Genomic DNA, 57,671 nt, shown 5'->3' on the forward strand with positions numbered 1-57,671 from the left:
ACTTACACCAAAGGTGCGGGTGAATATCTAAACCTACACAGCCAAACCTTACAAGCAGTGACCGAAACCCATGCCAAGGCTCGTAAACAGTTTAAAAAAGCCAAACTCAACTGGCGCACCAATAATCCTAAAGCCAAACGTAGTGCTCTTGGTTGGATTCCGTTTAAAAAGACCGCTATTAAGCATATCAGCACCCGCCAAAGTGGTAAAAAGTGTCTAAAAAGCACCCTGCAATTCAGCTTAGCTAAAGGTAAAAAACTCACTATTGACCTATGGGACAGCTATAACTTAGCGCTCTACACCATCAATACTTGCGAATTGGTACAGGACAATCGCGGTCACTGGTACGTCTGTGTGACGGTTAAAGAATTTCCAAAAACAGCGTGTGGCACTGGTCAAGTCGGTATCGATTTAGGCTGCAAAGATTCAGCAGTCAGTAGTGATGGCGACAAACTGCAAACCAAAGTCACTCATCAATACGCTGAAAAACTGTCCATTGCTCAAAGAGCTAAGAATAAAAAGCGGGTCAAGGCCATTCACGCCAAGATTAAAAATACCCGTCAAGACCTCATTCATAAATTCACATCAAAGCTTGTCAAAGCCAACAGCCTAATTGTTGTTGGTAAAATCAAATCAACATCATTCACTAAGGGCAAACTTGCCAAATCCGTCTATGACGCAGGTTGGTTTGAAATTAAGCGGCAACTGGATTATAAATGCGCGAACGCAGGTTGCCACTATATCGAAGTGAATGAAGCGTACACCACCCAAACCTGCTCGTGTTGCGGCTCTCGCCAAGACAGTCCGAAAGGTAGATCAGCGCTTGGTATAAGAGTATGGTTTTGTCGTTCTTGTAAAACGACCCATAACAGAGACGTTAATGGAGCAAAAAACATTCTCGCGGTCGGGCTTGGCCGTCTTTAGTAGGAATCCCCCTCCTTTGAGGGCGGGGAGGAAGTCAAAGTTTAGACTCAGCTTCAAGTGAGCGCGTTTAACTACTTGGGAATCGAGAGTATGTCAAATCACCAATCAGACAACGCATCAAATAAGTCAGTCAAAAAAGCGGTATTGGTCTTATTTCATAACGATTTGCGCATAGAGGACAATGAAACATTGGTCAAAGCGGCGACATTGGCTAAAAGTAATCAAGGCAACTTGATGCTCATCTATGCTGATTTTTTGGTTGATTGCATTGAACCGAAAGAGAGCCGTCAAGCTTACCACTTCAATGAGATGGGCGCTGCTCGTCAGCAGTTCTTGTCTGAGAGCTTGGCTGATTTGGATCGATCGCTTCAGCGCCTTGGTAATCGATTGCTGTATCTGTCACCAAGCTATTTATCAAAGAGTCAGTTGTCACCAGATAAGGTAGAGTCTGCCTTAAACGCCTTTACTCAGTTATGCCAGCTCATTGAGCAGCAACAAGTCACCGATATCTGTGTCAGCCAAACAGCAGATTATAATCAAAATAAAGGCTATGCTGCCTTGCAGAGCAAATATCCGCAGATAATATGGCACAGGCAATCAACCAATACGCTATTTGTTGATTTACCGACACAAGACCTGCCCAAAAGCTTTACCCAGTTTCGCAAAAAGGTTGAAGCAAGCCATGATTTATTGAATGCTGACGACGAGGTGGCTGTTTCTCCTACGCCAAAGTCGCTACCGCCAATGCCTGATGCGTTGATAGGTCACAGTAAATACCTTTTTAAAACACAACCATCTGATGAGCAAGCGCTTAGTTTTAAAGGTGGTGAAACAAATGCAATGATTCATTTAACTCACTATTTTGATTCTGCTGCGCCGCGCACTTATAAAACCACACGTAATGCACTGGATGACTGGACGCATTCCACTAAATTCTCGCCTTGGCTGGCAAGTGGTTGCTTGTCTGTGAAAATACTGTTGAATCGCTTACGTCATTATGAGCGTGAGATTATCGCCAATGAGTCAACGTATTGGATATGGTTTGAGCTGCTGTGGCGCGAGTATCTTTATTGGTATGCGATTGAACATGGTAGCAATCTATTTTTGTTTAAGGGCATTGGTCATCAATTACCAGCTACTCATTTTGACGATCAGCATTTGCAGCTATGGCAGAATGGCACCACGCCATATCCTATCGTCAATGCCTGCATGAATCAGCTAAAGCAAACAGGATATATGTCCAATCGAGGCAGACAAATCGTTGCTAGCTGCTTTATTCATGAGCTGGGTTTAGACTGGCGTTACGGTGCAACCTATTTTGAGCAGCATCTTATCGATTATGATGTCGCGAGTAATTGGGGGAATTGGCAATATCTAGCGGGCGTAGGCGCTGATCCAAGAGGATGTCGGCAATTTAATCTTTGCAAGCAAACCCAGCAATACGATCCCAGTGGTGAGTTCATTGATAAATGGCAAGGCGGTCATGTAAGTTAAAGCAGTTTATGGATTTTAGAGCACCAATACTAAATAGCACGTTCTAAACCGCTTAATAGTCTTATTAGCGGTTATTTTTTATGCTAATAGCAAACCGTTATAATGAGTTATAAAATTATCACTATTGTATAACTCATAACATTCATCTAAAATGAATCTTTAGGTTAAACTCTATTCACATGCTTCTAAGAAGACTGCCATGCAATCGATCAACTTACCCAGCAAGCCGCCCAGCTCTCCGCATCCTATTCTGAATTTGAGCTTTCGAATATTTTTTAGTGCTGCCGCGCTATTTGCCGTGATAACGATGCTGCTATGGTCTTTTGTATTTACTGGTCATACAGATATTGACGCACAAGCACTGAACCCATTGTATTGGCACGGTCATGAGATGGTCTATGGTTATGCCTTGGCGGTCATTGCAGGATTTCTCCTCACGGCAGTGAAGACGTGGACAGGGGTAATGATGCCGCATGGTTATAAGCTGCTGGCTATATTTGGCTGTTGGCTGCTGGCACGTTTGAGCTGGGCAGGTTTTGGGCTTGGTATGACGGTTGCGGGTAGCAGTATATCGTTGTTATATATCGCCGCAGTATTTGACTTATTGTTTATCGCTTCGATGGCATTTGTGATATGTCGAGCGGTATTACAGGTCAAGCAGTATAAGCAAATGGGCATCTTAGCGAAACTGGCATTATTGACCGTTGGCAATGGAATCTGCTACTGGGGTATTATCAATGCCGATATGAGTATGACTAAAATAGGTATTTATCTAGGGTTTTATTTAATTATCGGCTTGGTGCTGACCATTGGTCGCCGCGTGGTGCCATTCTTTATTGAACGTGGTCTGAGTGTGGGAACGACGGAAGTCATCAAGTTGCGCAATAGTAAAGTACAGGATATTGCGAGTTTATTGTTTTTCTTAGCGTTTTTTATCAGTGACTTGTTTTATCCTAATCAGTATCTGCTGACTATTACGGCGCTTGGCGTAGCAGTGGTTAATATCGTCCGTTTGGTAGGCTGGTATCATCGCGGTATCTGGCAAAAGCCATTGCTTTGGTCATTATATGTTGCATTTTTGGGCATGTGTTTGAGTTTTCTGCTGTATGCGCTGCAACCATGGTTGGGCTATACTCATAGTATTGCGATGCATGGGCTTGCCATTGCAGGCGTTGGTATGATGACCGTAGCGATGATGACGCGGGTATCGCTTGGTCATACGGGACGCAGCATTCATCAGCCGCCCAAGACGGTGAATATTATGTATGGTCTGATGGTATTGGCATTTGTCAGTCGCGTGCTGTTGCCGCTTGCCGATATGAGTCACTATCTATTATGGATCATGATTGCCCAAGGGGCGTGGATTGCTTGCTTCGTGCTATTTTGCATCAGTTATTTGCCGATGCTGGCACGTCCTAGACCTGATGGTTTGTTTGGTTAGAGCCTGTAGAGCCGTTATAATGCTATCGCCAAAATAATAGGGTATTTATCCAAGTCTATCGACTGATTGTTGATATTTTTAAGTAGATTATTTTGCAAATGTTATAAGGTTTTAAGACCTTTGTTTTCCAGACACTGTTTGTTTGAAATACCGTTTGTTTGAGACACTGACTTTTCAAGACCCTCATTTTCAAACTTATAGAGTTACATTGCTAAAATTTAAGCTGATACATATTTGAAAGATTTATATAAAATAGGAGCGCAAATAAATGCGATTGACCAATTATAGCGATTATGCGCTGCGCTCATTGATTTACTTGGCAGTGAGACCAGAGCCGCCATTACTTGCAAATATCAGTGATATTGCCGACAGTTATGGCATTTCTAAAAGTCATTTGACCAAGATTATTCATCAGTTGGGTCAGCTTGGTTATATAGAAAGTGTGCGTGGTAAAAATGGTGGTATACGTTTGGCTCGTGCGCCAAAAGACATCAATTTGGGTGTATTAATTAAAAAAATAGAGCCGGACTTTGATTTGGTCGAGTGTTTTGCGACACCCGCGAATGATAAGAGTAGTGATGGTCGACAGACTGGTTTGCCTATTACGCTTATTGATGAAACGACAAATAACGCTAGAGGCTGTGTCATTAGCCCAGCATGCCAACTAAAAAGTGTATTCTTTGAAGCATTAACGGCATTTATTAACGTCCTTGAGCGCTATACCTTGGCAGATATCATCAATAACGAAGATGAGCTAGCGTCTTTATTGTTTCGTTAATAACTTTTGATGTTGATGGCGTCATTGCAAAAAAGGGAGCGACCATCTTGGTCACTCCCTTTGTTATGCTTCTAATGTGAGATTATACGGTCAATTAAGCTTTTTCTAATTTTGGACGGGCTTTATCAATGGCTTTTAATAGCGCCACTTCAAATTCACCGTCATTGAATGTCACTAAATAGGAATGTGCGGCGCAGAAATTACGCGCATCGCGCCATTCATGTGCCAAATTGCTTGCCCAATCGCAGTATTGCTTGCCTGCATCGGGCTCATTTTTTAGCGCTTTTTTGGTCGTTGGGTGCAGTATCAGTTCAGGTAATATCGCCTCTAATAACTTCATCGGTGGACTCATAAAGGTATCATCGACGTGCAAGCTTTGACTGGCAGGATGATAGGCTAATAGTGAGCCTGCATGAATCATCTCATTGGGTGAGATATAGTGGATGCCTTGTGACATTGAGAACTTAAGCTCAGGGTAACGCTTGGCGACCGCATCGCTTTCAACCAAGTCATCTGCCCATTGTACTTCAGGTACTTTTTTATGGTGGCGGCGACTGCCATAAAAGGTCGCCTGCGGGAAGTCTTTTGCCATTTGTGCACAGTGCACCGTATGGAATGGGTGGACGTTCAGTACTGCTTCGACATCTTGACCATTATTGGTTAATGCCATCACCTCATCGCGTACGTCACCAGTCAATGAATAACTATCCAAAAATATAAACTTTCCTGAGTTTAACTGTATAAGTGAGCACTGAGTGCCAATGTTTAGAACACCGCCAATGCGAAAAGATCCGCGTATATTCCAAAATCCTGCCCCTAAATCATGAATTTTATCGGTCATTGAAATTATTCCTTAGTGTTTTTATTCGAGTTTTTTAATGTCTCAGCAATTTTAATAATGAATATTTCTTATCAGTAGATGACAACTTATTATAATTGATATCTTATTATGGTGAGTCATGTACCTAAAGTCTGTTATAAAAAAGATGTTGATTGTTAGGTTCAGTGTATAACGTTAAAGTCGGATATAAGCCTATATTACTCGAGGGTCATTGTCATTCATAGCTTATAATTTATAGATTATTATTTAATGAATCTGTATAATATCTCTCACTATTTAATTTGTATTTGAAGGTTGAGTCATGAGATTTTTTGGAAAAATGAGCGCATCAGCGGTTATGGCAACGATGTTATTAGCAGGTTGCTCAAGCCTAAACAATGATAACAGCGTCACTAAAATTGACACTATCCAAGCTGCTCAAACCGCACCAGTCCCACAAGTGGGTTTTCGTTTCAGCACTACTGAGAATTTTGATCTTGCCAATCAAAACAAACTTTCTTGGCGTGTGTTTTATGACAAACCCTCCACAGGTGCAGATGCTACTTGGTTTGAGGCCGTAAAACATGGTGATCTAGCCACGGTCAAATACATGGTTAACAATGGTCAAGACTTAGAAGTTAAAGATACAGGTAGCCTTAACCAAACGGCGTTAGGCTGGGCTGCTTTTATCGGCTATGAAGATGTGGTCGATTACTTAGTCAGCAAAGGTGCTGATATCTATGCTAAAGATGACGGTGATGTTTATAACGTCATGAAATCTGCTGTACTGGGGAAAAATACCAATATTGTCAAAAAAGTACATACGTTATTGAATGAAAAAGCGCCTGTGGACTTAAATGATCAGACGGTAGAAAGTGATGGTGAAACCTTGATTATGGTTGCAGCTAGTAATAATCGCCTTGAAACTGTCAAATATTTATTGGCGCAAGGCGCTAATCCAAGTCTAGTAGCAACGACCAAAGACAAAAAAATGGGCTCGTATGATCAAGGTGCTTATTCATATGCGTGTTCGCGAGATTTGGTTGATATGCAAAAGCTATTAGCCGCCAATGGTGCTGTGAATCATCGCACTGGCAAAGCGAGCTGTGAATAATAGCGTTAATGACTTTACAAAAAAGGCTGCCATTTCGGTAGCCTTTTTTTATGCTAAGCGCTCCCAAGTCAGAGAGTGACCAGCGGATCGTTTATAAGTGCTTTTCTCATGAGCACCTCGTTTATGAGCAGTTTTTATAGTCGTAAGCGGATATACGAGGATTGTTGCCATAGTTGTCGTTACTACATAAAAACTGATCGAAGCGGGTATCGCCATTAATATAGCGATGCATCCAAGCAATACCTGGTTTGCTCAGTAATATCTCATTAAAACGATAACTTGGACAAAAATGGCTACCATTCTTTATCTCAATCTTCATTTTTGCACCTGTAGCCTTATCATAAAAATGGCTGCTGTATTTTTTATTTGAGGCAATACGATCATTTTGGCAAGTAATGAATAAAGCAGGCGTGTTCATTTCGCCATAGTCTTTATCATGATAGGGCGTTTGCGGAATAATCGCTCGAACGGTCTGACGTTTTGTCGCTAGCTGGAGTGCGCCGCCGCCGCCCATTGACCAGCCAATAGCGCCCAAGCGCGTACTATCTATCTGAGCGCCTACCGTATTGTCACGAAGCATATGATCAAGCGCGGCACTTAACTGCGCCGCACGGCTCTCTGGGTCATCATAAATGGAGTTGGTATCGATGGTAATAACCACAAATCCCCAAGATGCCAAACGCGGCCCCCACCATTTAATAGAAGATTCGTAGGACACATAACCGGGTATCACTGCGATTCCGCCTAACAGACCACAGCCGCCCGCGTTGGTTGGATAATAAATAGTTCCGCCGCCAAAGCCGTTGGCTAACTGACGAGGAACAGCTTTCTTAGCCACCGAAAAAGGCTCTTTATCACGCGTATCTGACAGATTAGCCGCTGTAATAATACTGTCGGCGATACAGTTTGACGGCACGGCTGGTGTTGATACAGGCGATGTTATTGCAACCGCTGACGCTATCGAGGTTGATACTATTTTGGTCGATTGCTCTTTAATTGTGAGCTTGTTAGTTGCGGCTACTTCGTCTAACGTAACTGCCGACGCATTTATAGAAAAAACCAGTGCACCTATAGCGACAATCCATTGCGAATAAAAAGGGTGTTTGGGCATGATAGAGAATCTGTTATAGGTGAGTTGGATTTTGTCGCAGGTTATATTTTGAGGATATAAGTTTTTGTGAATCGCATTTATATATAATAGATCAAAATAATAGTAGACAGTAATCTGCTTGCTGTCAAAAATATACGTCACCTACGCAGTATATAAATCAGCAGTTTTTAGTGTTCAACAGACCCTAAGCATAAATAAAGCAATACCGATAACACACCGAAACCAGAGTCTGGTATTTGGTGTGCTAAAATCATACATGACGCCTATCCCTAGCATCAGCCATTATTTACATTATTATTTTTGTCATTATTTCAGCTATTATCGTCCTATTTCTATTACTCACGCCAGATCATCCGCGTCCAACATAGCCTGTATCCCTGTGAAAAATACCATCAGTAAACCCCAGAATAATATGCCAGAACCTATATCTACACCAATCAATAATGCGACATCGTGGGTCTTAAAACTCACCATTGGCTTGATTGGGATGTTTGCCTTTTTGCAAGTGTATTCTATTCAGGCCATTTTGCCCGTATTGATGGTGGATCTATCCGCAACTGAGGTGCAAGCTGGCATGATCGTCGGTGCAACGGTGATGGCGATTGCTATTATGTCGCCATTCTTGGGCATGCTGTCTGACGCTGTGGGGCGTAAATCCTTTATCGTTGGCGCATTATTATTTTTAGCAATACCAACTGCTTTAATTGCCCAAAGTCCGAGTATTGGTTGGATGGGCATGTGGCGGTTTATGCAAGGGTTGTCTGTACCGGGCATTACCGTGGTGACGATTGCTTATATCGGTGAAGAGTTTGAGGGACGCGCTGTCACAGAACTTATGTCGTTCTATGTCTCAGGCTCGGTACTTGGCGGCTTTATGGGGCGATTTTTGCTTGGACATTTGCACGAGATTATCGGCTGGCGTGCAGGCTATTATGTGATGGCAGCGATGACCCTTATCGGTGCGCTGTGGGTCGGCAAGATGCTACCATCGTCACAGCAGTTTGTGGCCAATCCGAATTTTCGTTCCGCGATGCAGACGCTCGGTGAGCATTTAACCAATCGTTATGTGGTGACGGCTTGTCTGTTAGGGGCGTGTGTTTTATTCTCACTCGTGGGTTGTTTTACCTTTATCAATCTACATCTTGCTAAGACGCCATATGAGTTGAGTACGGGTGCGCTTGCCAATATTTTTGCCGTTTATTTGATAGGCGTTGTTATTACGCCATTGTCGACGACCTTGCTACGTCGCTTTGGTTCAGCGCGCACAGTACGTGTGGCTGTTTTCGTTTCTATGATTGGGGTGCTGTTAACACTAGTGACGCCGTTATGGGGCATTATTATTGGTCTTGCTATTATGTCCTCAGGTGTCTTTATCACCCAAGCTGCTACCATCAGTTATATCGCCGTCAATGTTAAAAAAGGGCGCTCATTGGCGTCTGGTTTATATTACATGGGGTATTATGCTGGCGGTACGATGGGTGCGTGGTTATGCGGTATGGCTTATGCGCGCGGGCAGTGGTCGCTCACAGTATGGCTGCTCTTATTTGTACAGATTTTGGCATTACTGGTTGCCAGTTTTGGCATGATTAAAACAAAATCACGTGTGGCTTGATGGCTGTTTTTGAGCAATTTTCATCAAGCTATTGCCTCTTAGGATGTTTACGTAAGGTTGCTTTACATAGCATCTATTTTTTCTTACTATCGATATAGCCTGTTCAATACACCCTAATAATTCTATTAATACTGTTAGCCACTATCAATTTTTAAACAGCCAATTTTTAAATAGCCACTGGTTAAACCGCAATTTTTTATAAATAAAAGCTAAAATAACTAGGGCTGCGTGCCATCAATTATTTATGATTCACCCGCATAATAACTTATCCGCATGACCAACAAGGACGTCACATCTATGTCAAATATTTACCACAGCGCCCCTTCTGCTTACGATTATCCCTTATTAGTTAAGCAGCTATTGAACCGTGCCAAAACGGTGTCGCTAGAGCAAGAAATCGTTTATGCTGACAAAAAACGCCTTACCTATAAAGATTTATTCAATCGTATCAATCGCTTGGCCAATGTCTTAGCAGGTTTAAATCTAGATGCAGGTGATATAGTGGCGGTGATGGATTGGGACAGCCATCGTTATCTGGAGTCGTATTTTGCGGTACCGATGTCAGAGTATATTTTGCAAACCGTTAATATCCACCTATCGCCAGAAAAAATTCTTTATACCATCAATCATGCTAAGCCGAAAGTGCTGCTGCTCAACTCTGAGTTTGCGCCATTGGTCAAAAGCTATCAGTTTGAAAACTCTAGTATTGAGCACATTATTTGGCTAGATGATGATGGCGTGACATCTGAAGGAGTCTTTGGTGGTAATCAAAACCGAGTAGTGGGTGAGTATGAAGCGTTATTACAAGCTGCCGATAGTGAGTTTGACTTCCCAGATTTTGATGAAAACACCATTGCCACGACGTTTTATACCTCAGGCACGACGGGCGATCCAAAAGGCGTATTTTTTAGCCACCGCCAGTTAGTATTGCATACCCTCACCGAAGCGGCGACACTAGGTATGCTGCCCGACAAGCAAGGCGTCAGTTACGGTGATGTCTATATGCCGATGACGCCGATGTTCCACGTTCATGCATGGGGCTTTCCATTTACCGCGACCATGGCTGGTCTGAAGCAAGTGTATCCAGGACGCTATGCACCAGATGTGTTAATGGATTTGATTATTAATGAAAAAGTCAGTATTACCCATTGTGTCCCAACGATTTTGCAAATGGTGCTCAAAGAAGCGCAAGATCGCGGTGCTAGCTTTAATGGCTTAAAAATGATCATCGGTGGTTCAAGATTGACTGAAGGTCTGGCAAAAACCGCCATGGCACAAGGCATCGAAGTATATACTGGTTATGGTATGTCAGAGACAGCGCCCCTTATTAGCTTGACAGAATTTAGTCTCGACGAGCCTGAAATGAGTGAAGATGAAGATATCACTCGCCGTTGTATGACTGGTAAGCCAGTATTGATGGTGGATGCTCAAATATGGAGTAGCAATAATGAGTCGGTTGGTACCGGTCAAGACAATACTGGCGAGCTGGTATTACGCGCACCTTGGCTAACGCAAAGCTATCTAAAAAATGACGATGCGGGCAAAGAGCTGTGGGAAAACGGCTATATGCACACCCAAGACATTGCTTATATACGTTCTGATGGTTATATTAGAATTACTGATCGCTTAAAAGATGTCATTAAGTCAGGCGGCGAGTGGATATCGTCATTAGAGATTGAGACGATTTTGTCGTTACATCCAGCGGTCGCTGACGTATCTGTGATTGGGGTACGTGACAAACAGTGGGGCGAGCGTCCATTGGCCTTGATTGTGTTAAAACCTAATGCTCAAGACACGAGCGTTGATGATATCAAAGCCATTGCTGAGAAAGCTGTAGAGCGGGGTATTATCCCGAAATATGGTGTGCCAAGTCAGTTTAAGTTCGTCAATGAGCTACCAAAGACTTCTGTTGGTAAACATGACAAAAAAGTGATGCGTGAGATGTATGCTGATCAAACTGAGGTATAGGCTTAAAGTGGCTTAACTATTGAGCAGATAACTGGCTTAACTATTGAGCAGATAACTGGCTTAATAGTTGACCTTTATTGTTAGCTCTGCTACATTTTAAACCGATACCTACTAAATTGATACGTAGTGTATCGGTTTTTGTTCTATTAGAGATAGCTGGCAGGGATAGCCAATCTTTACTATGACAATATTACATCGTATTACCCATCATTTATGCTAAGGACAGCTATTATGAGCGAGCAAACCGCCACTTCAGTGACCAACCAATCGTCAGAGCAAGCTCAGACTTCTCAAGCGTTATCTAATACCACTCAAACCTTTGCTGAGATTTATCAGTCTTCTATTGAAAATAAAGAGCAGTTTTGGGCAGAGCAAGCAAAGCGTGTCTATTGGCATAAAGAGCCTGAACAAATCCTTGATGACAGCAATCTGCCATTTGCGCAGTGGTATGTCGGTGGCGAGACCAATCTTTGCTATAACTGTGTGGATCGCCATCTTGCAGAGCGCGCAGAGCAGGACGCTTTTATCTGGTTATCCTCTGAGATTAACCAAGAGCTAATCGAAACCTTTCCTGCAGTCGTCGATGCATTTAAAGACTTGGGTAATAACGTTGAGCTTTACACGGACTATACCAAACGTCGTCTGACCTATAATGACCTATATAAAGAAGTCAATTATTTTGCCGATGTGCTACAGCGTCATGGTATTGGCAAGGGCGATCGCGTCGTCATTTACATGCCGATGATTCTAGAAGCCGCTTATGCCATGTTGGCTTGCGCTCGTATCGGTGCGGTACATTCTGTGGTATTTGGTGGATTTGCTGCCTATAACTTAGCCATTCGTATGGATGATGCCGAAGCAAAAATGGTCATCACGGTGGATGCAGGTTTGCGCGGTGGTAAAGTTATTAATTATAAAAATCTTGTCAATCAAGGGGTAGAGCAAGCAACGGTCAAGCCCGAACATGTATTGGTCATCAATCGTGGCATTTTACCATTTGAGCCAAAAAATATTGATGTTGATTATGCAACCCATCGCCGTATCAGCTGTGAAGCCAATGCGATTGTCGAGCCAGTTTGGCTTGAGTCAAATACGCCATCATATTTACTTTATACCTCAGGCACTACGGGTACGCCAAAAGGCGTGCAACGTGATACCGGTGGTCACGCGGTTGCGCTAACGACGTCGATGGACTATATCTACGATGGCAAGGCGGGCGAGACATTTTGGGCGATATCAGATATCGGCTGGGCGGTCGGGCATTCTTACACCATTTATGCACCATTGCTGGCTGGCATGACGAGTGTGATGTATGAAGGCTTACCACATCGACCAAACCCTGGTATCTGGTGGCGAATTGTGGAAGCCAACAAGGTCAATATTTTGTTCACCGCGCCGACCGGCGTACGTATGCTCAAAAAGCAAGATGAGACATGGATGACACGCTACGATGTCTCAAGTGTCAAATCGTTCTTTTTGGCAGGTGAACCACTGGATGAATCGACAGCCAACTGGCTGACTAAGCATTTAGGTGTGCCAATTTTAGACCATTATTGGCAAACAGAGTCTGGCTGGCCCATTCTAAGTAACACGCCCAAATTTAATCATAAGCCACACAAGCAAGGTTCACCCGGTTATCCCATGTATGGTTATGATGCGCATGTCATTAATGAAGAAACTGGCGAACCTTGTAAAGCTGGCGAAAAAGGACTGCTTGCGATTCGTGCACCATTGCCGCCCGGTTGTCTGACCACGGTATGGCGAAATGACGAACGCTTTGTCAGTAGCTATTTTGGTCTGTTTGATGGCAAGCAATACTCAACCTCAGACTATGCCGTGACTGATGAGGAGGGTTATTTTTATATCTTAGGGCGCACTGACGATGTGATTAACGTCGCCGGTCATCGTATTGGCACGCAAGAAATTGAAGAGGCGATTAGCACGCATCCAGAAATGGCAGAATGTGCGGTTGTGGGTATTCATGATGAATTGAAAGGAGAGTTGCCGATAGCCTTTTGTGTGCTGAGAGATCATGAACAAGTGGCGACGACCGAAAACCGTTTCCGTATTGAGCAGCAGGTCATCGGTGCTGTGGTCAAATCCCTTGGTGGTATCGCAAGACCAGCGGCAATTTATTTCCCGCAAGCACTACCAAAAACGCGCTCTGGCAAAATCTTACGTCGAGCCATTCGTGCTCTAGCAGAAGGCAACGAAACAGGAGATATGTCAACGCTTGATAATCCAACAGCGATTGAGGCGATTAAGCAGTCTATGAAAGACTACTAATACGATGGCGTATTAATTGAAAAAAGCCATCTAACGTTAATATTGAAAAAAAGCTCATGCACAATCATGGGCTTTTTTGTTTTCAATTTAAGGCGTCTCTTCATTTTTATCACTACTTAGTCGCTTTCGCTCAAACTGAAAATATACCTTACATAAAGTTTTTTTCGTTAACATAAACTCAGATAAAATTTTGACAAAGCGCTTGACCCTAAAAATGGTTTATTGGTATAGTCAATAACGATACGAAATAAATCATTTTATAAATTACGTTTGATCGATAAAAGCTCATCATTTTTTCTCTCTTTTTGAATATTAAGACACCGCTAAAGGGTAGTCTCGCAAACAAGATAAGGATATCTTATGCACCACGTCAAGCAGCTCATCAATGGTCAATTTGTTGATTCTAATACCAGTGAATGGATTGATATCACCGATCCTGCCACGCAAGAAGTCATCGCTAAAGTTCCGCAAACTACTGACGATGAAATAAATCAAGCGGTCGCTGCTGCTCAAGCAGCGTTTCAAACGTGGCGCAAAACGCCCATTACTACACGTGCCCGTATCTTTTTAAAGTATCAAGCATTGATACGCGACCATATGGACGAGCTGGCAGAAATACTGACGGCAGAGCAGGGCAAAACCATTGCTGATGCGCGTGGCGATGTGTTCCGTGGTTTAGAAGTGGTTGAGCATGCTGCTGGTATTGCCAATTTACAAATAGGCGACTTCGTTGAAAACGTCGCTTCAGGCGTTGATACTTACAGTATTTGGCAGCCATTAGGCGTCTGTGCGGGTATCACGCCATTTAACTTTCCGGCGATGATTCCTTTATGGATGTTCCCAATGGCGATTGCCACGGGCAACACTTTTATCCTAAAACCATCTGAACAAGACCCAATGGTGACCATGCGTTTGGTTGAACTGGCAATAGAAGCGGGCGTACCTGAAGGCGTGCTAAACGTCGTACATGGCGGCAAAGCCACTGTCGATGCCATTTGTGATCATCCCGATATCAAAGCAGTTTCTTTTGTGGGTTCGACCAACGTCGGCAAACACGTTTATGAGCGTGCCAGTCAATCAGGCAAACGCGCACAGTGTATGATGGGTGCAAAAAACCATGGCGTTATCTTGCCAGATGCCAATAAAGAGCAAACGCTTAATCAGCTAGCAGGTGCTGCCTTTGGTGCTGCTGGTCAACGTTGTATGGCATTGTCAGTTGTGGTACTAGTAGGCGCTGCGGGTGCATGGATTGATGATATCAAGGCCAAAGCAGAAGGTTTAATCGTCTCAGCTGGTAAGCATGATAAAGACTTAGGTCCGCTAATTTCTCCCGCGGCAAAAGCGCGTGTTGAGCATTTGATTGGTACTGGAGTAGAAGAAGGGGCAAGCTTGATTCTTGATGGTCGCGGTATTACGGTTGAAGGGTATGAGAAAGGCAACTTTGTAGGACCTACTATCTTTGATAACGTCACTGCGGATATGCAAATTTACAAAGAAGAAATCTTTGGACCTGTACTGTGCATCATGCGTGCTGCCAGCTTAGATGAAGCGATTGAATTACTCAACGCCAATCCACATGGTAATGGTACGGCTATCTTTACTCAGTCAGGTGCAGCTGCGCATAAGTTCCAACAAGATATCCAAGTGGGCCAAATCGGTATTAACTTGCCGATTCCTGTACCATTACCAATGTTCTCATTCTCAGGCTCGCGTGCCAGTAAACTTGGTGATCTCGGTCCTTATGGTAAGCAAGCGGTACAGTTCTATACTCAAACTAAGACCGTCACGGCGCGCTGGTTTGATGATGAGGCGAGCCGCGGGGTTAATACCACTATTTCAATTTAACGCTGAATCACCTATATTTGCATTGACGCTTTAATACACTCTATTCAGCACAAGGATGACCCCATGGATTTTTCATTGACCGATGACCAAATTGCCTTTCGCCAAACTGCTAGACAGTTTGCACAAAAAGAGCTAAAGCCCAATGCCGCTGAATGGGATCGCACCTCGCATTTCCCAATTGATGTGATTAAAAAATCAGGCGAGCTCGGCTTTTTAGGGTTATATACCAACCCTGACTATGATGGCTTGGGTCTGCCGCGTTTAGATTCTGCGATGGTGTTTGAGGAGTTAGCATGGGGTGATACGGCTGTTGCTGCTTATATGAGCATTCATAACATGGCTGGCTGGATGATTGGTGAGTTTGGCAGTGATGCATTGTGCAAAAAATATTTGCCAAATATGGTTAGTGGTGAATGGCTGGGCAGTTATTGTTTGACCGAGCCTAATGCCGGTTCTGATGCGGCATCACTACGTACCAAAGCCGATAAGCAAGGCGAGCATTATATTCTTAACGGCGAAAAAACCTTTATCTCAGGGGCAGGTTCCACTGATGTGTTAGTGGTTATGGCACGTACGGGCGCTGCAGGTCCAAAGGGGATTTCAGCATTCGTAGTTGATGCAGACAGTGCTGGTATCGAATACGGCAAAAACGAGCATAAAATGGGCTGGAAAGCGCAGCCAACGCGGACGATTAGCTTTAAAGATGTCAAAGTGCCAGTAGAAAACCTCATCGGTGAGGAAGGTCAAGGTTTTCGTATTGCTATGAAAGGTTTAGATGGCGGGCGGATTAATATTGGTATCTGTGCAGTAGGAACAGCGCAAGCGGCGCTTGAGACAGCGACCAATTATGTACAAGAGCGCAGTCAGTTTGGCAGCCCGATTGCCAGCTTACAATCGGTACAATTTAAGCTTGCCGATATGCTGACTCAAACCATCACTGCACGGCAAATGCTGTATTTAGCGGCCAGCAAAGTCGACAATAATGATGCACAGGCCTCTACTTATTGCGCCATGGCAAAGCGTTTGTCTACTGACTTGTGTTTCGATGTTGCCAATGAAGCTCTGCAACTACACGGTGGCTACGGTTATCTCAATGAGTATCCGCTTGAGCGTCATGTGCGAGATTTGCGTGTGCATCAGATTTTGGAAGGTACCAATGAGATTATGCGCGTGATTGTCTCGCGTCAGCTCTTACAAGATGATGCGTTGAGCCAGTTACGCTAATCAGTTTATATAAATAGATAATTTGCTTATTCGAATTTATAAATAAAGCGGTTTTATAAAAAATTATAACAAGGATATTTCATGACGGATTATACCAACTTAAAACTATCGATTGATGCTCATATTGCAACGCTAACATTGAACAACCCTCCTGCTCATACGTGGACGATGGACAGTCTAAAGGCGCTTAAGCAACTGGTCACTGATCTCAATACTAATGACGAAGTATATGCGTTAATCATCCATGGCGATGGCGAAAAGTTCTTTTCAGCAGGTGCCGATTTAAATAATTTTGCAGATGGTGATAAAGGTCGTGCGATCAGTATGGCGATAGCCTTTGGTGAAGCGTTCGAGGCACTGTCAGCCTATCGCGGCGTGAGCATCGCGGTCATCAATGGCTATGCGATGGGCGGTGGTCTTGAGTGCGCACTCGCTTGTGATATCCGTATTGCAGAAGATCATGCTCAAATGGCATTACCTGAGACCGGTGTGGGACTGTTACCTTGTGCTGGCGGTACGCAAAATCTAACGGCTTTAGTAGGTGAAGGCTGGGCAAAGCGTATGATATTATGCGGTGAGCGCGTCGATGCAAACACAGCCTTACGTATTGGCTTGGTTGAAGAAGTCACTGCAAAAGGTGGCGGTTTATTAGCGGCACAAGCACTAGCGCAAAAAGTCGCTAAGCAATCACCGGTCGCTGTCAGTTATTCTAAGGCGCTTATTCAAGCAGCAAGACACACACCGCCTGCGCAAAACCTTATCCATGAGCGTGAAGCCTTTGTTAAATTGTTTGATACCAAAGATCAGCGTGAAGGCGTACAGGCATTCTTAGAGAAGCGTAAGCCTATTTGGCAAAATAAATAAATGATACTTAAGTTATTTTAGCCAAAAGTTAGTTTAACCAAAATAATATTTTCTCAATTTTTCATTTTGTAGGTCACTTTTATGACAACAGCTATAGAAGGCACAGTAGAAGAAGGCACAGAAGACGCGCCAGTATTATTCAGCACCGAACCGACAGATTGTGGTCACCTGATTGGAATCATGACGTTAAACACGCCCAAATCTCTTAATGCCCTGAGCGTTGAGATGTGTCAGTTATTAGCCCAGCAGCTAGAGCAGTGGCAAAATGACGATCGGATAGTAGCATTACTATTAAAAGGCGCAGGCGATAAGGCATTTTGTGCTGGCGGTGATATTCGCAAGCTTTATGACAGTATGTCTAGTGATGCACCGCTACCGAATCCTTATGCGACAGAATTTTTTGGTCATGAATATCGTCTTTATCGGCAGATGCACTTTTATTCCAAACCACTAATACTCTGGGGTGACGGCATTATCATGGGTGGTGGCATGGGCTTGATGGCAGGTTGTAGCCACCGCTTGGTCACAGAGCGCACGCGATTTGCCATGCCAGAAGTGACTATTGGGCTGTTCCCTGATGCTTCTGGCAGTTGGTTTTTGCAGCGTATGCCAGCTAAAACGGGCTTGTTCTTAGGGTTGACGGGCGCGATATGTAATGGCAATGATGCGCTATTAGCCAATCTTGCAGAGTATGCCGTCGCCAGTAGTGACTATGATGCCGTCATACAAAGTTTAAAACAGAGTGACTGGCAGGTTGCCGCTAGTCGTACGGATAAATGCGATAACAATAGTGCTCATAGTGTCGTTAGCCGTGTGCTTGCAGCGCAACCAATTGCCAAGTTGCCTGCTAGTAAATTGGCAATCCATTGGCAATCTATTCAGCAGTTGATGAACAGCGGCGGACTGGGTGATATCGATGCTTTATTACAAAGTGATGCGGCACTCGAAAAAATAGATACAGAGTTTGCCAATGACAGCTGGACGCAGCGAGCAGTAGACACTTATCGCCATGGCTGTCCAGTTACCGCTGCTTTAACTTATGCGCTTTATTATAAAGTCACTGACTTATCACTAGAGCAAGTTCTGTATTTAGAAGCCAATGTAGCCGTACATTGTGCCGCCAATCCTGACTTTAAAGAAGGGGTACGTGCGCTGCTCATTGATAAAGATCGTAATCCACAGTGGTCACGCTCACTAGCAGACTGCCTAAGTAGCGAAGGGCAGGCGTACATACAGCAGCACTTTGTGAATCCTTATGCTAAAGGTGAGCATCCGTTAGACGATTGGTTGGGTGATAAGGCTTTAGGCAGTCAGTCTGTGCGTTAAAAATTGAATTTATCAATTCAATATAGACATCAAATTAAAATTACACTCAATTAAATAGTTTACAGCTATATGTGTAGCAACGCCTGCGCGCATGATTAATACTAACCATCAAGGAATGATGAGATGAATATAAAGGATGTAAATGCCACCGATAACGATACTACTAAGCCAAATATTGCTTTTATTGGGCTTGGTAATATGGGCGCACCAATGGCAGAGAACTTGTTAAAAGCAGGTTACCCGCTCTCGGTTTATGATTTATCCGCAGAAGCAACTGAGCGATTGCAGCAAGCAGGTGCCAGTGTAGCAGACAGCCCTAAAGATGCTGCACGTCATGCACAGGTCGTTATCAGTATGTTGCCTGCTGGCAAGCACGTCCATTCTGTCTATTTAGGAGATAATGGCGCTGACGGTCTACTTGCAGAGTTACCACAGGGCACATTGGTGATTGACAGCAGTACCATTGCAGCGGCTGATGCAAGAACAGTGGCGGAGGCGGCAAGCAAACTTGGCATAGACTTCTTAGATGCCCCAGTCTCTGGTGGTACGGGTGGTGCTATCGCTGGTACGTTAACCTTTATCGTCGGTGGCAGCACTGATGCCTTTGCCAAAGCTGAGCCGATACTGGCTGTGATGGGCAAAAATATCTTTCATGCAGGCGAGCATGGCGCAGGACAAGTGGCAAAAATCTGTAATAACATGCTGTTAGGTATTCTGATGGCAGGAACGGCAGAAGCGATTAATCTGGGCGTCAAAAACGGTCTCGATCCAAAAGTGCTATCGGATATCATGCTACAAAGCTCAGGTCGTAACTGGACACTAGAGGTATACAATCCTTATCCGCAAGTGATGGAAAATGTCCCTTCTAGCAATGGCTACCAAGGCGGCTTTATGAGTAAGCTCATGCAAAAGGATCTTAACCTTGCCATGCAGACCGCTGAAGATACTCAGGTAGAGACGCCGATGGGAGCCAAAGCGACAGAGCTATATGAAGCGCATGCAATCGAGAACGGCGATAGAGATTTCTCGAGCATTATGGCGCGTCACGACAGCTCAGTATTGACTTAAGATTTTAAAAAAAGCATAACTAAAAAAGGTCTACATTATCATAATAGTGCAGACCTTTTTTTGGACTTATTTTTGGTTTATATCAAGGCATTTAACTTGGCAGCTCATAGACGAGCGACTGAATATCTTTCGCTGCTTTTTGCAGTTGTGGGACATGGGTTAAGAGATCATCTAAAGACACTCGTATGGTCGGTGCATGAAGATATAGCGAAGCAAGGTAGCGCGACTTTCTATCCCGTATCGGTACGGCGATTGCCACCATCTCAGAGATAAACTCTTCATTATCGATACCAATACCTGTTTCAGCGATACGATCAAGCTCAGCGTTTAGCGCATCGATATCGGTAATCGTATTTTTGGTAAACTTATCCAATGACAGGTTTTGCAGTATTTTGTCGCGGCTTGTGCGCGGCAACTGACTTAAATATAGCTTACCAGTCGCTGTACACCACATTGGCGACTTTGCGCCCACTGGCAAATAAATCTGTATCGGCAAGGTCGTATTTGCACGGTTGGTATAGATCATGTTCATCTGATAAGGCACACCGATCCCGCAAGTCTCTTTTAGCTCATCAACCAGCTTTTGCAAAATCATTTGTCGCTCATTAAAGAACAATCGCTGCTGCCAAAGCTCAACACCCAAGTTGCGTACCCGCTTGCCCGGTATAATGCCGCCGCCAATATCCACAGTCACAAACCCTTCATCGAGCAGATTTTGAATCAATCGATGAATGGTCGGCTTTGGAATATCAAGCTCTTGCGATAGCTCAAGTGGTGAGAGCGGTTTTGAGGCATAAGACACCGCCTCGATAATCTCTAACACACGGGTAATCGACGATACTTTAGGCATATGAGTGGCTCAATAAGAATAAAAAGAATACAGTAGGAAGCACAACAAGGCATTAATAGATAACAGTAAATACGCAGCCTTGCGACAAATTTTCCTATCCTCTAATTTAGCATAATATCAAGCTTAGACAAGATCTAGTTACTTTATATGCCAATACTAAATGCATCCATACTAACGTTACACAGTCATACAATATTGAAAATTTATGCTAATGCTTTATTTTTCTGAAAAGTTTTCTAAAAGCAATAATTACTACACCAACTCACAAAATACAACAAACTGTAGTAATAAGCTATATAACTGTCATTGAGTTAAATAAAGAGGTAGGTCATTATAATGACATATTTTGTAATATCCTTACATGAAGATTAAGCTAACCAATATTCATGTTTGCGCTGCTGAGTTACTTTAAGAGCATTGTGTAACAGAAAGACGAAGTTTTGCGGATTGGTGTAGTAATTATTACAATATCTATGCAATCTTTACATAACGGCAAATAAAAAGCGCTCCTAGAGGGGTGACTTTTCCGGCCAAAATTGTTTTAATCTGCTCAACAAAATGATCGATTTAAAAAAAGCTAAATTGTCATTTTTTATGGGCGACTTATTCCACACTTTAGGAGAGTATTTATGAGACTTATTAAATTAACAGCAATTTCTGCTGCCGTTTTAGCATCAACTGCTGCACTAGCTGCTGAACCTGTTATCGTTGTTGATGGTAACGATGCAGTTGTATATGAAGCTGAGCCTGTTGCTGTTGCTGTTGCATATGAAGCTGAGCCTGTTGCTTATGCATACAATGCTGACGCTGGTATCGTTCGCAATACTACTGGTGCTGTTGTTGGTGGTACTAAGACTTTCTTCCAAACTGCTATCAACCCAGCTTCTGTTAGCGCTGAAGTTGGTACACTAGGTTATGGTGCTAACATCGGTTGGTCACTAAATGAGAAAACTGAATTACAAGCTGGTTGGGCAGGTGGCGATGTTTCTGATTTATTCGGCGACATTGATGTAAACGATATTGAATACGATATTAAAGATGCAGACTTTAGTAACCCGTACCTAGGTGTGCAATTACGCCCTGCTGGTAACTGGTTCACCATGGGTGCTGGTATCATCGTACCTGACAACGATATCGACGTAACTGCTGAAGGTAAAAGCGATATCTTCAAGATTGGTGATGTTAGCTATAATGCTACAGATACTGGTACTTTATCAGGTACTATAGAGCATCGTAACAAGATAGCCCCTTATGGTACTATTGGTTTCCGTCCTAACATCACTAACAACTTCGGTTTGTTTGGCGAAATTGGTGCGGCATACATGGGTAAAACTAACGCGACAGTTCGTGCAACTGGCGATGCTACTGAGACTGTTGGATATGTAAGTGGTGCAGAGACTGTTTCTAAAGGCGAGAGTACTATCACGCGTGGTGACGTTGCCGCTGCAGCACAAAAAGAATTAGAACGTAAAGATTATCTTGAGTGGATGCCAATTGTTAAGCTTGGTGCAACTTACCGCTTCTAATCTAATCACAGTTTAAGTACTGTTATTAGAAGAAGAGTAAGAAAAAACGATCCTTTTTAGGGTCGTTTTTTTTGTTTGTGAAAGGGTAGTTGTTAGAATGAATCATATGTATAAATAATCTAGAAAATAACGATGGTTTGTTGCGCTGACAATACCGCGATACGGTAATCGGACTTAATGTCTGCTATGACCATTAAAGATGACGGTTCTTTAATAGCATGAATCAAATCAGCAATCAGGTAGGAGTAATCTACTCCTAACCCTTGTGCCAGTTTGTATTGATGAATTTTGATAAAACTTTCTTTTATTTGCCACAGTAATTTAGCGATAATCTCACGCTGAAGTGGGGATAATGCTTGTAAAGCAGCCATTTCATGCTCAGAATAAAACCGCTGTGCCACGCGCCATGCTACATGATTGGTTTCAATATCAATACCAATGGGACGGTGACGACTAATGACCACTGTTACTTTACTGTTCAATGATTTATTGATTGTCTGAACAGTATTTTGATTAATATCATGATTCTTGCTGCCTGTATGACTAAAGCATACGTAATATTCACTGCTGCTAAGCCGATACGGGAAATTTGACTCATCCAAAGTATCGCACAACTTTAGCTGATCCAGTAATTGTTGTAGCAATAATCGAACGCCTTTACGTTGTAGTTGACGTTGATGCTGCGCCATTTCACGCATTGATAAACTTACTGGTGACAGGCAGTAATGCCAATTAAGCTCGTAAAGTTTCTGAAAGTCTACCTGTGATATATTGTTCGCGGATGACCACAGTAATTCATCCCACAGTCTTTTAAAGTTGAGGGATGAACACTCGCTTACTTGTGCAGTGGCGCACCACGTTGCAGGATCGAGCTGGGTATATTGTACATGGGTCAGGTTTAAGATAGAGCTTGGCATCATTGATTATATCTATTGGATTCGTTCGCTTAGTAATATGCAAAAAGCCCAGCGATATATTATTGCTGGGCTTTCAATTATAAAATATGTTGAGCTTTATCGACTGTGATTGGTTTTACTGGTGTTAGTAAGACAATTCAGCACGGCGATTTAGTGCGTAAGCTTCTTCAGTATTACCAGCGGCAGCAGGGCGCTCTTCACCATAACTGATGATGCGGATATTGTTTACTGCGACGCCTTGAGTAGCAAGGTAATCACGTGCTGCAGCAGCACGGCGCTCACCTAGTGCCATGTTGTATTCACGGCTACCGCGTTCATCAGTATTACCTGCGATAACAACGCTGGCTGCTGGATTTGAGTTGAGCAAGCTGGCATGTTGATTAAGAATGCTCGCTGCTTGTGAAGTAATTTCGCTGCTATCAAAAGCAAAGTAAACAACTGCCTGTAGGTTTTCTGCGCCCATAATAACCGCGCTTGAGTTATCTACGATGACTGCGCCAGTGTATCCAACTTGACCACCTGGGATACCTAGTGGGGCAACCACGACTTCAGAAGTAGCACGTTTGGTCGCACAACCTGTGGTTAGTGCCACAGCGCTTGATAATACAGCGAGGACTGCGATCTTAGAAAAACTGGTTGACATAATGAGCTCCTAAAATTTTAATTAATTAAAATTGTTTTTTTTGAACTGCTTACGATAAAACTTAGGCAATTGCTATCTATCATATACTAAATGTTACTTTATGTAAGTAGTATTACTGTAAATAATGCTAGAATTTACAGATAGATATGAGATCTACTACCAGCGGTGCTTGCCCCAATTTTCAGGATTGGCCCAATAATCCGCATTTAACCAATTTGGCAGCTGTTTATAGTCATATAAATTGAACTGCCAAAGTCTAGCGGACGCTGATGACTTTACAGATGAAGGCTGCTCTGATTTGTCAGTAGTATTCATCTCTAAAGATGGTTCATTCAAGATATCAAATGGGGTAAAGCCATAAGCTTTTAGATCTAGGGTGTCATCAAGGGCGATGAGCAGGTGTGCCGCATAAAGATCTCGATAGCGCATGAGCAGCGGAATATACTGCTGCAGAAACTCTGGTGAGAGTGTGGGCAACCAAAAACAGGCGAGCTCATAACGTTCAGGTAATTGTCGTTGATTGAGCTCTAATAATGTCGATATTTGTGGTGAGCGGGTATTTTTTAGCAGTGTCTTTAATGCTAACCGCGCATTTTGATCTGGGACGACCCACAGCAACTCAGTGTCATTATTAGTAGATTCAATCGTTGTGGATGCGTTCGCTTGTATGGTTAGTGAGGGCAAAAGAGCCTCAACGTAATCTATCAGTAATGGTAACGTAATGTCTGAGCGACTGTCGGTTTGCTTTATCATATAATAGGCCGTTTATCGAGTGTTGGTCATCAGTGACCCTATTAAATCATTTTAATCGCGATTATCCAATGGGTGATTGATGCTGATTATGCTGCTCTTTTAATGTATCGACTCTCCCAATCTTTTGATATATCGACTCTCTCATTACCATCTCATTTTGATAAGTATCAGGGACGATGGACATAATAAAATTGGGGTATGCTCTTGAAATTTGGCAGTTTAGGTCAATGTAGCAAGATACCATTATCATGTTAATGGTCATAAAATTATGCTAACTGATGACCTGCCTTAACCTAAATTATCCCGCTTTTTACCGTATATTTTTTTTGCCACAAATAATAATAGGAATACCCATGTCTATTGCTGAAACTGATGCTCAAATCATTAATCCTGATATGCCAGATGTGCCACCGCATGCACCAAGTAAAATTAATTTAAAAGATTACCAGAAACCTAGCTTTGATGTGGAAACGGTTGATTTAGATATTAAACTGTTCGAAAATCATGCACAGGTAGACAGCACTCTGAAGATGGTACGTCAAACAGCAGGAGATCTCGTATTGTTCGGTGAGGAGTTGGAACTGATCGCCATTACGATGAATGGTAAGTCATTGACGGCTGAGGATTATCAACAACAAGCAGGCACGTTGACGATTGCTAATGCACCTGATGTGGTTGTTTTACAGATTCAAGTACGTATCTGTCCGCAGACCAATACCGCACTTGAAGGGTTCTATATGGCGGGCAGTGGTGATGAGACGATGTTTGTCACCCAGTGCGAGCCGGAAGGTTTTCGTAAAATCACTTTTTATCCAGACCGCCCCGATGTGCTAGCGATATTTACCACGCGTCTTGAGGCGGATAAGCGTTATCCAACACTATTGGCCAATGGTAACTTGGTTGAAGCAGGTGAGGTGGCAGATGCCCCAGACCGTCATTATGCGATATGGCATGATCCAACCAATAAGCCAAGCTATCTATTTGCCTGCGTTGTCGCTGATTTAGACGTATTAACGGATTCTTATACCACTAGCGAAGGTCGTGAGGTGTTGCTGGAAATATACGCAAAGTCTGCTGACATTGATAAATGTGATGTCGGTATGCAAGCGTTGAAGGATTCGATGAAATGGGATGAGGTCAATTATGGTCGCGCCTACGATTTAGATCGCTATATGATTGTTGCCGTGAGTCAATTTAATATGGGCGCAATGGAAAACAAAGGTCTGAATATTTTTAATACCGCTTGTGTGTTATCCAGTCCTGAGACGACAACGGATGCGCGTAGCTTTAGTGTGAAAGCCATCATTGCCCATGAGTATTTTCATAACTGGACAGGCAATCGCATCACTTGCCGTGATTGGTTTCAATTGTGCTTAAAAGAAGGCTTTACCGTTTACCGCGATCAATCATTCTCAGCGGATCAGCAGTCGAGTGCCGTACAGCGTATCGACGATGTGGCGACCTTGCGTGCTCATCAGTTTGCGGAGGATGCAGGACCATTGGCACACCCGGTACGCCCTGAGAGTTTTGTCGAGATTAATAATTTTTATACGACGACTGTTTATGAGAAAGGCGCTGAAATCGTACGCATGATTGCCAATACGTTAGGAGCCGAGAATTTTCGTAAAGGCACGGATGAGTATTTCCGTCGTTATGATGGGCAAGCGGTGACGGTTGAGGACTTTTTGTCAGCGCTTAGCATCACGGATAGCAAGATTGAAAGCTTCATCGACTGGTATCGTCAGCCGGGCACACCAATGGTTTCTGGTCATCAATATTATGACCATGCAGCGCAGACACTGATGATTACGTTAAGTCAGCAAACCCGTCATGTCAGTGGCTTTGCTGCGCCAAAACCTTTGCCTATTCCGGTAGCGACTGCGCTATTTGATAAAGACAATGGTGACATTGTGGCTGAGCATATGCTGCTACTCGATCAAGCCACGCAAACCTTTACCTTCGAAAATATAACGCGTGAGCCTGTTGTATCCTTGCTACGTGATTTTAGTGCGCCAGTACAGCTCAATTATGATTATCAAGATGCAGATTTGGCATTTTTGCTCAAACATGAAACCAATGGTTTTAACCGCTGGCAAGTGACGCAGATGCTGGTCAATCGTATCTTGCTGCAAGGTCAAGGCGAGAAGAGCAGTCCTGATATCTATCTGCAAGCACTAGCGCAGACATTGCCTGTGCTCGCGGCTGAGGATGCGATGTTGGCTGCCCGCTTGCTTGATATTCCATCAGCGCAAGAGCTGGCGTCTGCTATTCATAAAGATTACGATCCAGCATTGGTGAAAGCGCAGCGCGACGACTTGTATCAGCAGCTTGCAGAGGCGCTAAACGATCAATGGGCTGAGCTTTATAAGCAGTTACCTATGCAGGCTTATGAAGATAGTGCCGAAGCTCGTGGCACCCGTGCCTTGCGTAATGTGGTTCTCGATATGGCGCTGACCGCAAATGTCGATGGCGCAGATAAATGGGCGCAGCAGCAGTATGATGATGCAAGCTGTATGACGGAGCGTTTCGGCGCGTTGAAAGCGATGGTCAATCATCAACTGCTAAATGCTGATGAGTATTTAGCGGACTTTTATAATCGCTTCCAAAATAATGATTTGGTCATCGATTTATGGTTTAGTGTGCAAGCGTCTGCTGATACTGTGACCGCTGATACTATCCAATCCTTGATCGCTCACGCAGATTTTGATTGGAATACGCCCAATCGTGTACGCTCAGTGGTCAGCGCCTTCACCTCGCAGCCAACGGCTTTATGGACGGCAGAAGGGTTAGAGCTTTATATTGGTGTGATTAAAAAGTTGGATGATGCCAATCCTGTTTTGGCGTCGCGCTTATTGCAAGTGCTAGCGCGTTGGAATACCTTGGCTGAGCCACGTCGTCAAATGGCGCATGAACGGTTGATTGAGTTGCAAAAGCAGGCTTCTTCTAAGCATGTACTTGAAAGTCTAAACAGTGTTTTAGGATCAGCGAGCGAGTAGGGTAAATTAAATGACTCTATAACAATAAACTAAATTATTTTATAAGAAAAAGCCCGTCCGATAATAATATCGGACGGGCTTTTTTATTAAACGCTTAATAATGCTTAAAAAACTTAATATTCTGTGTCTATGGGCAATCGTTATTAAAGATTAACGATTCGGCAAAACGTCTTTGACCATATCACGTAGGTTATGTAAGGCAGTGACCGTACTATCCCAATCTAAGCAACCGTCAGTGATAGACTTGCCATATTCGAGCTGACTTAAGTCAGCGGTCAGTTTCTGATTGCCGCCCTTTAGATGACTCTCAATCATCATACCGATGATCGATTTATTGCCGTTTTGAATTTGTTCCGCAACGTTTTGGATAACCATCGGCTGTAGATATGGGTCTTTACCTGAGTTGGCATGGCTTGAGTCAATCATAATCTTGCTATTGGTTTTGCCTTTTGCCAGCTCGTTTTCCACTTGCGCAACCGCAGTCTCGTCATAGTTGGGCTTGCCGTTACCACCGCGAAGTACCACGTGCGCGTAAGGGTTGCCTTTAGACTTGATGATTGAGACTTTGCCATCTGCTGACAGACCTAAGAAGCTATGACCTTCTTTTACGGCTTGCATTGCGTTAACAGCGACTGTCATGCCGCCATCTGTTCCATTCTTGAAGCCTACTGGGCATGATAAGCCTGAACTCATTTCACGATGCGTTTGGCTCTCAGTGGTACGTGCGCCAATCGCTGACCAGCTGATCAAATCCTGCATGTACTGCGGGGTATTCGGGTCTAATGCTTCGGTGGCGCAAGGCAGACCTTTTTCATTCAAATCGAGCAGTAGCTTACGGGCAGTACGCAGACCTTTTTCAATGTCGAAGCTGTCGTTCATATCAGGGTCATTAATCATGCCTTTCCAGCCAACGGTTGTGCGCGGCTTTTCAAAATATACGCGCATCACCACAAATACGCTATCTTCGATTTCTTTTGCTAATATGGCCAACCGATCGGCATATTCGTGAGCGGCTTTGATATCATGAATAGAGCAGGGGCCGATGACTACAAAGAGGCGCTTATCTTTACCGTCCAAGATGTTTTGGATAGTATTACGACCGTTTAATACGGTTTTATAGGCTGCATCTGATAAAGGTAGCTCAGTTTTTAGCTCAGCGGGAGTGATCAAAGGAATGAACTTTTCAATATTCACGTCGTCAATATCTGCATTATGGGTAACTGATGTTGTCATGGTTATATATCGTCTAGCTGATTTATAGGGAGTTTCATTATGCGGACAAAAGTGTTGGTTGACAAGGGCAGTCGCGCAGTTAATTGACTGATAACTGGAATGAGGAAACCAAAACTTAGTTATACTTGTTCAGCGCCAATCGTATATGAGCGCTTCAACAAGCAAGATTGTTACTCAATTTATCTGTCCGTATAGAAAAACGAATTAACCCGTTAAGTGGTCATTTCTGGCTTTTATCAGCTAATTTAGCTATTTGTATCATCGTCACGTATGATGACAATATAAAAGGTATGACGATAAAATAGTGAGTATGGCGAATGCTTAGGTATCACAGAGCTTTCGCGCAGATTTTATGCGTCGTATTTTATAATAATCATTCATTTATTTTATATGCATTTATTGTATTTTTTAATATCGAGAGCTTGTCATGACAGATTCTGCTACGCCTGATCAATATCATAACCTTATAGACCAAACAGAGACTGAAATTCGAAGTGCTGAATTACAGACTGTGCCATTGGTCATCGGTATCATCGCAGGTGAAGTGTCAGGGGATAGCTTGGGCGCAGACTTCATGCAGCAGATGAATAATCTACGTGGTGATATTGTGTGGGTCGGCGTCGGTGGTACAAAGATGCAAGCGCAAGGGCTGCAAAGCATTTTTCCATTGGAGCGTTTAGCGGTGATGGGTTTGGTAGAAGTTATGGCGCAATTGCCTGACTTGCTTAAAGCTCGCCGTGAATTACTGAGTGCATTTAAAGCCGCTGATATTGATTGGTTTATCGGCATTGATGCGCCTGATTTTAATCTTAGAGTGGCTAAAAAATTAAAACCGCAAGGCGTATTCTGCGTGCAGTATGTCAGCCCTTCTATTTGGGCATGGCGTGAGTCACGTATTCATAATATTAAAGCAGCGACCGACCTTGTGTTGTGTTTATTCCCCTTTGAGCTGTCCGTTTATGAGCGCCATAATCATCCAGCAATATGTGTTGGTCATCCACTGTTGCGTACGATCGATCAAACATTATTAGAGACACCGATCAATCAGCGCCGTAGTGAGCTGGTTTGGCACAACGATGGCTTGCAGCAGTTTTTTATTGAACGATTTGACGATGTCAGCCAGCTGATTTGTGTGATGCCAGGCTCTCGGCGCGGTGAAATCACGGCTATTTTGCCATTGATGCTGGATGGTATTCAAAAGTTAATATTGCTCGACCCCAAGCTATGCTTTATCATTCCGACCGTCGACCAGAATCACCAATATATCGTCCAAGATGTTATTGACCAGCGCTCAGAGCAACTACGTGCTGCCATCGTTGTGGTCTATGATGATAGCCAGCCAGCCTTTAGTCAACAAGCGATGGCAGCCTCAGATATTGTGATGCTGGCATCTGGCACTGCAACGCTAGAGGCGATGCTGTTAGAGCGACCGATGGTGGTGGTTTATCAATTAAATAAGCTCACCTATCAGATTGCCAAACGCTTGGTCAAAGTGCCTTATGTGGCGCTGCCCAATATTTTGGCTGATACTGCAATCGTTCCTGAGTTGATTCAAGAGCAGGCGAGTGGTGACAATATCTGTCGTACGGTCATGCGACTACTGCAACCGCGTGCCTATGCTGAGCAATTAAAAGATCTCGTCGCCACCAAGCACTTATTACAACAGCAGAGTAATCATGATCCCGCTAATAGCGTGATTGAGCAATGGTTTATCCAAGCGAAACATCGGATTTAAGCCATTATTGATTGCGATCATTTCTTCTTCTATTAATCACAATGATACCTAATAACAAAGATACCGCGCCCCTATGAGTAACCAGTACCAAACCGACAACGCTGTCACCCCGATCGAAGTAAGTATTGAGCAAATTGATATCAAAGGTCAATATCTACAGCTGGTTGAGCCTATTCGTTTATCGGGTGAGGTAGATATTGGTGCGCTACTTGCTCAGTATTCGATCAAGGTGGAGCAAGGCTTACAGCAGTCAACGCTACAAATGGGCGTTGATGAGGCAGGACGTGGGCCGTTGCTCGGTAGCGTCAATGTGGCTGCTGCGATATTGCCTAAAACTTGGTCAGGATTGATTGAGATGCAGCCATTAAAGGACACGCCATTATCTATCTTGACCGACTCCAAGCAGCTGAGTGAAAAGAAGCGTGACCGACTTTATCCATTGGTTCAGCAGCATGCTATTGGTTATGTTGTCGCCGAGATCCCAGCAGCGGTCATCGATCAAGTCAATATCTTGCAAGCGACGATGCTCGGTATGCGCTTATGTACCGAAGTATTGTTAAAAGCCATTGCTCATCATCTTGCTAACTCTATGAGGCAGGTCGAAGTTTTGTTCGATGGTAATCGCTGCCCTGAATTAAATGAGTCAATGCTCGCTGAACTGGGTATAGAAAAATCGATTGTCGATTGCCAAGCATGGGTAAAGGGCGATGCGCGTCATACCAGCATTGCTGCCGCCAGTATATTGGCTAAAGTCAGCCGTGACAAAGCCATGTATGCGCTTGATGCTGAGCATCCAGAATACGGTATCGCCAAACATAAAGGCTATCCAACACGCGCACACATGGAGGCAATCGAAAAATACGGCGTATTATCTGCACATAGACGTAGTTTTGCACCAGTCAGGAAGTCATTAGAGAAAGCCACTTAACAATACACGTTAAGCTAAGCGTGCTTCTTTAAAATAGCCTAAGCAAAAATAGTCATGGCTAAAAATAAGATAGTCCGTAATGAACGTATCAGTCTTCAACAAACACCAAGTAAAAATTTTTGGACTGTATTACAATGCCATTACAAATAAATTCAATACTGTGATGTTAGGGCGTGTTGAACATTCGACTATGGCACTGACAGGGACTATTTTGCAGGCGATTCGACGTTAAAAATAGTAAGTTTAGTCATTCTAAGCGTATATTTTTAACAATGAAGCGGCAAAAAAGAGTTCTGTCCCCTTCTATTAATATTGGGGCTGATACTAAAATTGCCCCCAGCTATTTACAAGCAGGGCGTTGCAATTCTAGCTAAGGTATTAACATCATCATCGAATTGCGCCTTGTCTGGAACAATTTTAACCATCAGCAGTGCCTATTTGTGAATGTTCAACACGCCCTAGCAGCTTAAGTCTACTTAGCTTATGTACCCATACTTAACGCTGGCATTTATTGACTTATATACGCGCTATTATTCTATAGGATAAAAAATGACGCTCAGTACGCTACAGAAAAATCTTGCTGCAGTGCTTTTTTTGACAGTGTTTCTAACGGCTTGTGGTGGGGGCGGTGGGGGCTCTGATAGCAGCTCTAATACTAATGCGCCAAGTCCGAACCCACCTGCTATCGAGCCAAACGATCAGCCCAATGATAATACAAGCGACAATTCAAGCGATAATGTTGGCGAGCAACCTGATAGTACGACTGCTACTAATGAGGTAAAGGCTGCATTAATTGCCAACAATAAGTTCAGTTTGGCGCGTGCCAGCTGTGGTCTGAGCGGCTTATCTGTTGATACCGCGCTTGATGATGTTGCTATTAAACATGCAAATTATATTAAATACGTCTTTGCCAATAGCTCACCGACCGCATTCAGTGCGCATTACGAAAATAATATTGCAGATATTTCGGGCGTTACCAGTAGCAATAATCCATTTTTTGGTGGGTTAAGTTTTACCGATCGCTTATCAAACGCAGATTATCCAAATGTACGATATGGTGTGACTGAGAATATCGCCCAATCTATTCACTATAGTTCAGCAGGCAATCTTATTCGCTCGGATGTTGTGGCAGGCTCGATGGCAAAGTCCTTGCTGGCAGCGCCTTACCATTTGCGTTCATTAATGATGCCTAGTGCAAGCGTGACGGGTACTGGCGTGGTTATCTATAAGCCATACAATAAAGAGGCGGCGAATAACCAAGGTTATGTATTGGTCAACCATGCAGCAGCGACCCAAGCGACTAAAGATAATACGGTTAAAGGCGTATTCACTTATCCATGTGAAGGCGTGACGGATACAGTAACCGCGCTATACAATGAGACGCCAGATCCTGTCAAGCATACAGGGCGTGACTTGCGAGTAGATCCTATCGGGCAACCCATTTATATCAATATGCCATCCGCTCAAACGATTGATATCAGCAATGTGAGATTCCATGATATCCAGCGAAATATCGATGTACCGATTGAGCTGCTAGACTATCGCCAAGATCCCTATAAAAATACGGCAAATGCACTACCAGCAAACGAGGCTTTTATATTACCAATCACTGATAATTTAAGAAGCTGCCAGATTGCCAGTAAAAAAGACAAAAACTGTGGTTTACATGGCAACAGTGACTACCGTGTCAGCTTTGATATTTTAGTGGATAATAAAACTATCGAGCGTGAGAGCTTTACCTTTACGACAGGGATAGTGAATTAATAATTAGGTGAACTAAGACGTGCTCTTAATCTGAATAAAAGCACCAATCTGAACGAAAGTACATAAAGAGTAAGTATAATAAAGCAAGGGCTGAACCAGTTATCTGATTCAGCCCTTGCTTTATTATAATAGTCAATCCCTTGCACTATAAAAATTTCGGCGTTCATCTCGCTTGAAACATTATATATGCCTATAATTAGTTGCCTTGTACTTCACCCTTATTTTGAGTTGAAGTAACTATATTACAATAAACCATATTGCAATCAATCATATAAATACATAAGTGCTAAAACGATGAGTTCGGTTGTTGCAAGAAGGCTTCTTCTTCATCCGTTGACTCGCGATCTAAAATGTCATTGCGATGCGGATAGCGACCGAATTGCTCAATGATATCTTTATGACGATTTTCGAAATCCAGCGTATTGTCATCTTGCAATTTCTCAAACAATGGTAAGTAGTGCTTATGAATCATCAATGATTCAGAGTGCATAAATGGCATGATGATAAACTTGCGCCATTCAGTCGGCAACGTATCAAAGTGTGGTTGTCCAATAGCCTCTTGTGCCAATGCGATAGCCATACTATCTTGTGCAAAAGCGTCTGCTTGCCCGCGGCACAAATTACGCGAAAACTGATCTAAGACAATAATTTCTGCTAGTCTGCCTGCCAACGCCGTGATAGAGCTATTGCTATCGGTTGACGCGTTTGCGCTACGCCATGTCACGCATTCACCTTGCTTTGCCGCGTGCCAGATGTCACCGAATTTATCTTTTATCTGCGTATCAAAGTCATCATTTTGCGCAAACCAATATTGCTCATTGTCTTTGTCGAACCAAAACTCCAGTACTGTACGCGCATTAGCATCAAGATGTTCTAAATGAATATTTTTTGGGTCGAGCTGCGATGAATAAGCTTGGCTAGTAGCAGTGGAATAATCGGTTGATAGTGACATAAGATATTCTAATTATGATGAATTTAGTCTACTATAGCGCAAATATTTATGTCTGTCATGATGCCAACAGCAGCTATTAGGTAACCTCTTATGAATGCAAAAACTTCGCTAAACACCACCCAATCATCTCTACCACCCACGCCTTATTATTTGCTCGATGAAGCGGCAATCGTTGCCAATATGCAGATTATCTCGCGGTTGTGTGAGCTATCAGGCGCTAAAGCATTATTGGCGCTCAAATGCTTTGCCACTTGGGGCGTGTTTGATGTGATGCAGCCTTATTTGCACGGCACAACCTCATCGTCACTTAATGAAGTTAGACTTGGCTACGAGACTTTTGGTAAAGGTAAAGACAGTGATAATAAAAAAGAAACTCATGCTTACAGCGTCGCCTATAGCGCTGATGAGATCGATGAAGTATTGAGCTATGCTGATAAAATTATCTTTAACTCTATCTCACAGTTAAATGCTTTTAAAGGTCAAGCGGCGGCAAAAAACATCCCTGTCGGTCTACGATTGAACCCTAAGACCAGTAATTCATCGTTTATCATCGCTGATCCTGCGCGTCCTTTTAGCCGTTTGGGTGAACATGATAAAAACAAGATTGCAGCGGTACTTGATGACATTACTGGGGTAATGATTCATAACAACTGCGAAAATGACAGCTTTGAAGCCTTTAGTGCCAGCTTGGCAGATATCGAAGACAGATTTGGTGATATTTTAGCGCAGCTTGAGTGGGTGAGTTTGGGCGGTGGTATTCACTTTATCGCGCCTGATTATCCACTAGAAAAACTGGCAGACAGGTTAAAAGGCTTTAGTGAAAAATATGATATACAAGTTTATTTGGAGCCGGGTGAGGCCAGTATTCATGGTGCTGGATCATTGGTTACGACCGTCTTAGATACTATGCACAATGAAAAAAATCTCGCTGTAGTAGATTCATCCATTGAAGCACATATGCTGGATTTGCTAATTTACCGTGAGTCAGCGCCGATAGCGGCTGTGAATAGTGATTTAATGAATATTGCCTCTCTTGATATCGACCCTACCAATATCGCACCCATCAGCGAGAACGCTAAGTCAGCTGATAATACGATTATTTATGGTCGTTCTTGTTTGGCGGGCGATATCTTTGGTGAGTATGCCTTGCCAAATAACCTAAAAATGGGTGATACCGTAACCTTTGGTAATGCCGCAGGTTATACCATGGTGAAAAAGAACTGGTTCAATGGTGTTAATATGCCGGCGATTGTGATTCGTCGTCTAGATGGCAGTATAGATGTGCAGCGCGAATTTGATTATCAAGATTACAAAGCCAGCTTGTCTTAATTTAGTTGTGTCGATTAATTGATTTAAATTTTAGAAAACAAAGACTTAAGTTCGTTTTTAGATGACTTTAACTCGTCTATTTTTTATACATTATTTTTACCGATGTCTTCATGAAAATTGTTATAATCGCCACGGGCAAAAGCCAACAATCAAATGGTGCTTTGCCCGACGGGTGCGTGGGTTTTCCTCGGTCTTCCTTTTTAATTCACGCATATCATTCACTCGTTTCTGTTTTGACTCGCCACTATCGATGGTATCGACAGAGACACAAAGGAGGATTGTTCATTGAACACAAACCAACAAGCCAAATCTAGCAAAAAAGACGTACTCATCATCGGAGCCGGCGGTGTCGCTCAAGTGGTCGCGCATAAATGTGCGATGCATAACGATATCCTTGGCGAGATTCATATTGCCTCGCGCACGCAAGATAAATGTGATGCCATCGCCCAAAGCGTGAAAGATAAGAATAGCTTCAAGCAGCCTGCGGTATTGCATACGCACCAAGTGGATGCTATGGATACTCAGGCGCTGATACAGCTGATTCAAGAGTCGGGTATCCAGATCGTCATCAATGTCGGTTCGGCATTTATCAATATGACGGTATTGGAAGCTTGTATCGAGACAGGTGTTGCTTATATCGATACCGCCATTCACGAAGATCCACGCAAGATTTGCGAGACGCCGCCATGGTATGACAATTACGAATGGCAGCGCAAACAGCGCTGTGCGGACAATAATGTCACGGCGATTTTAGGGGCAGGATTTGACCCCGGTATGGTCAACGCCTATGCGCGTCTTGGCTATGACATGATGGATGCAGGTTCGGTGACGGATATTGATATCATTGATATCAATGCTGGCAGCCACGGCAAATACTTCGCTACTAACTTCGATCCTGAGATTAACTTCCGTGAATTTACCGGTACGGTCTACTCTTGGCAAGACAGCAAGTGGCAGTCTAATAAAATGTTCGAAGTGAAGCGTACTGACGATTTACCAGTGGTTGGCGTGCAAAACAGTTACTTAAGTGGCCATGATGAAGTGCATTCGTTATCCGCCAATTTAGACGTACCAAATATCCGTTTTTGGATGGGCTTTGGTGAGCATTATATTAATGTATTCACTGTGCTACAAAGTTTGGGTCTACTCTCTGAGCAGCCGGTGATGACTGCTGAAGGGCAAGAAGTAATTCCGTTAAAAGTGGTCAAAGCGGTACTGCCAGACCCAAGTTCTCTTGCACCGAACTATACGGGCAAGACCTGCATCGGTGACAAAGTCAAAGGCAAAATCAACGGCGTCGATAGCGAGGTATTTATTTACAATATCTCAGATCATAAAGACGCTTATAACGAAGTTGGTAGCCAAGGTATCTCTTATACCGCAGGCGTACCACCTGTCGCGGCTGCGATGTTAGTCGCGACTGGCGAGTGGGATGCTGGCAAGATGGTCAACGTTGAAGAGCTAGATGCCAAGCCATTTATCAATCTGCTCAATAAAATTGGCTTGCCAACGCGTATCAAAGATAGCGAAGGTGACAGAGCATTAGAGTTTGATGTTTAAATAACGAGTTTGATTTAGAAAAGCCTATCTTTTATAGATAGGCTTTTTTATGTCTGGGTTTTTACGTTAATCTTACGAGGAAGTAGGGGAGCTGATCCTGTCATTACCCCTCACTAGGGTTATAATTTCTCAATGCTGCAATACGATCATCAAGCGTTGGATGCGAGCGGAAAAGGTTTGCGATACTAAAGCCTGTAGATTGTCCTGATGAAATAGCAAACGCTTTCATACTCTCAGGCATTTGATCTGGACGCTGCTCAGAAGGACGTAAAGCATCAAGCGCACTAATCATTTTGTCTTTGCTAGCAAGCTTTGCACCCATCTGATCCGCACGGAATTCGCGTAGACGTGAGAACCACATTACGATGGCAGATGCCAAAAATCCAAGTAAAATATCCATCACAATACTCGTGATGAAGTAACCAATACCTGGGCTATCACTGGTGTTTTTAAACACCGTCCGATCGACGAAGCTACCAATAATACGCGCAAAGAACATCACAAAGGCATTCACTACGCCTTGAATGAGCGCAAGGGTGACCATATCACCGTTTGCCACGTGACCAATTTCATGCGCCAATACCGCTTCTACTTCATCGGGTGTCATGCTTTGTAGTAAGCCAGATGAAACAGCGACCAACGCTTTGTTTTTATTCCAGCCTGTGGCAAACGCGTTTGGCTGAGAATTATTAAAAATCCCCACTTCTGGCATGCCAATATTTACCGCTCGCGCTTGTCTGGCGACCGTATCTACCAGCCATTTTTCAGTGGCATTGCTTGGCGTTTCAATAACCACCGTTCCCGTTGATCTTTTGGCCATCCACTTCGAGATAAATAGTGATACCATCGAACCAACCATGCCGTACACGCCGCACATAATGGCAAGGCTGGTGTAATTTAGCCCGCCTGCGCCATGTACGCCACCAATTCCAAAAAATCTGGATAAAATACCAAACACGATGCTAAATACCACAATCACCGCTAAGTTGGTTAATAAGAACAATCCGATACGCATCATGATGCCAGTTTCCTCATTTAAATTTAAATACAACTTTAAGACATAATACTCTATGAGGTATTATATTTTTATATATGTTTTTACTTTACATAAATGGCGTTATTTTGATAAATAACAATCCCAGTTAACCGTATAAATACAGTGATATGGTTAGCGAGCAAAGAATAAAAATAAACGATAGCGACATCTAAAAGGTGAAAACAATTATTTTTTGACGGTTTAAATAGTCAAGGGCTAAAAGTAAAAATTAAAACGAAAATAGTGAGCAGGTATAATGAGCACTCACTGTTAAGGTTTTTCATTTAACGCTCTATGAGGTCTAATCATGAACGCTCTAGCACTTAAAGTCCCTCCAGTCGCCCAAGTGATTATTACCGCTGCTGCTATGTATGGCGTCTCTAAAATGGTTCCTGCTTTGACGTTCTCACTCAACGGCTCAACTGTACTGGCAGTGGCTTTGGGTGTGGTGGGTCTGAGCTTAGGTATCATGGGGGTGACTCAATTTAGAATCGCTCAGACCACGCCCAATCCGCAAGCGTTAGAGCAGGTCTCTAGTTTAGTGACCAGCGGCGTATATCAGTATAGCCGCAATCCGATGTATGTGGGTTTGGTGCTTATATTATTAGGCTGGGCGTTCTATCTTTCTCACTTTCTGGCGTTTGTACTATTGCCCATTTTTATACTTTATATAACGCGCTTTCAAATCCAGCCAGAAGAGCGGATGATGGCACAGAAATTTGGCGAGGTTTATCAGGATTATCTAAATAAAGTGCGGCGCTGGATTTGAGGTATAGTAAGCAAAGATTTTATGATAAATGAATGAACAATAAAATCAGGGAGATGACGTTATGGAAATGAAAAATATACCTTTTGCTATTACCGATTGGACGACAGTAGAAGCGGTAGAAAACAAAGGTGAAACGGGCACGGGGTATTGGAAGACTTGCGAATTCAACAATATCAATGTACATATGGTTGAGTACTCCGCAGGCTACCTTGCCGATCACTGGTGCGATAAAGGACATATTTTATTCTGTGTTGAGGGCGAGCTGAACACCGAACTAAAAGATGGTCGTAATTTTACCTTAACAGCGGGTATGACTTATCAAGTGGCGGACAATACGATTGCACATCGTTCGTCAACGAAGATAGGCGCTAAGCTATTTATTGTTGATTGATATTGCCAGTAACACCATAAAATTCATAAAGCTATAAAACCATAGATCTATAAAAATAAAGCGAGAACATAAAATGCAACTAGAAATTAATGTCATCGATGCTTTTACGGATACGGTTTTTAAGGGGAATTCAGCGGCGGTTATCATTACAGATAATTGGTTAAGTGATGATTTGATGCAGTCTATCGCTTTTGAGAATAATTTATCTGAGACAGGTTTTATCGTCTCTGATGATAAAAATATTTATCATATTCGCTGGTTTTCGCCCTTCACTGAGATTGCTTTTTGCGGGCATGGTACATTGGCATCCGCTTTTGTTTTATTCAACAAAAACGCTACTTTAACATCCATAAAGTTTTCTGCCAAAGCCGTTGGTATTTTGACAATCGTAAAAACGGACTCTGGTAAAATTCAAATGGATTTTCCAAACACAAAGCCTGAAAAAGTTTATGATATTCCGGATAGTTTGTTAGCGGGTTTCTCTATTGTACCCATTGAGGTTTACCGAAATGAGAAAGCCTATTTTGTCGTTTGTGAATCTGAGTCTGACGTATTCAATGTAGAGTGTGATAATGAGAAATTAAAAGAGTTGTTACCATTAAATGTGGTGGTGACTTGTCAGGCTGAATCGGACGTTTATAATCATTATGATTTTATATCACGATATTTTTGGTCAAATAATGGTGGCGGTGAAGACCCAGTAACTGGCTCAGTGCATACTGGTCTTGCACCATTATGGGCTGAGCGTTTGGGTAAAAATCACTTGGTCGCTTATCAAGCATCACGTCGCGGCGGGGTTCTAGACTGTGTCGTCGCTGGCGATAGAGTCATTATTTCTGGTCATGCCGTTCAGTATATGACAGGTTTTATCACGATCGAGGAGTCATAGGGTTGACTGAATTAAAAACCGTTGGACTGTTTGCACTGACCGCATTAGCAGAGATTGCGGGCTGCTATTTGCCTTATCTATGGCTGCGAGAAGGTAAGTCTATTTGGCTGCTTGTCCCTGGCGTACTAAGCTTGGTCGCTTTCGTTTGGCTGTTGTCTTTACATCCTGCCGCAGCTGGTAGAGTCTACGCGGCTTATGGCGGCGTGTATATTTCGATGGCTATTTTATGGTTATGGGCGGTGAATGGTATCAGGCCGACCACGTGGGATATAGTAGGTTCTGCGGTTGCGTTATTAGGTATGGCAATTATTATGTTTGCGCCGCGCGGTGCTTAGCATAAAGACCGCACCTAGCATAAAAAATGCCAATCAAACCGTGAGGTTCGATTGGCATTTTTTAAATGGCACAATGATGCACTAAATATTAATGTTTACCTAAGATACTGCCGTTGTCGTCTTTCTTAGATTGTTTGGCGGCTTTTTTCTCTTTTGCCGTTAATAGCGGTTTCTTTTTTACGTTCTTTTTACTGTCTTGACCTTTACTCATGGTTTTTTCCTCTTGAGATAAGCCGTAATACCTTTTAAGCCAATGTAAATAGCTTGAAGGTTAGATTAATGCTGATGACGCAAATAGTGCGTACTGCAATGAGTATATGCTTAAGGGGTCGCAATAGATAGCGCTAGCACAATTCACCTACGATTCGAGTCAATCCTGTATTCTTCCTTTGTTTAATGCTCCTTCTAAAAATTTGTCTGATAAATGAATTTTATAAGTAGATTTTCGATGCCATGGATTTATTTAGTCAATACTGCTATTAATAAGTGCTTACTTACGGAGTCATCACGATTTGCTATAATAAGCCACAAGCCGATAAGTCGTCGCGGCAAACTTTTATAATATTCATATTTAGCATAAAAATGCTTACTGTTTTGGTTGACTGTTATGCGTATCCGTAAACTTTTTAAATTTGAAAATGCACATATTGTGCGTAATTGTAGCTCTGAGCGCTGCAAACACTCTATCCATGGTCATAGTTATCAGATTGAACTGATTCTTGAGGCGAAGCGCTTGGATCACGGGCAAATGGTCTATGATTTTGGCTTATTAAAATCGTCTATCAAGGACATTATCGATAGCTTTGATCACGCGATTTGTTTTTGGAATAAAGACGACCCTGAGTATGTCGCTGCCTGTAAAAAATTCAGTGCACGCTGGATAAGTTTGCCAGTATCGCCATCGGCAGAGCAATTTTCACGCGTGATATTCTTTTGGGCGCAAGAAATTTTAAAACAAACCCAAATGCAAAACGGTGAATCTGATGTCAGCGTTTACTCGGTGATTGCACATGAAACCGCAACCGGTTACGCGCAGTGCTTTGCTGATGATGTGGCTAATGAGCAAATGGGTAAGCTTCATCTAGAAGCGTTTGAGTTTAGCGATCAAGTCAGTGCCGAGTGGCACGACCCTGAGCTATATGCCAAATTGATCCGCGGTGAAAGCTTTATCAACCCAACAGTGACTATGCAGGTACAGACGCAAGTGCAGGCAGGTAAGCCTGATGCCTAATAGTACAACAGAGGACAAAAACACTAAAACGCTGATACTGTATACAGAAGCTGATACTCAGCGTTTGGCTACGCAATTGGCAGCTTTACCCTTGACAGGTAGTGTTTGGCTGGCAGGTGATTTAGGGGCAGGTAAAACGACTCTGACTCGCTATTGGTTGCAGGCGCTCGGGCATGCAGGTGCCGTCAAAAGCCCGACTTATACTTTGGTTGAGCCTTATAGCATCGAGCAAAAAGATGGCTCGATCAAGCCAGTTTACCACGCGGATTTGTATCGTCTGCAAGACCCAGAAGAACTGTCTTTTATCGGTTTTGATGAGTACTTGGATGAGCCTAATGCGTTGGTTATCATCGAATGGGCAAGCCGTGCGGACAGCTATTTACCGCCGCCCACCTTGTTTATCGATATGACGCAAGCTACTAGCACTGATAAGGATAATGAGTCTCGTCAAGTCGAGCTGCGGCTATCGAAGGCTGGACAAGCGCAAGGCTTGGATTTATCCTCTATTAAGATTTAATTATACATTTGAATGTTCAACAGACTTTAATAGTTCAACAGACTTTAATATAAGTCATCAATATCTGCCAGTACTATTTATCATCACGTAAAACAACGATACCTCTTAATGCCGCAAATGCCATATAATCATTCTTATACTCGCATCAAAAAACTATCGCCGCTGCTTATTAATCAATTGGCAGCGGGTGAAGTAGTGACACGCCCAGCAGCCGTAGTCAAGGAGCTGCTAGAAAACGCCATTGACGCTGGTGCGACCAATATTGAGATACATATTACTCAAGGCGGCATGGGTATGATTGAAGTGGTCGACAATGGCGTGGGTATTCATCCCGATGATATGGTCATGGCAATTACCCGTCATGCAACCAGTAAAGTCGCGGATGTCGCTAACTTACACGGTATTACGACGTTGGGTTTTCGCGGGGAAGCACTAGCGGCGACGGCGGCAGTATCTCGGCTGACTTTAACCAGTAGCCATGATGACAGTGACATCGGTCGCCAGTTGCAAGTCGCGGGTGTGTTAGATGATGCGCCAAAGCTCATGCCAGTTGTGCATCATCGTGGTACGACCATTTCGGTTAAGGATTTATATTTTAATGTACCAGCACGCCGTGGCAATTTGAAATCTATTGCGACGGAGTTCGGTCATATCGAAACGATTGTGCGCGAAGTGGCTTTGGCGCGAGCAGATGTGGCGCTGACGCTGTTTCATGATAATAAAAAACGATTGTCACTTTCTTCAAGTGCGATGTCTTTAAGTACCATGTCTTCAACTACAAGGCTTTCAAACTCAAAGTCTTTAAGTGCTGTTTCTACAAATGCTAATGGCAATAATAATGTCCATCCTTTGCCATTGGCACGTCTTGAGCAAGCGACTGGGTTACTGTTAACCAAGAAGGCGTTAGAGATAGCGATAGACTTCACCAGTTTAATGCAGCCATCTAGAGAGTATGTTAATAATAGCTTTGGCGATCAAGCGAGCGTTAATGGTTGGTTATGGCCTATCACTGATTCGCAGGATACCTTACCAAAGTTAATCTATGTGAATGGAAGACTGGTCAAAGAAGCATTGATAAGCAATCAGCTACGCCAACTTGCCCAAACTGCTCAGTTGGTAGGAATTGGCTATGCGCTTTATTTTGATTTGCCCACTCAGTGGCTCAATATCAATGTGCATCCATCTAAACAGCGTATCAAAATAAGTCCGCTCAATAATATTATGGCGCATGTAAGCCATGCGATTCGGGCAAAACTTAAGACGGTAGTGATTACAGAGACGATCAGATCTACTAATGCTAATGATACGATTCAAATACTAGGTAATAGTGAGGTAGTAGATAGTAATCTGTCTATCGATAATGCATTCGCTACTGTAATGCCAAACACATCAACGACCATTCATTCAAGCAAAAGCCATCAGGTAAAAGCGCCCAAACAACCCTATCAGTTGTCAGAAAATAGGTATTCGCCTCAAACCTTAAACGTATCAAGTGTTTCTGAGAAAATAAGTCAAAACACTAGAGATATCGCTAACGATGTCGCAACACATTCGACATCTTTGCCTTATTGCCTAGATGTTGTTACTCATTTAAATGAGGCATTAACCGAATCTGTTGGCACAACATATAGTGAGGACAAAGCGCTACCTTGGCTATTGTTTTATCATCAAAGCCAATGTGTATTGATCGGTGCAGAGAATTGGCAATCAAAGATGCGTTCATTATTTGAGTCAAGTTTACTTAGTAATAGGGCAGGTAAAAAAGATCAATGGTTGCACAATGCAAATGACATTAATCAACAACTTGCCGCCGTGAGCATGCAGATGTCAAAGCAAGATTTGATGGTGTTCTTGGCGGATATCGACGCGTTACTGACTCAGCATGCGATTAAAGCGATAGATGGTAATCAATTAGCAACATTGATGCTATTATCTGCGTCTGAGTCAAGATAGCTATAACGACAAAAAATATAATAAGCAAATTTTAGCAATGACACCGCTCAAAGTTATTTATTGCTACTAATATCATTAATAAAGGCAAGCCTATGCAACTTTCATCCGACAGCTCATCTTATCGCCTAAACGCCAATTTAGCGGATAATAGCGTGGTGTGTTTGATGGCGCCGACAGCAAGTGGCAAGACTGCACTGGCTTATGAGTTATATGATACAGGGCGTTATGAGCTAATTTCAGTAGATTCAGCGCTGATTTATCGTGATATGAATATCGGTACGGCAAAACCAACCGCTATTGAGTTGGCGCGTTATCCACATCATTTGGTTGATATTATCGATCCTATGCAGAGCTATAGCGTCGCCGAATTTGTGCATGACGTTGCCCGTTTGATTGATAGCTGTCACGAGAATGGCAAAATACCGTTGCTGGTTGGCGGTACTATGATGTATTACATGGCGCTGCTAGACGGGCTATCTCCAGTACCTGATAGTGATGATAGTGTTCGCGCACGTGTGGAGCAGTGGAGGCAAGATAAAGGCATTAGTGCGCTTTACGACTATTTGGGTGAGATAGATCCGATCAGCCATGAGCGCCTTAATGCGACTGATACTCAGCGCATCACCCGAGCAGTTGAAGTTTATCTGCAAACTGATATTCCTATAAGTGACTGGCAGCGAAAGCCCAAGCAGGCATTGGCAAATAATCCCAATCAGCAATGGCATGCATTGATAGTCATGCCTGATCGTCCATGGTTGCATACACGTATCGAGCAGCGTTTAGATATCATGTGGAATGACGGGTTGGTGACTGAGGTCATTGGTCTGCTGGAGCGCTATCCTTTAACACCAAATCTACCATCCATGCGCTGCGTTGGTTATCGCCAAGTACTAGAATACCTAGTACATATCGATCACCCAGTATTTGAACAGCCTCATCTAGACAAAGCGCAATTTTACAGTGCTTTTGAAGTACTCCAGTCTTCAGATCAATCAAGCTTATCTGATGGTGCGACCGAGGCACTTGCTTGTCAGCAAATGCAAAATAAGGCATTATATGCGACAAGACAATTGGCAAAACGTCAGTACACATGGTTACGCAAAGTCATGCAATTGCCTAGTAATTCCATGGATGGGGCGATAGCAGCCGATACCTTTAGCGAGGAAGGCTATTCTATAGACCGCAATATGGTGGTAAAAGCATTCACGACGATGGCGCAGGCAAGAGACTATTTATATTAAATCTATCAATGATACTAAAGCTATCAGTTATAGCAAAATCACTATCGCCTCAAAATATGGTATGAGTTAATACCTTATAAATACAATATGGTGTACTAAAATTATAGTATTGCAAAAAGCTCTATGCAACTATTAGAAAGTAATGACAATTAGTATCAAAATATATCGTAGATAGCTGTTATAATTTAAATTCATCAAAATAGTAGGTGTAATATTAGCCTAACTGTGTTTTTAATCAATATTAATTGACGTTTGTTGATAAAAATAACTAATGAAACAACTAGTTACTTAATTATTTACAATAATAATGTATTCGCGATAAAGTGGAATCACTTAAGAACAAGTAGCGTTTATTTAGATACGTTTTATAAAGAAAATTTATTATTGTATCTGCCGTTAGCCATTATAATTAAATTAACACTTAAAATAATTGGCACTAAAACATAATTAATAATATTTAGGAGAGCTCTCATGTCAAAAGGACAAACTTTACAAGATCCGTTTTTGAACTCGCTGCGCAAAGATCGCATTCCTGTCTCTATTTTTTTGGTCAATGGTATCAAGCTGCAAGGTCAGATTGAATCATTTGATCAGTACGTGGTATTGCTCAAAAACACTGTCAGTCAAATGGTATACAAACACGCTATCTCAACCGTCGTGCCGGCACGTAATCCACGCAGCAGTACGACGACAGGTACGAGCACCCAACCGCAAAGCGCTGCTCCAGCAGGTTATCAAGGTGGTGGGTTTGAACGTGGTAGTAATGCTGCTAGCACAGGTGGCTTTGAAGAGCGCGGTTTTGCGTCTAATCGCAGTGGTTTTAATCGTGGCGGCTTTAGCCAAGGTCAAGATCGTGGTTTTGAGCGTGGTAGCTTTGGTCAGAGTCAGGAGCGTGGCTTTGAGCGTGGCGGTTTTGGTCAAGACCGTGGTTTCGAAAACCCAGCAGAAAATACGGGTTTTGAGGAAAAGCCAAATGATGGATCTAATGATAACAATGGTTAGAGACCAAGGGTTAGAGAGAAAGATTCATTATCGAAGGCGCATTACTAATACGTGATTTATCCGATCAAAACCTACTTTTTATAGTGGGTTTTTTTTGCATAAATAAACGTATAATAATGGTCTAAAATGACGTGCCGAGTTGTTAGCGATTGGTTTCGTAGATTATTATTAATATTGGGCATAGTATAGTAAAATACAGTATTGATTCATTATAAAATAGAGCGAATCCATGAGTAATACCCAAATCAATCTAACCCATGAGCAGTTTATTAGTAAGGCCATCGAAGCGATTAACACTGAGATATCGGCATTGGCTTTACTAACAGAGCAGATAGACGATAGGTTTGCACAAGCATGCGATATTATTTTGGCTTGTAAGGGTCGAGTCGTGGTCACTGGTATGGGTAAGTCAGGATTGATTGGGCGTAAAATAGCGGCGACGTTTGCCTCTACTGGCACGCCAGCCTTTTTTATGCATCCTGGTGAAGCTGGGCATGGCGATTTAGGCATGTTGGTAAAAGGTGATGTACTGCTTGCTATCTCTAACTCTGGTGAGTCCGATGAGATTAAGATGCTGCTGCCAGTGGTCAAACACCTAAATATTCCACTGATTAGTATTAGCCGTGATAAGCGTGGTATGTTGCCTCGTGCCGCGAACATTGTATTGACGCTCGGTAAGTCGCAAGAGGCCTGTCCACTTAATCTTGCTCCTACTTCCAGTACCACGGCGACCTTAGCGCTTGGCGATGCATTGGCCGTTGCCTTAGTCCATGCGCGCAACTTTACCTCAGAGGATTTCGCATTATCGCATCCAGCAGGCGCATTAGGTCGTCAGCTGCTAACGCGAGTTGAAGATTTAATGCATACTAAGTCAGAAGATTTGCCACTCATTCATCAGCAAGCGCCACTGCAAGAAGCGCTTTTTACTATGTCTGCTGGGCGCTTAGGAATGACGGTGGTGACCGATGATAATGATAAGGTGGTTGGGGTATTCACAGATGGTGACCTACGCCGTGGTCTAGAAAAAGGCATCGATTTGCAAACGCCGATGGGTGAAGTAATGGTTAGTAATCCACGGCGCATTAGCAAGACCATGCGCGCATCAGACGCGCTCAGTGTGATGAATGAAAATGGCATTAGCCAGTTGCTAATTATTGACGACCAAGATCGTTTAGAAGCAATTATTACGGTACATGATTTGCTACAAGCTGGTGTAAAATAAATAGAATTAATAAAGATATCGGTTTGTACAGTATAGATTCACACAGTATCGATTTATAACAATAAAATGTAAAAAATAGCCTTAAGAAAGAGGGACATGATGCAAGACTTAATCAAAAAAGCCGGACAAGTAAAGCTGTTGATAATGGATGTCGATGGTATTTTATCAAACGGTCAAATTATCTATGATGCCAATGGTATCGAGACCAAGGCCTTTTCTGTCCATGATGGCGTAGGCGTTAAGTCGTTAGCACGTTATGGCATTTTGACGGCTATTATTACAGGTCGTAGCAGTGCCATGGTAGATAAGCGCGCCGCGGAAATGGGCGTTAATTATGTGGTGCAAGGTCGTGATGATAAGCTGGTTGCTTTAAATGAGCTGCTAACCATACTTGATCCAGCGCTCAATATCACGGCTGCTGATTGCGCTTATATGGGCGATGATTTACCAGACATTAAAGCGATGCAGACCGTTGGATTTGCTGCAACAGTACCCAATGCGCATGCTGAAGTCATCAATCGCAGTGACATGGTCACCACCCGAGCAGGTGGCACTGGCGCTGTACGTGAAGTATGTGACCTCATTTTGAAAGGTCATGGACACTATCAAGACTTCATCGCGCACTATACGCTTGATGCAGCAAAAACTCAGGATAATTTGTCGTGAATACTCGTGTTTTAATAGTTCTTGCCTTGATTATTGCTGGTATTGCAGGTTGGTTTTTTCAACAGCAAGGAGAGATAGCGCCGCCAGTTAGCATGGAAGCGACCGATGTTGATTATGAAGCAACAGATATCAAAGCGGTACAAACTAATGAGAAAGGCGAAACTGAGTATGAGCTGACTGCCAAAACATTGACGCACAATCCAGAGACCAATTTAGACGAGATGTCAGGCATCACTATGAATTGGGAGCCATCGGCAGAGCAGCGTTATCGTATTGAAGCGGGTAGTGCTGCTATCAGTCAGCAGACGGGTGAACTCAGCTTGTCAGGGGGCTTTTCACTGGTCAGTGAAGGCAATAAAGACGCGCCAGATATTGAACCGATAAAGGTGACAGGTAGTATCCTTAAAGGCAATACCAAATCAGGGCAAGTATATAGTGACGCGCCTGTTAAGATTGAACAAGGCATGAATCGGTTTGAAGCTTCTAGCATGACCGCCAACCTTGAGACCGGTGAATATGAGTTTGGTCAAGTGGCTGTCGCTTTTACTCCAGCTGAACGCCAAGATAAAGCACTGTTTTGATCGCAGTAACTTTTATTGACTATGTAATAAAAATAGCAGCTAGCATAAAGTTTGCAAATCCTACTACCCATTATAAAACGAGTGATTTTTATGACATCTAAATTTTTGCCTACTTTGCGCTCATCATTAGCACGCTTCAATCTAACATCGTGCCGCTTGCGTCAATTACATGTGCTGCCAACGGTTATGCTGCTGGCACTACCACTTTACAGTCATGCGCTGCCATCAGATGCCAATCAAGAAATCAAACTATTGGCTGATAAAGCAACCTATAGTGAGCGTACAGGCGTTACCAGCTACTCGGGTAGTGTCATTATCACTCAAGGTACGTTTAAAATGACCGCTGATAACATTACGGTTAACCTATCACAGGGTCGCAGTATCAATTCAGCAGTAGCGACCGGACGCCCTGCAACCATGCAACAGGTAGTCACACAAGAAAAAGGGCTGGCAAAAGGTCAAGCCAATAAGATTGATTATAATGCGGTCACGGGTATTGTTACTTTGACGGGTAATGCTAAGTTGGTTCAAAATGGCGCAAGTTTTGCGGGTAATGTCATTCGTTATAGCCTAAAAGCTGGTGATGTTGAAGCAACTGCTGGCGGTAATCAGCGCGTAGAGTTGGTTTTTCCGCCCAGTAGTAATGGTAGCCAAAGTAGCATCCGCTAAAAATCTGAATGGTTAATGTAACTGTATCAACACCCTTTAGTGTATCAGTGCTTGAATTCTGCAACCGTATGAGTAAGTTATGAGTGATAATAAAAATACAAACCCTTTAGCAACCAACAATAACGTAGCACCTGCGACGCGACTATCAATGCAAAATCTAGGCAAACGCTATGGTAAGCGCTGGGTTGTGAAAGATGTCTCTTTCTCCGTAGAACAAGGGCAGGTCGTTGGTTTATTAGGTCCAAATGGTGCAGGGAAGACAACCAGCTTTTATATGGTGGTAGGGTTGGTCAATATGGACAAAGGCCGTGTCACTTTAGGAAAAATGGATCTGTCTAAATATGCCATGCATGAGCGTGCACGGGCAGGAATTGGTTACTTACCACAAGAGGCGTCTATTTTTCGAAAATTGTCTATCGAAGACAACATCTTGGCTATTTTAGAAACTCGTAAAGAATTGAATAAAAGCGAGCAAAAGCAAGAACTTGAAAAGTTAATCGGTGAGTTCCATTTAGAGCATGTACGAAAATCATTAGGCATGAGCGTATCAGGTGGTGAGCGTCGTCGCTGTGAAATTGCCCGTGCATTGGCGGCTGACCCAAAATTCATTTTATTAGATGAGCCATTTGCAGGCGTGGATCCTATCTCTGTTGGTGATATCAAAGACGTTATTTTGACCCTCAAAAATCGTGGTATTGGTGTTTTGATTACCGATCATAACGTTCGCGATACCTTGGCTATTTGTGAGAAAGCTTATATCGTCTCAGAAGGTGCTATTATCGCTGAGGGTACTTCTAGTGAAGTGTTAGAAAATGAATTGGTGAAAGCCGTTTATTTGGGTAAAGACTTTCACGTATAAATGAGGATGTGTTGAACATTGTGCTTGTCTCGAATACATTTTTGCTAAATGCGCATCGATTAGCTCTGCGTATTTTTAAATGTTCAATACATCCCTAATATTTCAACGTGTTTTTCGCGCTACTATTCACGCTGTCTGTTAAACTTATAATTTCCATTAAGTTCTCAAGACAGCGCTTGCTACTTTTCCTATATCTAGCTATTCATCATATTTAGCATTACCTCTTCTATAAGATCTAGTCCATCATACTGATGGCTAATTTATCTCAAAAATCATTCTCAAATTAACGCTTATCAGAGCGTCACGATATTTTATCAATTAATTTTGATTGGACACTTGAATAAGGTTCATACGTTATGGCAAAAAATAAGAGCAGTTATGTCTGTCAGCATTGCGGCGCGCATTTTGGCAAGTGGGCAGGGCAATGTACCGATTGCGGTGAATGGAATAGCTTGGTTGAAGCACCAAATGTCAGCATGCCGCATCACAATAAAAACATTTCTAAACCAGTAGCAAATCGATCAGCCTCTCGTGAATCAGGTGGTGCACCAGCAGGAAATTATTCGGGTACGCATAGTGCGGTCATGCCGCTTAATGCTGTGAGCGTAACGCTAGACACACGCTTACCAACTGGTATTAGTGAGTTTGATCGTGTACTTGGTGGAGGATTGGTTGCTGGTTCAGTCGTTTTAATCGGCGGTGACCCTGGTATCGGTAAATCGACGATTTTGCTGCAAACTGCGACTAATATGGCACGTGCCGACTCATTGGCAGGTAGCGCCTTGTATGTGACTGGTGAAGAATCATTGGCACAGGTTGCTATGCGCGCTAGACGCTTAGATTTACCAGCTGATAGATTACGCGTACTTGCCGAAACCAATGTAGAAACTATTTGTGCCGCCTTGACTCAAGAGCAGCCCGCCATCGCTATTATTGACTCTATTCAAACCATTTATACGGATGCAATCAATTCTGCACCTGGCGGCGTCAGTCAAATTCGAGAGTCTGCGGCTATCTTGACTCGCTATGCCAAACAGACTGGCACCGCGCTATTTTTAGTGGGTCACGTGACCAAGGAAGGCACGCTCGCAGGGCCGCGCGTTCTTGAACACATGGTTGATACGGTCTTATATTTTGAAGGTCAATCAGACTCACGTTTTCGGATGATTCGTGCCGTTAAAAACCGCTTCGGTGCCGTCAACGAATTAGGTATTTTCGGTATGACGGATATGGGACTGAAAGAGGTCGCCAATCCATCAGCGATATTTTTGAGTCGCTATGACAAACCTGTTGCTGGATCTGTCGTCATGGTCAGCCGCGAAGGCACACGACCCTTGTTGGTGGAGGTACAAGCGTTAGTCGATGATTCGCAAGGATCACCTAGACGAATGGCATTAGGATTGGATTTTCAGCGTCTGTCCATGCTGCTGGCCGTCATGCATCGTCATGGCGGTATTCATACCAGCGGACAAGATGTGTATGTCAACGTCGTCGGTGGTGTCAAGGTTATAGAGACTGGGTCTGACTTAGCGGTATTGTTGGCTTGTGCCTCAAGTATTAAAGAAAAAGCCTTGCCATCGTCATTGGCCGTATTTGGTGAAGTGGGATTGTCGGGTGAAATTCGCCCTGTACCGAACGGTCAAGAACGTTTAAAGGAAGCGATGAAACATGGATTTAAGCATGCCATTATCCCAAAAGCCAATGCGCCTGCTAAGGATGCTCCTCAATTTAAAGGCATCAATGTGATTGCCGTTGAACGTCTCGATGATGCCATTGAAAGTGCATTTGAACTGTAAGGTGTAAGGGTTAATCATTTTGATTACACCTTGTTTTATAAATTATTGCTAAGCGCTACAGCTTTATCTGTAGCCTAATGGATACAATAAACTGAAACCATAAAAAGTGCCTAATCACTGATGTGTTAGGCGCTTTTTATGGTCTAATACAAATAGACTGTTTTTTTAGAATTATGGTCCTGAAACGCGCTCAATAGCAACATTACCCACACCTTTACCCGTAATACCGAGTTTTTTGGCAGCACCATAAGACAAATCTAGCACACGGTTACCATGGAATGGACCACGATCATTCACTTTTACCACGACGCTTTTACCATTGGTCTTATTCGTGACTTTAACATAGCAATTCAATGGCAGTGAACGATGCGCCGCTGTCAAACCATTCATATCGAATGTTTCACCACTGGCTGTTTTACGACCATGGAATTTACGACCATACCAAGAGGCTAGGCCTGTTTGCTTAAATTTACTGACCGAGTTAGAGGCTACGGCTGTCAGACGCTCTAATACATCTTCATCATTAGTCAGTTGAGAGGTGTCACTGGCTAACAGTGAGCTGCTAAGTGCCAACGAAGTTGGTTGGCGTGCTGACTTCACCAAACTTGATGCGCCATCATGTTGACGGCTAAGCTCACCAAGTACACGATCGATATGGGAGGCGTTATCTTGTGAAATCATCGCAAGAGAGGTTTTGGCTTCTACAGCATTTGCATTAGTAGCAACTGCGGAGCCAGCAAACAATACTGCTGACATGGTAAGTAAACCAGATAAACGCTTATTCATAGATACCTCTATAACTTATACTTTAAAATCTAACTCTAATAGTTCTAGACTGAGCGTGGCAATGTTAGACCAATCTAACAGCGTCACAAACTCTAAAGCCGCATCATCAATATTTTTTTCATATAATTATTGATACTAAACGGGGCTTTTATAGATTTTAAGGTATGGTAATTTTTCATTTTATTATCATAAGCGGGTCAGGATAATACGACCAAAGATACTTATGAAACGCTCAAATGACAGCTAACGATATTAGTAGAATACCCAATCCGAATACAAAGGTTGAGTATAGAGTCCGCTATATGCGCTATTTACAAACTTTCTAACCTTGCTAAATTAATAAAGGTTTTAGAAGGCATTGCGTGTGTCTTTGTTATTAAACCGTTAATTAAGTAGTGTATTTGAAAGCTTGGAATCTACAATTCGCTAACTATACGTACGAGCTACAACCAAAATATAATTAAATGCAAAGTTTATTAGTGGCTATGTACGGGTTATGTATCAAAGTACAGTTAAACGAGGTTAACGCAATTATTTGTAAAAAACAAGGATTAAAATCTATCAGTACCAATTGGCAACGAAGTGTTTTGATGAGAGGAAATATGAGGGTATTTTTAATTATTTCAATTAAATCAATGGCTTGTATTTATTATCAAAAGTAGATAGGAGGGTTTTTATGGCAAGTTATAGGACTTGCCATAAAATGATGAAACAATAAAATTTGTTAGAAACCCTTAATTTGTAATTGATTTATATTTATTTTCAACCATTTTGCATGTAACAACATTCTAAATGAAGGCTTTAATTGGCTGATTTATCCGCCTTATGACTTTTATATAGCGTATGTTTTTTTGATTTTTAATATGAATAGCATTAAGTAAAGTTTGAGTGTTCATTAGAGAATCACTAGTAACTTTGCATCAATTGGGCTTGTGAGTGTGAATCGACATAAGTAGTCCAAATCCTGCCATCAAAGTGACGATCGCAGTACCGCCATAGCTAATGAAGGGCAGAGGAACGCCGACGACGGGTAAAATACCACCAACCATACCCACATTAACGAATACATAAACAAAGAAAGACATGGCAATTGCACCCGCTAGTAATCTACTGTATACATCAGGATGGGTGAAAGCGATGTATAAGGCGCGCAGGAGCAAACAGGAATAAATGAACATTAATAAAATCACGCCCAACAAGCCAAACTCTTCTGAAAAAGCCGCGATAATAAAATCAGTATGACCCTCTGGTAAAAAATGTAAATGCGACTGCGTGCCTTCTAAATAGCCCTTACCAGTGAGCCCACCCGCACCGATAGCGGTTTTTGACTGAATGATATTCCACCCAGCCCCTTGTACATCAGCTTCAGGATTTAGCAGTGTTAAGACACGGGTACGCTGATAATCATGTAATAGAAAATTCCAAGCAATCGCAATAAGCGGTATCGCTAATATGGCGGCAGCTGAAATCAATCGCCAAGACAACCCTGCCAAAAAAAGCACAAAAATACCACTGGCTGCCACCAATAGCGACGTCCCAAGATCAGGTTCTTTTGCAATTAATAATACAGGGACGATGATTAAGGCTAAGGTAATGACGATGCTAGATAGAGAGGGCGGTAGATCACGCTTGGATAAAAACCAAGCACACATCATTGGCATCCCAAGTTTCATAAATTCTGAGGGTTGCACACTGCCAAACCCTGGTAAATTAATCCAGCGCTGAGCACCCATACGTACTTCACCGATGATATCGACCAATACCAATAAAATTAATCCCATTACATAGAAGATGGGTGTAAAAGTGCGATAAAGGCTAGGCGGTATCTGTGCCATGATAAACATAACCGTAAAGGCCACACCATAGCTGACCATTTGACGTAATACCATACCGACATCTTGACCAGCCGCACTATATAAAATTGTCAAACCAATGCAGCAAACCGTCAATAAGAGGAGGGTCAACCATGGATCGATATGTATACGCTGCCATAACGATGGTGCATGACCTTGGCCTAAATGATGGCTCTGACGTGAAAAACGGTATTGCGGATTAGAAGACATAGGCAAAGTGTGTCTGGCAATTGAGGTAAGAGGGAAGTTTCAAATCAAATCAACATTTAAAGGTAATCGCACCATATTTATATCTATGCAAGTAAAATATCGTAGATAAAGTAACACATAAGAAATAAAGTCACATAATTATAAAAATTATAAGGATAAGTGTTAATTACCAATAACACGCCTCTGATTAGAGGCGATAGTTTAGCTTGCTTGCTGAAAATTTGATAGTATCGATAAAACGTTTTTAGCGGTAGCTTGTTGCAATGACCAATACAAAAAAATATCCTTATAGGCAGATTCACAAGCCTATGCTTGCACTACTCATGTGTGCCAGTAGCATCTCTGTTCATGCCGCTATTATCAGCGACAATAGTGAGCGCCGTATCCAAGTACGTCAAGGTAGTAGCAGTAATGCTCACATCAGACCTTCGGCGAATACTACAAGCTATAATTCTGGCGTTACCATGCTGAGTGGCGATAGCATGCAAGGATTGATTGCTCAAAAGCAGCGTGATTTTGATTTCGATGACAGTCTCTCTATTGAAGAAAATAAGCGCATGAATGTCAATCGGCGCGCGCCTGCTTATAATACAACTTACAGTAATAACAGCTACAGCACTGCGAATAATACTTACAATAGTACTTATACTGATTCTATTAGTATGGATTTTAACGCGTGGTTGAATAGCAATAGCTACCGTGCTAGGCAAGTAGCAGATTTTCAACGCTACCTAAATTCGCGGGTAGGCGCACAAAATGTACCGCCTATGTCGCAGTTGCTCACAACAGCGCGAAGCTGGAGCAAATGTGGTTATGAGCCTTATCAGTTACCACCGCAAGAATTATGGGCAAATATCGTCCCAACATTACGCTTGTACGGCGAATTGAAGCATCAAGGAATTCTACCCATCAGTAGTGAAATACGCTCGGTATATCGCAGTCCTGGTCTTAATGACTGTGCAGGCGGTGCCGATAGTAGCAAGCATATGAATGCCAGTGCTATCGACATCTGGGTGCCAGAGTATGAAGATAACTTATGGCGGCTCAGTACGATGCAAGATGGCTTATGCCAGTTTTGGCAATATCAGGGGCAATCTCATAATTTTGGTTTAGGGCTATATGCTACGGGTGCGATACATCTAGACACGGATGGTTACCGTAAATGGGGCTTCAATCACGCCAGCAGCTCATCTTCGTGCCGCTATTAAGTCATTTATGATCTATCAAAAAATCAAATAAATATAAACCAGAGCGAATTAAAGTAGAGTAAAAGCGCTATAATAATACTGATGAAAGGCAGCGCTAAATGATGAATAGTTTAGTATTAAAAAACTATGGTTAATGATCATTTAGTTTATGAAATAACATAGCGTCTATTGTAAGTAGGATTTATGAAGAAGCGGTATTCAACCATGGTGAAAACACATAAGTCTGATAAGCCAAAAAAAGCGTTTTTGCAATCAAATAACACGTATATGGCTTTGTTTGGTTCGGTCTTGCTATCTCTTTTATTGATCAGTGCTTGTAGCCCAGAAACGTTTTCTGAACAAGGCTCTCTAACAGCCGAAGATTCTGCTACTGATCCTGATAGAAACTTACAGGACGTTGAAGATATTGAAGATAATATCAAGAACTCTTACGCTCGGCTGGCTTCAAAGCGCTCAGATATCTGTCCAAAACTTATACAAGAAGAAATAGGTAGTCAGGTCGTTGAGCGTACTGCAGAAGTGATGGTGAATAATCATTGTGATTATTTTTTATACCCACGCAGTGGTCAGCAGATCTCGGTTAGCATTAACGACAGTCAAATTGAAGCACTACTCATAGTGCCAGCCCTGCATGACTTCGCCAATGGTGATTATCAAGTAGACTCTTATGACAAGCACGTGATTCGATTGACCTATAATGGTGCAACTTATAAGCCTGAAAATTTCATGTATGACGTGGCAGTGACTATTTCTGGTTAAGAGCATTATTTTTTGTATGGGCAACCCACTATCGACTTTTATTACCACTCATAAAGAGTGCCAACCTATAAAGAAATGCTGGGCAATACTAAATAGTGTTGCCCAGCATTTCTTTGTGCGGCTATTTATTGGTCTTTTTATCTTTCCAAGGATCCTCTTGTCCAACGGTGATAATCAGGAAATCATCAGGCTTAAGGATATCTTGCATGGTTTGATTGACTTCTGATAGCTGTACTTGATCGATACGTTTGACATAATCAGTCAGATAGCTGTTTGGTAATTGATAAAAATTCATCATCCCAAGTAGGCCATTAATTCCCGCATTGCTCGCAAAACCCATCGGAAAGCTATTCTTAAGATTGTCCGTCGTTAAGCGCATTTCAGTGCTGGTAATACCTTTTTCTAAAGTGTCATTGATGACGGCTAAGCTGGCATCAATGGCCGCGCGCGCCTTGTCATTACGCGTTGAAAAACCGATTTGGTACGGTCCTCGTGCCAGCATGGGGTTCATAGAGCCTGATATGCCATAAGTGTAGCCCAAGTTTTGTCTAATCTCAGTCATGAGTCGCGCATTAAAATCACCGCCTGCAAGTACCTCATTACCAACCGCAAAGTTGGTTTGCTTCTGCTGAGACTG

49 protein-coding genes and 2 pseudogenes (1 of these 51 running past the window's edge) are annotated in these 57,671 nt (G+C 42.8%); 38 read left to right on the forward strand and 13 right to left on the reverse strand.

Annotated features, from left to right (window positions below; all coding sequences use genetic code 11):
- The 4 genes and pseudogenes from JMW94_RS02835 to JMW94_RS02850 form a co-directional block, all read left to right on the forward strand.
- Positions 1-944, forward strand: a pseudogene (locus JMW94_RS02835) (RNA-guided endonuclease InsQ/TnpB family protein); the annotation flags it as partial.
- Positions 945-1,014: 70 nt separating this feature from the next.
- The gene (locus JMW94_RS02840) at positions 1,015-2,418 is read left to right on the forward strand and encodes a DASH family cryptochrome (RefSeq protein WP_201600878.1); all 1,404 of its coding nucleotides are present in this window, start codon (positions 1,015-1,017) and stop codon (positions 2,416-2,418) included.
- 199 nt (positions 2,419-2,617) lie between these two features.
- Entirely contained in the window at positions 2,618-3,859 is a 1,242-nt protein-coding gene (locus tag JMW94_RS02845; protein WP_201600881.1) for an NnrS family protein, read from the forward strand.
- A 268-nt stretch (positions 3,860-4,127) separates the two neighbouring features.
- Positions 4,128-4,637, forward strand: a complete 510-nt coding sequence (locus JMW94_RS02850) for an Rrf2 family transcriptional regulator (protein WP_087815879.1) — start codon at positions 4,128-4,130, stop codon at positions 4,635-4,637.
- Between the two features lie 94 nt (positions 4,638-4,731).
- Here the strand turns inward: JMW94_RS02850 and JMW94_RS02855 are convergent, their stop codons facing one another.
- Positions 4,732-5,478, reverse strand: coding sequence for a hypothetical protein (locus tag JMW94_RS02855; protein WP_109590054.1), 747 nt, complete (start codon positions 5,476-5,478; stop codon positions 4,732-4,734).
- A 301-nt stretch (positions 5,479-5,779) separates the two neighbouring features.
- Here JMW94_RS02855 and JMW94_RS02860 point away from each other — a divergent pair, with 301 nt between their 5' ends.
- Complete coding sequence (locus JMW94_RS02860) at positions 5,780-6,571, forward strand: ankyrin repeat domain-containing protein (protein ID WP_227685392.1); 792 nt, start codon at positions 5,780-5,782, stop codon at positions 6,569-6,571.
- 121 nt (positions 6,572-6,692) lie between these two features.
- On the opposite strand, the gene JMW94_RS02865 is transcribed toward JMW94_RS02860, so the two are convergent.
- On the reverse strand, positions 6,693-7,682 hold the full coding sequence (locus tag JMW94_RS02865) for a dienelactone hydrolase family protein (protein WP_201600884.1): 990 nt from the start codon (positions 7,680-7,682) through the stop codon (positions 6,693-6,695).
- 412 nt (positions 7,683-8,094) lie between these two features.
- On the opposite strand from JMW94_RS02865, the gene JMW94_RS02870 reads away from it, so the two are divergent.
- From JMW94_RS02870 to mmsB, 8 genes are all read left to right on the forward strand, one after another.
- Positions 8,095-9,294: an MFS transporter gene (locus JMW94_RS02870; protein ID WP_201600887.1), complete on the forward strand. Its 1,200-nt coding sequence runs from the start codon at positions 8,095-8,097 to the stop codon at positions 9,292-9,294.
- Between the two features lie 297 nt (positions 9,295-9,591).
- Positions 9,592-11,262 (forward strand): fatty acid--CoA ligase, encoded by a 1,671-nt coding sequence (locus JMW94_RS02875; RefSeq protein ID WP_201600890.1) that lies wholly within the window; start codon positions 9,592-9,594, stop codon positions 11,260-11,262.
- A gap of 231 nt (positions 11,263-11,493) precedes the next feature.
- Complete coding sequence (locus tag JMW94_RS02880) at positions 11,494-13,548, forward strand: propionate--CoA ligase (protein WP_201600905.1); 2,055 nt, start codon at positions 11,494-11,496, stop codon at positions 13,546-13,548.
- 360 nt (positions 13,549-13,908) lie between these two features.
- Entirely contained in the window at positions 13,909-15,393 is a 1,485-nt protein-coding gene (locus JMW94_RS02885; RefSeq protein WP_087815889.1) for a CoA-acylating methylmalonate-semialdehyde dehydrogenase, read from the forward strand.
- Between the two features lie 63 nt (positions 15,394-15,456).
- Positions 15,457-16,617 (forward strand): acyl-CoA dehydrogenase family protein, encoded by a 1,161-nt coding sequence (locus JMW94_RS02890; protein ID WP_201600924.1) that lies wholly within the window; start codon positions 15,457-15,459, stop codon positions 16,615-16,617.
- Positions 16,618-16,698: 81 nt separating this feature from the next.
- A complete protein-coding gene (locus JMW94_RS02895) occupies positions 16,699-17,481 on the forward strand; it encodes an enoyl-CoA hydratase (protein WP_201600926.1) in 783 nt (260 codons plus the stop codon).
- An 81-nt stretch (positions 17,482-17,562) separates the two neighbouring features.
- Positions 17,563-18,807, forward strand: coding sequence for an enoyl-CoA hydratase/isomerase family protein (locus tag JMW94_RS02900; protein WP_201600929.1), 1,245 nt, complete (start codon positions 17,563-17,565; stop codon positions 18,805-18,807).
- 123 nt (positions 18,808-18,930) lie between these two features.
- Entirely contained in the window at positions 18,931-19,875 is a 945-nt protein-coding gene (gene mmsB, locus JMW94_RS02905; RefSeq protein ID WP_201600940.1) for a 3-hydroxyisobutyrate dehydrogenase, read from the forward strand.
- Positions 19,876-19,966: 91 nt separating this feature from the next.
- On the opposite strand, the gene JMW94_RS02910 is transcribed toward mmsB, so the two are convergent.
- A complete protein-coding gene (locus JMW94_RS02910; RefSeq protein WP_087815900.1) occupies positions 19,967-20,725 on the reverse strand; it encodes an IclR family transcriptional regulator in 759 nt (252 codons plus the stop codon).
- 629 nt (positions 20,726-21,354) lie between these two features.
- On the opposite strand from JMW94_RS02910, the gene JMW94_RS02915 reads away from it, so the two are divergent.
- Positions 21,355-22,251: a hypothetical protein gene (locus JMW94_RS02915; protein WP_201600942.1), complete on the forward strand. Its 897-nt coding sequence runs from the start codon at positions 21,355-21,357 to the stop codon at positions 22,249-22,251.
- A 119-nt stretch (positions 22,252-22,370) separates the two neighbouring features.
- Here the strand turns inward: JMW94_RS02915 and JMW94_RS02920 are convergent, their stop codons facing one another.
- The 3 genes from JMW94_RS02920 to JMW94_RS02930 form a co-directional block, all read right to left on the reverse strand.
- Complete coding sequence (locus JMW94_RS02920) at positions 22,371-23,171, reverse strand: 4'-phosphopantetheinyl transferase family protein (protein ID WP_201600957.1); 801 nt, start codon at positions 23,169-23,171, stop codon at positions 22,371-22,373.
- A gap of 121 nt (positions 23,172-23,292) precedes the next feature.
- Positions 23,293-23,811: a peptidoglycan-associated lipoprotein Pal gene (gene pal / locus JMW94_RS02925; RefSeq protein ID WP_109590035.1), complete on the reverse strand. Its 519-nt coding sequence runs from the start codon at positions 23,809-23,811 to the stop codon at positions 23,293-23,295.
- A 156-nt stretch (positions 23,812-23,967) separates the two neighbouring features.
- The gene (locus JMW94_RS02930; protein WP_055124945.1) at positions 23,968-24,564 is read right to left on the reverse strand and encodes a DUF6231 family protein; all 597 of its coding nucleotides are present in this window, start codon (positions 24,562-24,564) and stop codon (positions 23,968-23,970) included.
- Positions 24,565-24,959: 395 nt separating this feature from the next.
- On the opposite strand from JMW94_RS02930, the gene pepN reads away from it, so the two are divergent.
- Positions 24,960-27,560 carry an aminopeptidase N gene (gene pepN, locus JMW94_RS02935; RefSeq protein ID WP_201601321.1) on the forward strand — a complete coding sequence of 867 codons (2,601 nt, stop codon included), beginning with the start codon at positions 24,960-24,962 and terminating at the stop codon, positions 27,558-27,560.
- A 150-nt stretch (positions 27,561-27,710) separates the two neighbouring features.
- Here the strand turns inward: pepN and JMW94_RS02940 are convergent, their stop codons facing one another.
- The gene (locus tag JMW94_RS02940) at positions 27,711-28,793 is read right to left on the reverse strand and encodes a 3-deoxy-7-phosphoheptulonate synthase (RefSeq protein WP_055124944.1); all 1,083 of its coding nucleotides are present in this window, start codon (positions 28,791-28,793) and stop codon (positions 27,711-27,713) included.
- A gap of 427 nt (positions 28,794-29,220) precedes the next feature.
- On the opposite strand from JMW94_RS02940, the gene lpxB reads away from it, so the two are divergent.
- The 4 genes from lpxB to JMW94_RS02960 all read left to right on the forward strand — a co-directional run bounded on the left by lpxB (position 29,221) and on the right by JMW94_RS02960 (position 33,220).
- Positions 29,221-30,528 (forward strand): lipid-A-disaccharide synthase, encoded by a 1,308-nt coding sequence (gene lpxB, locus JMW94_RS02945; protein ID WP_227685394.1) that lies wholly within the window; start codon positions 29,221-29,223, stop codon positions 30,526-30,528.
- 73 nt (positions 30,529-30,601) lie between these two features.
- Positions 30,602-31,456: a ribonuclease HII gene (locus JMW94_RS02950; RefSeq protein WP_201600960.1), complete on the forward strand. Its 855-nt coding sequence runs from the start codon at positions 30,602-30,604 to the stop codon at positions 31,454-31,456.
- Between the two features lie 79 nt (positions 31,457-31,535).
- Positions 31,536-31,688: a hypothetical protein gene (locus JMW94_RS02955; protein ID WP_201502128.1), complete on the forward strand. Its 153-nt coding sequence runs from the start codon at positions 31,536-31,538 to the stop codon at positions 31,686-31,688.
- Positions 31,689-32,005: 317 nt separating this feature from the next.
- Complete coding sequence (locus JMW94_RS02960; protein ID WP_201600962.1) at positions 32,006-33,220, forward strand: CAP domain-containing protein; 1,215 nt, start codon at positions 32,006-32,008, stop codon at positions 33,218-33,220.
- A gap of 286 nt (positions 33,221-33,506) precedes the next feature.
- Here JMW94_RS02960 and JMW94_RS02965 read toward each other — a convergent pair whose 3' ends face one another.
- Entirely contained in the window at positions 33,507-34,172 is a 666-nt protein-coding gene (locus JMW94_RS02965) for a DUF924 family protein (protein WP_201600964.1), read from the reverse strand.
- Positions 34,173-34,262: 90 nt separating this feature from the next.
- Here JMW94_RS02965 and JMW94_RS02970 point away from each other — a divergent pair, with 90 nt between their 5' ends.
- A complete protein-coding gene (locus tag JMW94_RS02970) occupies positions 34,263-35,501 on the forward strand; it encodes a carboxynorspermidine decarboxylase (RefSeq protein ID WP_201600966.1) in 1,239 nt (412 codons plus the stop codon).
- Positions 35,502-35,786: 285 nt separating this feature from the next.
- Positions 35,787-37,061 carry a saccharopine dehydrogenase family protein gene (locus tag JMW94_RS02975; RefSeq protein WP_201600969.1) on the forward strand — a complete coding sequence of 425 codons (1,275 nt, stop codon included), beginning with the start codon at positions 35,787-35,789 and terminating at the stop codon, positions 37,059-37,061.
- A gap of 103 nt (positions 37,062-37,164) precedes the next feature.
- Here the strand turns inward: JMW94_RS02975 and htpX are convergent, their stop codons facing one another.
- Positions 37,165-38,079, reverse strand: a complete 915-nt coding sequence (gene htpX / locus JMW94_RS02980; RefSeq protein WP_055124936.1) for a protease HtpX — start codon at positions 38,077-38,079, stop codon at positions 37,165-37,167.
- Between the two features lie 325 nt (positions 38,080-38,404).
- Here htpX and JMW94_RS02985 point away from each other — a divergent pair, with 325 nt between their 5' ends.
- The 4 genes from JMW94_RS02985 (at position 38,405) to JMW94_RS03000 (ending at position 40,481) form a co-directional block, all read left to right on the forward strand.
- Entirely contained in the window at positions 38,405-38,866 is a 462-nt protein-coding gene (locus tag JMW94_RS02985) for a methyltransferase family protein (protein WP_201600972.1), read from the forward strand.
- Positions 38,867-38,927: 61 nt separating this feature from the next.
- Positions 38,928-39,257, forward strand: coding sequence for a DHCW motif cupin fold protein (locus JMW94_RS02990; RefSeq protein ID WP_060491190.1), 330 nt, complete (start codon positions 38,928-38,930; stop codon positions 39,255-39,257).
- Positions 39,258-39,330: 73 nt separating this feature from the next.
- Entirely contained in the window at positions 39,331-40,146 is an 816-nt protein-coding gene (locus tag JMW94_RS02995) for a PhzF family phenazine biosynthesis protein (protein WP_201600975.1), read from the forward strand.
- A gap of 2 nt (positions 40,147-40,148) precedes the next feature.
- The gene (locus tag JMW94_RS03000; RefSeq protein ID WP_201539692.1) at positions 40,149-40,481 is read left to right on the forward strand and encodes a YnfA family protein; all 333 of its coding nucleotides are present in this window, start codon (positions 40,149-40,151) and stop codon (positions 40,479-40,481) included.
- Between the two features lie 88 nt (positions 40,482-40,569).
- On the opposite strand, the gene JMW94_RS14955 is transcribed toward JMW94_RS03000, so the two are convergent.
- A complete protein-coding gene (locus JMW94_RS14955; protein WP_020443648.1) occupies positions 40,570-40,692 on the reverse strand; it encodes a hypothetical protein in 123 nt (40 codons plus the stop codon).
- A 396-nt stretch (positions 40,693-41,088) separates the two neighbouring features.
- Between JMW94_RS14955 and JMW94_RS03005 the strand changes: the two genes are divergently transcribed.
- From JMW94_RS03005 to radA, 11 genes are all read left to right on the forward strand, one after another.
- Complete coding sequence (locus JMW94_RS03005; RefSeq protein ID WP_055124932.1) at positions 41,089-41,712, forward strand: 6-pyruvoyl trahydropterin synthase family protein; 624 nt, start codon at positions 41,089-41,091, stop codon at positions 41,710-41,712.
- Positions 41,705-42,229 carry a tRNA (adenosine(37)-N6)-threonylcarbamoyltransferase complex ATPase subunit type 1 TsaE gene (tsaE, locus tag JMW94_RS03010; RefSeq protein WP_201600987.1) on the forward strand — a complete coding sequence of 175 codons (525 nt, stop codon included), beginning with the start codon at positions 41,705-41,707 and terminating at the stop codon, positions 42,227-42,229. Before JMW94_RS03005 ends, tsaE begins: the two co-directional genes overlap by 8 nt.
- Positions 42,230-42,337: 108 nt before the next feature.
- Complete coding sequence (mutL, locus tag JMW94_RS03015) at positions 42,338-44,182, forward strand: DNA mismatch repair endonuclease MutL (protein ID WP_227685395.1); 1,845 nt, start codon at positions 42,338-42,340, stop codon at positions 44,180-44,182.
- Positions 44,183-44,274: 92 nt separating this feature from the next.
- Positions 44,275-45,423, forward strand: coding sequence for a tRNA (adenosine(37)-N6)-dimethylallyltransferase MiaA (gene miaA, locus JMW94_RS03020; protein ID WP_201600989.1), 1,149 nt, complete (start codon positions 44,275-44,277; stop codon positions 45,421-45,423).
- A gap of 471 nt (positions 45,424-45,894) precedes the next feature.
- A complete protein-coding gene (gene hfq / locus JMW94_RS03025; RefSeq protein WP_201601004.1) occupies positions 45,895-46,425 on the forward strand; it encodes an RNA chaperone Hfq in 531 nt (176 codons plus the stop codon).
- Between the two features lie 229 nt (positions 46,426-46,654).
- Entirely contained in the window at positions 46,655-47,647 is a 993-nt protein-coding gene (locus tag JMW94_RS03030) for a KpsF/GutQ family sugar-phosphate isomerase (protein ID WP_055124929.1), read from the forward strand.
- A gap of 99 nt (positions 47,648-47,746) precedes the next feature.
- Positions 47,747-48,313, forward strand: coding sequence for a KdsC family phosphatase (locus JMW94_RS03035; RefSeq protein WP_060491184.1), 567 nt, complete (start codon positions 47,747-47,749; stop codon positions 48,311-48,313).
- Positions 48,310-48,894 carry an LPS export ABC transporter periplasmic protein LptC gene (lptC, locus tag JMW94_RS03040; protein ID WP_045446404.1) on the forward strand — a complete coding sequence of 195 codons (585 nt, stop codon included), beginning with the start codon at positions 48,310-48,312 and terminating at the stop codon, positions 48,892-48,894. Before JMW94_RS03035 ends, lptC begins: the two co-directional genes overlap by 4 nt.
- A gap of 90 nt (positions 48,895-48,984) precedes the next feature.
- Entirely contained in the window at positions 48,985-49,563 is a 579-nt protein-coding gene (lptA, locus tag JMW94_RS03045; protein WP_045452840.1) for a lipopolysaccharide transport periplasmic protein LptA, read from the forward strand.
- 79 nt (positions 49,564-49,642) lie between these two features.
- Positions 49,643-50,422: an LPS export ABC transporter ATP-binding protein gene (gene lptB / locus JMW94_RS03050; protein WP_413786179.1), complete on the forward strand. Its 780-nt coding sequence runs from the start codon at positions 49,643-49,645 to the stop codon at positions 50,420-50,422.
- Positions 50,423-50,778: 356 nt separating this feature from the next.
- Entirely contained in the window at positions 50,779-52,218 is a 1,440-nt protein-coding gene (gene radA / locus JMW94_RS03055) for a DNA repair protein RadA (protein WP_201601006.1), read from the forward strand.
- Positions 52,219-52,389: 171 nt separating this feature from the next.
- Here radA and JMW94_RS15095 read toward each other — a convergent pair.
- Positions 52,390-52,731 (reverse strand): annotated as a pseudogene (locus JMW94_RS15095) (septal ring lytic transglycosylase RlpA family protein); the annotation flags it as partial.
- A 1,193-nt stretch (positions 52,732-53,924) separates the two neighbouring features.
- On the reverse strand, positions 53,925-55,067 hold the full coding sequence (gene rodA / locus JMW94_RS03065) for a rod shape-determining protein RodA (RefSeq protein WP_060491182.1): 1,143 nt from the start codon (positions 55,065-55,067) through the stop codon (positions 53,925-53,927).
- A 263-nt stretch (positions 55,068-55,330) separates the two neighbouring features.
- Here rodA and JMW94_RS03070 point away from each other — a divergent pair, with 263 nt between their 5' ends.
- Positions 55,331-56,275 (forward strand): D-Ala-D-Ala carboxypeptidase family metallohydrolase, encoded by a 945-nt coding sequence (locus tag JMW94_RS03070; protein ID WP_201601007.1) that lies wholly within the window; start codon positions 55,331-55,333, stop codon positions 56,273-56,275.
- A gap of 183 nt (positions 56,276-56,458) precedes the next feature.
- Positions 56,459-57,034 carry a hypothetical protein gene (locus JMW94_RS03075; RefSeq protein WP_193008148.1) on the forward strand — a complete coding sequence of 192 codons (576 nt, stop codon included), beginning with the start codon at positions 56,459-56,461 and terminating at the stop codon, positions 57,032-57,034.
- A gap of 121 nt (positions 57,035-57,155) precedes the next feature.
- Here the strand turns inward: JMW94_RS03075 and JMW94_RS03080 are convergent, their stop codons facing one another.
- On the reverse strand, positions 57,156-57,671 hold the end of the coding sequence (locus JMW94_RS03080) for a M16 family metallopeptidase (protein WP_201601009.1). It continues 1,032 nt past the right edge of the window; the window shows 516 of its 1,548 coding nt (coding positions 1,033-1,548); its start codon lies beyond the right edge, outside the window — the gene reads right to left on this strand; the stop codon is at positions 57,156-57,158.

The sequence above is a fragment of the Psychrobacter immobilis genome (assembly GCF_904846185.1).
Classification (GTDB): domain Bacteria; phylum Pseudomonadota; class Gammaproteobacteria; order Pseudomonadales; family Moraxellaceae; genus Psychrobacter; species Psychrobacter immobilis_B.

Bases quoted from the DNA above. Each gene is read 5' to 3' on its own strand.
- JMW94_RS02840 (WP_201600878.1), top strand. From the start codon at position 1,015: ATGTCAAATCACCAATCAGACAACGCATCAAATAAGTCAGTCAAAAAA.
- JMW94_RS02845 (WP_201600881.1), top strand. From the start codon at position 2,618: ATGCAATCGATCAACTTACCCAGCAAGCCGCCCAGCTCTCCGCATCCT.
- JMW94_RS02850 (WP_087815879.1), top strand. From the start codon at position 4,128: ATGCGATTGACCAATTATAGCGATTATGCGCTGCGCTCATTGATTTAC.
- JMW94_RS02855 (WP_109590054.1), bottom strand. From the start codon at position 5,478: ATGACCGATAAAATTCATGATTTAGGGGCAGGATTTTGGAATATACGC.
- JMW94_RS02860 (WP_227685392.1), top strand. From the start codon at position 5,780: ATGAGATTTTTTGGAAAAATGAGCGCATCAGCGGTTATGGCAACGATG.
- JMW94_RS02865 (WP_201600884.1), bottom strand. From the start codon at position 7,682: ATGCCCAAACACCCTTTTTATTCGCAATGGATTGTCGCTATAGGTGCA.
- JMW94_RS02870 (WP_201600887.1), top strand. From the start codon at position 8,095: ATGCCAGAACCTATATCTACACCAATCAATAATGCGACATCGTGGGTC.
- JMW94_RS02875 (WP_201600890.1), top strand. From the start codon at position 9,592: ATGTCAAATATTTACCACAGCGCCCCTTCTGCTTACGATTATCCCTTA.
- JMW94_RS02880 (WP_201600905.1), top strand. From the start codon at position 11,494: ATGAGCGAGCAAACCGCCACTTCAGTGACCAACCAATCGTCAGAGCAA.
- JMW94_RS02885 (WP_087815889.1), top strand. From the start codon at position 13,909: ATGCACCACGTCAAGCAGCTCATCAATGGTCAATTTGTTGATTCTAAT.
- JMW94_RS02890 (WP_201600924.1), top strand. From the start codon at position 15,457: ATGGATTTTTCATTGACCGATGACCAAATTGCCTTTCGCCAAACTGCT.
- JMW94_RS02895 (WP_201600926.1), top strand. From the start codon at position 16,699: ATGACGGATTATACCAACTTAAAACTATCGATTGATGCTCATATTGCA.
- JMW94_RS02900 (WP_201600929.1), top strand. From the start codon at position 17,563: ATGACAACAGCTATAGAAGGCACAGTAGAAGAAGGCACAGAAGACGCG.
- mmsB (WP_201600940.1), top strand. From the start codon at position 18,931: ATGAATATAAAGGATGTAAATGCCACCGATAACGATACTACTAAGCCA.
- JMW94_RS02910 (WP_087815900.1), bottom strand. From the start codon at position 20,725: ATGCCTAAAGTATCGTCGATTACCCGTGTGTTAGAGATTATCGAGGCG.
- JMW94_RS02915 (WP_201600942.1), top strand. From the start codon at position 21,355: ATGAGACTTATTAAATTAACAGCAATTTCTGCTGCCGTTTTAGCATCA.
- JMW94_RS02920 (WP_201600957.1), bottom strand. From the start codon at position 23,171: ATGATGCCAAGCTCTATCTTAAACCTGACCCATGTACAATATACCCAG.
- pal (WP_109590035.1), bottom strand. From the start codon at position 23,811: ATGTCAACCAGTTTTTCTAAGATCGCAGTCCTCGCTGTATTATCAAGC.
- JMW94_RS02930 (WP_055124945.1), bottom strand. From the start codon at position 24,564: ATGATAAAGCAAACCGACAGTCGCTCAGACATTACGTTACCATTACTG.
- pepN (WP_201601321.1), top strand. From the start codon at position 24,960: ATGCCAGATGTGCCACCGCATGCACCAAGTAAAATTAATTTAAAAGAT.
- JMW94_RS02940 (WP_055124944.1), bottom strand. From the start codon at position 28,793: ATGACAACATCAGTTACCCATAATGCAGATATTGACGACGTGAATATT.
- lpxB (WP_227685394.1), top strand. From the start codon at position 29,221: ATGACAGATTCTGCTACGCCTGATCAATATCATAACCTTATAGACCAA.
- JMW94_RS02950 (WP_201600960.1), top strand. From the start codon at position 30,602: ATGAGTAACCAGTACCAAACCGACAACGCTGTCACCCCGATCGAAGTA.
- JMW94_RS02955 (WP_201502128.1), top strand. From the start codon at position 31,536: ATGAACGTATCAGTCTTCAACAAACACCAAGTAAAAATTTTTGGACTG.
- JMW94_RS02960 (WP_201600962.1), top strand. From the start codon at position 32,006: ATGACGCTCAGTACGCTACAGAAAAATCTTGCTGCAGTGCTTTTTTTG.
- JMW94_RS02965 (WP_201600964.1), bottom strand. From the start codon at position 34,172: ATGTCACTATCAACCGATTATTCCACTGCTACTAGCCAAGCTTATTCA.
- JMW94_RS02970 (WP_201600966.1), top strand. From the start codon at position 34,263: ATGAATGCAAAAACTTCGCTAAACACCACCCAATCATCTCTACCACCC.
- htpX (WP_055124936.1), bottom strand. From the start codon at position 38,079: ATGATGCGTATCGGATTGTTCTTATTAACCAACTTAGCGGTGATTGTG.
- JMW94_RS02985 (WP_201600972.1), top strand. From the start codon at position 38,405: ATGAACGCTCTAGCACTTAAAGTCCCTCCAGTCGCCCAAGTGATTATT.
- JMW94_RS02990 (WP_060491190.1), top strand. From the start codon at position 38,928: ATGGAAATGAAAAATATACCTTTTGCTATTACCGATTGGACGACAGTA.
- JMW94_RS02995 (WP_201600975.1), top strand. From the start codon at position 39,331: ATGCAACTAGAAATTAATGTCATCGATGCTTTTACGGATACGGTTTTT.
- JMW94_RS14955 (WP_020443648.1), bottom strand. From the start codon at position 40,692: ATGAGTAAAGGTCAAGACAGTAAAAAGAACGTAAAAAAGAAACCGCTA.
- JMW94_RS03005 (WP_055124932.1), top strand. From the start codon at position 41,089: ATGCGTATCCGTAAACTTTTTAAATTTGAAAATGCACATATTGTGCGT.
- tsaE (WP_201600987.1), top strand. From the start codon at position 41,705: ATGCCTAATAGTACAACAGAGGACAAAAACACTAAAACGCTGATACTG.
- mutL (WP_227685395.1), top strand. From the start codon at position 42,338: ATGCCGCAAATGCCATATAATCATTCTTATACTCGCATCAAAAAACTA.
- miaA (WP_201600989.1), top strand. From the start codon at position 44,275: ATGCAACTTTCATCCGACAGCTCATCTTATCGCCTAAACGCCAATTTA.
- hfq (WP_201601004.1), top strand. From the start codon at position 45,895: ATGTCAAAAGGACAAACTTTACAAGATCCGTTTTTGAACTCGCTGCGC.
- JMW94_RS03030 (WP_055124929.1), top strand. From the start codon at position 46,655: ATGAGTAATACCCAAATCAATCTAACCCATGAGCAGTTTATTAGTAAG.
- JMW94_RS03035 (WP_060491184.1), top strand. From the start codon at position 47,747: ATGCAAGACTTAATCAAAAAAGCCGGACAAGTAAAGCTGTTGATAATG.
- lptA (WP_045452840.1), top strand. From the start codon at position 48,985: ATGACATCTAAATTTTTGCCTACTTTGCGCTCATCATTAGCACGCTTC.
- lptB (WP_413786179.1), top strand. From the start codon at position 49,643: ATGAGTGATAATAAAAATACAAACCCTTTAGCAACCAACAATAACGTA.
- radA (WP_201601006.1), top strand. From the start codon at position 50,779: ATGGCAAAAAATAAGAGCAGTTATGTCTGTCAGCATTGCGGCGCGCAT.
- rodA (WP_060491182.1), bottom strand. From the start codon at position 55,067: ATGTCTTCTAATCCGCAATACCGTTTTTCACGTCAGAGCCATCATTTA.
- JMW94_RS03070 (WP_201601007.1), top strand. From the start codon at position 55,331: ATGACCAATACAAAAAAATATCCTTATAGGCAGATTCACAAGCCTATG.
- JMW94_RS03075 (WP_193008148.1), top strand. From the start codon at position 56,459: ATGAAGAAGCGGTATTCAACCATGGTGAAAACACATAAGTCTGATAAG.